At 72.2% G+C, this 57,438-nt stretch carries 47 protein-coding genes (1 of these 47 cut by a window edge); 31 read left to right on the top strand and 16 right to left on the bottom strand.

Going from position 1 to position 57,438, the window contains the following annotated elements; genetic code table 11:
• The first annotated feature begins 86 nt into the window (after positions 1 to 86).
• Entirely contained in the window at positions 87 to 1,640 is a 1,554-nt protein-coding gene (locus tag AB0D49_RS12365; protein ID WP_362755102.1) for an FG-GAP-like repeat-containing protein, read from the top strand.
• Between the two features lie 160 nt (positions 1,641 to 1,800).
• A complete protein-coding gene (locus AB0D49_RS12370) occupies positions 1,801 to 2,679 on the top strand; it encodes a hypothetical protein (RefSeq protein ID WP_362755105.1) in 879 nt (292 codons plus the stop codon).
• Between the two features lie 58 nt (positions 2,680 to 2,737).
• Here AB0D49_RS12370 and AB0D49_RS12375 read toward each other — a convergent pair whose 3' ends face one another.
• Entirely contained in the window at positions 2,738 to 5,134 is a 2,397-nt protein-coding gene (locus AB0D49_RS12375; RefSeq protein ID WP_362755107.1) for a cation-translocating P-type ATPase, read from the bottom strand.
• A gap of 154 nt (positions 5,135 to 5,288) precedes the next feature.
• On the bottom strand, positions 5,289 to 5,552 hold the full coding sequence (locus AB0D49_RS12380) for a DUF2530 domain-containing protein (protein ID WP_362755110.1): 264 nt from the start codon (positions 5,550 to 5,552) through the stop codon (positions 5,289 to 5,291).
• Positions 5,553 to 5,689: 137 nt separating this feature from the next.
• Between AB0D49_RS12380 and AB0D49_RS12385 the strand changes: the two genes are divergently transcribed.
• Positions 5,690 to 7,087: an NCS2 family permease gene (locus tag AB0D49_RS12385; RefSeq protein WP_362755113.1), complete on the top strand. Its 1,398-nt coding sequence runs from the start codon at positions 5,690 to 5,692 to the stop codon at positions 7,085 to 7,087.
• Between the two features lie 22 nt (positions 7,088 to 7,109).
• On the opposite strand, the gene AB0D49_RS12390 is transcribed toward AB0D49_RS12385, so the two are convergent.
• Positions 7,110 to 7,292 carry a ribbon-helix-helix protein, CopG family gene (locus tag AB0D49_RS12390; protein ID WP_362755798.1) on the bottom strand — a complete coding sequence of 61 codons (183 nt, stop codon included), beginning with the start codon at positions 7,290 to 7,292 and terminating at the stop codon, positions 7,110 to 7,112.
• Between the two features lie 145 nt (positions 7,293 to 7,437).
• Between AB0D49_RS12390 and AB0D49_RS12395 the strand changes: the two genes are divergently transcribed.
• From AB0D49_RS12395 to thpR, 3 genes are all read left to right on the top strand, one after another.
• The gene (locus AB0D49_RS12395; RefSeq protein WP_362755116.1) at positions 7,438 to 7,872 is read left to right on the top strand and encodes a MarR family transcriptional regulator; all 435 of its coding nucleotides are present in this window, start codon (positions 7,438 to 7,440) and stop codon (positions 7,870 to 7,872) included.
• A 147-nt stretch (positions 7,873 to 8,019) separates the two neighbouring features.
• On the top strand, positions 8,020 to 9,558 hold the full coding sequence (locus AB0D49_RS12400) for an MFS transporter (protein WP_362755119.1): 1,539 nt from the start codon (positions 8,020 to 8,022) through the stop codon (positions 9,556 to 9,558).
• A gap of 142 nt (positions 9,559 to 9,700) precedes the next feature.
• Positions 9,701 to 10,273 (top strand): RNA 2',3'-cyclic phosphodiesterase, encoded by a 573-nt coding sequence (gene thpR / locus AB0D49_RS12405; RefSeq protein WP_362755801.1) that lies wholly within the window; start codon positions 9,701 to 9,703, stop codon positions 10,271 to 10,273.
• Positions 10,274 to 10,537: 264 nt separating this feature from the next.
• Here the strand turns inward: thpR and AB0D49_RS12410 are convergent, their stop codons facing one another.
• Positions 10,538 to 11,530 carry an aldo/keto reductase gene (locus tag AB0D49_RS12410; protein WP_362755122.1) on the bottom strand — a complete coding sequence of 331 codons (993 nt, stop codon included), beginning with the start codon at positions 11,528 to 11,530 and terminating at the stop codon, positions 10,538 to 10,540.
• 126 nt (positions 11,531 to 11,656) lie between these two features.
• Here AB0D49_RS12410 and AB0D49_RS12415 point away from each other — a divergent pair, with 126 nt between their 5' ends.
• Positions 11,657 to 12,418 (top strand): aminoglycoside adenylyltransferase family protein, encoded by a 762-nt coding sequence (locus AB0D49_RS12415; RefSeq protein WP_362755125.1) that lies wholly within the window; start codon positions 11,657 to 11,659, stop codon positions 12,416 to 12,418.
• On the opposite strand, the gene AB0D49_RS12420 is transcribed toward AB0D49_RS12415, so the two are convergent.
• Positions 12,406 to 13,080 (bottom strand): GDSL-type esterase/lipase family protein, encoded by a 675-nt coding sequence (locus tag AB0D49_RS12420; RefSeq protein WP_362755128.1) that lies wholly within the window; start codon positions 13,078 to 13,080, stop codon positions 12,406 to 12,408. The genes AB0D49_RS12415 and AB0D49_RS12420 overlap by 13 nt on opposite strands.
• 303 nt (positions 13,081 to 13,383) lie before the next feature.
• Here AB0D49_RS12420 and AB0D49_RS12425 point away from each other — a divergent pair, with 303 nt between their 5' ends.
• On the top strand, positions 13,384 to 14,379 hold the full coding sequence (locus tag AB0D49_RS12425) for a WD40 repeat domain-containing protein (protein WP_362755131.1): 996 nt from the start codon (positions 13,384 to 13,386) through the stop codon (positions 14,377 to 14,379).
• A gap of 32 nt (positions 14,380 to 14,411) precedes the next feature.
• Here the strand turns inward: AB0D49_RS12425 and AB0D49_RS12430 are convergent, their stop codons facing one another.
• Positions 14,412 to 15,344 carry a TetR/AcrR family transcriptional regulator gene (locus AB0D49_RS12430; protein WP_362755134.1) on the bottom strand — a complete coding sequence of 311 codons (933 nt, stop codon included), beginning with the start codon at positions 15,342 to 15,344 and terminating at the stop codon, positions 14,412 to 14,414.
• A gap of 141 nt (positions 15,345 to 15,485) precedes the next feature.
• Between AB0D49_RS12430 and AB0D49_RS12435 the strand changes: the two genes are divergently transcribed.
• From AB0D49_RS12435 to AB0D49_RS12450, 4 genes are all read left to right on the top strand, one after another.
• Positions 15,486 to 16,490: an ATP-binding cassette domain-containing protein gene (locus AB0D49_RS12435; RefSeq protein WP_362755137.1), complete on the top strand. Its 1,005-nt coding sequence runs from the start codon at positions 15,486 to 15,488 to the stop codon at positions 16,488 to 16,490.
• Entirely contained in the window at positions 16,487 to 17,335 is an 849-nt protein-coding gene (locus AB0D49_RS12440) for an ABC transporter permease (protein ID WP_362755140.1), read from the top strand. Before AB0D49_RS12435 ends, AB0D49_RS12440 begins: the two co-directional genes overlap by 4 nt.
• Positions 17,336 to 17,503: 168 nt before the next feature.
• Positions 17,504 to 18,373 carry a helix-turn-helix transcriptional regulator gene (locus AB0D49_RS12445; protein ID WP_362755143.1) on the top strand — a complete coding sequence of 290 codons (870 nt, stop codon included), beginning with the start codon at positions 17,504 to 17,506 and terminating at the stop codon, positions 18,371 to 18,373.
• Complete coding sequence (locus tag AB0D49_RS12450; RefSeq protein WP_362755146.1) at positions 18,370 to 18,549, top strand: DUF397 domain-containing protein; 180 nt, start codon at positions 18,370 to 18,372, stop codon at positions 18,547 to 18,549. The genes AB0D49_RS12445 and AB0D49_RS12450 overlap by 4 nt, the downstream gene beginning before the upstream one ends.
• Positions 18,550 to 18,761: 212 nt before the next feature.
• Here the strand turns inward: AB0D49_RS12450 and serC are convergent, their stop codons facing one another.
• Positions 18,762 to 19,880 carry a phosphoserine transaminase gene (serC, locus tag AB0D49_RS12455; RefSeq protein ID WP_362755149.1) on the bottom strand — a complete coding sequence of 373 codons (1,119 nt, stop codon included), beginning with the start codon at positions 19,878 to 19,880 and terminating at the stop codon, positions 18,762 to 18,764.
• Positions 19,881 to 19,967: 87 nt separating this feature from the next.
• Positions 19,968 to 20,408 carry a DNA-binding protein gene (locus tag AB0D49_RS12460; protein WP_362755152.1) on the bottom strand — a complete coding sequence of 147 codons (441 nt, stop codon included), beginning with the start codon at positions 20,406 to 20,408 and terminating at the stop codon, positions 19,968 to 19,970.
• A gap of 155 nt (positions 20,409 to 20,563) precedes the next feature.
• Here AB0D49_RS12460 and AB0D49_RS12465 point away from each other — a divergent pair, with 155 nt between their 5' ends.
• The 10 genes from AB0D49_RS12465 (at position 20,564) to AB0D49_RS12510 (ending at position 36,380) form a co-directional block, all read left to right on the top strand.
• A complete protein-coding gene (locus AB0D49_RS12465; RefSeq protein ID WP_362755155.1) occupies positions 20,564 to 23,488 on the top strand; it encodes an FAD-binding and (Fe-S)-binding domain-containing protein in 2,925 nt (974 codons plus the stop codon).
• Between the two features lie 129 nt (positions 23,489 to 23,617).
• The gene (locus AB0D49_RS12470; RefSeq protein WP_362755158.1) at positions 23,618 to 24,622 is read left to right on the top strand and encodes an EamA family transporter; all 1,005 of its coding nucleotides are present in this window, start codon (positions 23,618 to 23,620) and stop codon (positions 24,620 to 24,622) included.
• Between the two features lie 335 nt (positions 24,623 to 24,957).
• Entirely contained in the window at positions 24,958 to 25,770 is an 813-nt protein-coding gene (locus tag AB0D49_RS12475) for a TIGR03084 family metal-binding protein (RefSeq protein WP_362755161.1), read from the top strand.
• Positions 25,767 to 27,473 (top strand): acyclic terpene utilization AtuA family protein, encoded by a 1,707-nt coding sequence (locus tag AB0D49_RS12480; protein ID WP_362755164.1) that lies wholly within the window; start codon positions 25,767 to 25,769, stop codon positions 27,471 to 27,473. The genes AB0D49_RS12475 and AB0D49_RS12480 overlap by 4 nt, the downstream gene beginning before the upstream one ends.
• Positions 27,474 to 28,105: 632 nt before the next feature.
• A complete protein-coding gene (locus AB0D49_RS12485; RefSeq protein ID WP_362755167.1) occupies positions 28,106 to 29,704 on the top strand; it encodes a carboxyl transferase domain-containing protein in 1,599 nt (532 codons plus the stop codon).
• A gap of 251 nt (positions 29,705 to 29,955) precedes the next feature.
• The gene (locus tag AB0D49_RS12490) at positions 29,956 to 31,803 is read left to right on the top strand and encodes a biotin carboxylase N-terminal domain-containing protein (protein WP_362755170.1); all 1,848 of its coding nucleotides are present in this window, start codon (positions 29,956 to 29,958) and stop codon (positions 31,801 to 31,803) included.
• Between the two features lie 77 nt (positions 31,804 to 31,880).
• Entirely contained in the window at positions 31,881 to 33,020 is a 1,140-nt protein-coding gene (locus AB0D49_RS12495) for an acyl-CoA dehydrogenase family protein (protein ID WP_362755173.1), read from the top strand.
• 127 nt (positions 33,021 to 33,147) lie between these two features.
• Positions 33,148 to 34,833 (top strand): 4-coumarate--CoA ligase family protein, encoded by a 1,686-nt coding sequence (locus AB0D49_RS12500; protein ID WP_362755176.1) that lies wholly within the window; start codon positions 33,148 to 33,150, stop codon positions 34,831 to 34,833.
• Positions 34,830 to 35,564 (top strand): enoyl-CoA hydratase family protein, encoded by a 735-nt coding sequence (locus AB0D49_RS12505; RefSeq protein ID WP_362755179.1) that lies wholly within the window; start codon positions 34,830 to 34,832, stop codon positions 35,562 to 35,564. Before AB0D49_RS12500 ends, AB0D49_RS12505 begins: the two co-directional genes overlap by 4 nt.
• Positions 35,565 to 35,795: 231 nt before the next feature.
• Positions 35,796 to 36,380, top strand: coding sequence for a TetR/AcrR family transcriptional regulator (locus AB0D49_RS12510; RefSeq protein WP_362755182.1), 585 nt, complete (start codon positions 35,796 to 35,798; stop codon positions 36,378 to 36,380).
• Positions 36,381 to 36,709: 329 nt separating this feature from the next.
• On the opposite strand, the gene pdxH is transcribed toward AB0D49_RS12510, so the two are convergent.
• A complete protein-coding gene (gene pdxH / locus AB0D49_RS12515) occupies positions 36,710 to 37,465 on the bottom strand; it encodes a pyridoxamine 5'-phosphate oxidase (protein ID WP_362755185.1) in 756 nt (251 codons plus the stop codon).
• 329 nt (positions 37,466 to 37,794) lie between these two features.
• On the opposite strand from pdxH, the gene AB0D49_RS12520 reads away from it, so the two are divergent.
• A complete protein-coding gene (locus tag AB0D49_RS12520; protein ID WP_362755188.1) occupies positions 37,795 to 38,895 on the top strand; it encodes a citrate synthase 2 in 1,101 nt (366 codons plus the stop codon).
• A 660-nt stretch (positions 38,896 to 39,555) separates the two neighbouring features.
• Positions 39,556 to 41,037: a PAS domain-containing protein gene (locus AB0D49_RS12525; protein ID WP_362755191.1), complete on the top strand. Its 1,482-nt coding sequence runs from the start codon at positions 39,556 to 39,558 to the stop codon at positions 41,035 to 41,037.
• Positions 41,038 to 41,121: 84 nt separating this feature from the next.
• On the opposite strand, the gene AB0D49_RS12530 is transcribed toward AB0D49_RS12525, so the two are convergent.
• Positions 41,122 to 41,877 (bottom strand): SIS domain-containing protein, encoded by a 756-nt coding sequence (locus tag AB0D49_RS12530; protein ID WP_362755194.1) that lies wholly within the window; start codon positions 41,875 to 41,877, stop codon positions 41,122 to 41,124.
• 248 nt (positions 41,878 to 42,125) lie between these two features.
• Between AB0D49_RS12530 and AB0D49_RS12535 the strand changes: the two genes are divergently transcribed.
• Positions 42,126 to 42,818 (top strand): metal-dependent transcriptional regulator, encoded by a 693-nt coding sequence (locus AB0D49_RS12535; RefSeq protein WP_362755197.1) that lies wholly within the window; start codon positions 42,126 to 42,128, stop codon positions 42,816 to 42,818.
• A 634-nt stretch (positions 42,819 to 43,452) separates the two neighbouring features.
• The gene (locus tag AB0D49_RS12540; protein WP_362755200.1) at positions 43,453 to 44,337 is read left to right on the top strand and encodes an alpha/beta hydrolase; all 885 of its coding nucleotides are present in this window, start codon (positions 43,453 to 43,455) and stop codon (positions 44,335 to 44,337) included.
• Positions 44,338 to 44,740: 403 nt separating this feature from the next.
• On the opposite strand, the gene AB0D49_RS12545 is transcribed toward AB0D49_RS12540, so the two are convergent.
• The 3 genes from AB0D49_RS12545 to AB0D49_RS12555 form a co-directional block, all read right to left on the bottom strand.
• Positions 44,741 to 46,357 (bottom strand): transporter, encoded by a 1,617-nt coding sequence (locus tag AB0D49_RS12545; RefSeq protein ID WP_362755203.1) that lies wholly within the window; start codon positions 46,355 to 46,357, stop codon positions 44,741 to 44,743.
• A complete protein-coding gene (locus AB0D49_RS12550; RefSeq protein WP_362755206.1) occupies positions 46,354 to 47,124 on the bottom strand; it encodes an ABC transporter ATP-binding protein in 771 nt (256 codons plus the stop codon). The genes AB0D49_RS12545 and AB0D49_RS12550 overlap by 4 nt, the downstream gene beginning before the upstream one ends.
• A gap of 190 nt (positions 47,125 to 47,314) precedes the next feature.
• Positions 47,315 to 47,968, bottom strand: coding sequence for a bifunctional DNA primase/polymerase (locus tag AB0D49_RS12555; RefSeq protein ID WP_362755804.1), 654 nt, complete (start codon positions 47,966 to 47,968; stop codon positions 47,315 to 47,317).
• A gap of 369 nt (positions 47,969 to 48,337) precedes the next feature.
• Here AB0D49_RS12555 and AB0D49_RS12560 point away from each other — a divergent pair, with 369 nt between their 5' ends.
• A complete protein-coding gene (locus AB0D49_RS12560; RefSeq protein WP_362755209.1) occupies positions 48,338 to 49,723 on the top strand; it encodes a transcriptional regulator in 1,386 nt (461 codons plus the stop codon).
• A 202-nt stretch (positions 49,724 to 49,925) separates the two neighbouring features.
• The gene (locus tag AB0D49_RS12565; RefSeq protein WP_362755212.1) at positions 49,926 to 51,797 is read left to right on the top strand and encodes a hypothetical protein; all 1,872 of its coding nucleotides are present in this window, start codon (positions 49,926 to 49,928) and stop codon (positions 51,795 to 51,797) included.
• Positions 51,798 to 51,815: 18 nt separating this feature from the next.
• Here the strand turns inward: AB0D49_RS12565 and AB0D49_RS12570 are convergent, their stop codons facing one another.
• Entirely contained in the window at positions 51,816 to 53,183 is a 1,368-nt protein-coding gene (locus AB0D49_RS12570) for an ABC transporter substrate-binding protein (protein ID WP_362755215.1), read from the bottom strand.
• Positions 53,184 to 53,300: 117 nt separating this feature from the next.
• Here AB0D49_RS12570 and AB0D49_RS12575 point away from each other — a divergent pair, with 117 nt between their 5' ends.
• Positions 53,301 to 53,801, top strand: a complete 501-nt coding sequence (locus AB0D49_RS12575; protein ID WP_362755218.1) for a hypothetical protein — start codon at positions 53,301 to 53,303, stop codon at positions 53,799 to 53,801.
• A gap of 72 nt (positions 53,802 to 53,873) precedes the next feature.
• Positions 53,874 to 54,758, top strand: coding sequence for a formyltetrahydrofolate deformylase (purU, locus tag AB0D49_RS12580; RefSeq protein WP_362755222.1), 885 nt, complete (start codon positions 53,874 to 53,876; stop codon positions 54,756 to 54,758).
• Positions 54,759 to 54,903: 145 nt separating this feature from the next.
• Here purU and AB0D49_RS12585 read toward each other — a convergent pair whose 3' ends face one another.
• Both AB0D49_RS12585 and AB0D49_RS12590 read right to left on the bottom strand, forming a co-directional pair.
• Complete coding sequence (locus AB0D49_RS12585) at positions 54,904 to 56,229, bottom strand: zf-HC2 domain-containing protein (RefSeq protein WP_362755225.1); 1,326 nt, start codon at positions 56,227 to 56,229, stop codon at positions 54,904 to 54,906.
• Positions 56,226 to 56,804 (bottom strand): sigma-70 family RNA polymerase sigma factor, encoded by a 579-nt coding sequence (locus AB0D49_RS12590; RefSeq protein WP_362755228.1) that lies wholly within the window; start codon positions 56,802 to 56,804, stop codon positions 56,226 to 56,228. Before AB0D49_RS12590 ends, AB0D49_RS12585 begins: the two co-directional genes overlap by 4 nt.
• Positions 56,805 to 57,176: 372 nt before the next feature.
• Here AB0D49_RS12590 and AB0D49_RS12595 point away from each other — a divergent pair, with 372 nt between their 5' ends.
• On the top strand, positions 57,177 to 57,438 hold the 5' portion of the coding sequence (locus AB0D49_RS12595; protein WP_362755231.1) for an STAS domain-containing protein. 164 nt of this gene lie beyond the right edge of the window; the window shows 262 of its 426 coding nt (coding positions 1–262); it begins with the start codon at positions 57,177 to 57,179; its stop codon lies off the right edge, out of view.

Genomic DNA, 57,438 nt, shown 5'->3' on the forward strand with positions numbered 1-57,438 from the left:
CCCTCCGCGCTCTTCACGGCCCCGTCCCGAAGAGACAGACCTGATGCGAGGCACTCGTGAACGACGTCCGTCTCCGCAGAACGCGCATGGCGTGGGCCTCCGGGCTCGCGACGGCCGGGCTGACCACCGGCCTGCTGGCGGCGGCCCCGGCCCAGTCCGTCGGCGGTGAACAGATTCCGGCAGGCACCCACGAATATGTGGTCAAACTCCATATCGACGCGGGTACGGACAAGGAGCGCAGCTGCTCCGGAACCCTGGTCGACACACAGTGGGTGCTCACCGCCGCGAGCTGCTTCGCCGCCGATCCCCAGCAGGCGCCGGCCCTCACCCGGGGCGCGCCGCCCTTTCCCACCCGGGTGACCCTCGACGGCAAGGAGCCCGCCCCGGCCACCGACGCGAAGACCCTGGTCCGGGAGATCGTGCCGTACCCGGGCCGTGACCTGGTCATGGCCCGGCTCGACGACACCACCACGACCACCGACCCGCTGGACGGCCCGTTCCCCGACACGGCCGCCGCCGTCGTCAGCCGGACGACCCCTGCCGTGGCCGACCAGCTCAAGGCCCTCGGCTACGGCCGCACCGCGGTGGAATGGGTTCCGGAGCGCGCCCACATCGGCTCCTTCGGGGTCGATCTGGTGAACCCCGCCACCCTCGCCCTCTCGCCCACCGCCAACGGTGCCCTGTGCAAGGGAGACGCGGGCGGTCCGGTGCTGAACGCGAGCGGCAGGGTCGTCGGCGTGGTCTCCGCGTCCTGGGGCGGCGGCTGCTTCAACTCCGTCGAGACCCGCACCGGGGCGGTCGCCGCCCGCGTGGACGATGTCGCGGGCTGGGTGGAGCAGGTGCGGCTGACGATCCGCAAGGAGCACCTCACCGACGCGATGACGGCCGCCGACTTCAACAACGACGGGATCACGGACCTCGCCGTCCTCCAGACGACCGGCACGGCAGCCGTCTTCCACGGCCGCTCCGACGGCATGGTGGAGTTCGGGTCCAGCCTGCGGGGGCTCGGCCGGACGACATACAAGGAGATGGTGGCGGGGGACTTCACCACCGAGCCGGGCCTTGAGATCGTCACGGCGGACAACACGGGGAGGGTTCTGCTGGAGACCCGGCCACTCGTCCTGCCGGGCACGCCATGGTCCACGCGACTCCTCTGGACGGATGCCACCTGGAAGGACGGTCTGCCCGTTGCCCGGCTGCGCACGGGCACCCCGGGCCAGGACACCCTCCTCTTCCAGTGGCCGGACGGCTCCCTGTACAGCTACAAGCGGGACGCGAACGGCAACCTGGTCAATCAGAAGAAGTCGATGTGGCCGGACAAGACCTGGACGTACGACCACATCGCCACCGCCGACTACAACGGTGACGGCCGCGACGACATTCTCGCCGTGGACCGCCCCGGAAACCCGCTGCTCTTCCCGGCCAAGGCCGACGGGACATTCGACAAGGCCCGCGAGATGTGGTCCCTGCCGCCCGCCCCCCTGAGGCTGTCCAGCGCCCGCACGGTCGTGGGCGGCGACTTCAACGGCGACGGAAACGCCGACCTGGTCGCCCTGCAACGCAGCGGAGAACTGTTCTTGCACCCGGGCAACGGGAGCGGTGGCATCGGGCTGGGCAAGAAGATGTGGCCTGCCGTGTGAGCGTTGCGCACAGATTCTTCATGAAAGTGCACAACCTTTGATGCTTGTGGTGCATCTGATCAAACGAGTCAACAGACTCTTTGATCGTCTGGGCCCCGCGCGAGACCGCGCGCCTCGTGCAGCGCGACCGTGCGGGCCCTGTCTTCCTTGGGGGAAGCACATGCGCAAGCGGGTCACCCTCGGCGTCGTCATCGGCGCCCTGGCCCTGTCCGGTCTCGCCGTCCCGGCCGCGCAGGCCGACGGTTCCAGCACGTCTCACGGCACCTCCGCGGAGCAGCTCCTGCGGGCCGCCCACGCGGAGAACTCGGCGAAGAGCTCGTACCGCGCCGCCGCTGAAGGCGAACTGGACGTCTCCTTCTCGAACTTCAAGATAGCCAAGGCGATCAAGGTCGGGACCGCCACCAAGACCTCCACCACGGTCACCTACAAGCTCACGCACGCCGCGGGCATCGACGTCACCTCCCCGGACTTCGACACCTTCCCGTACCTCTACCGGGGCGCCTTCGAGACGTCGACGCTCTGGCTCTTCGGCGATGACTCCGCCACCTGCACGGTCACGTCGGCGACCACCGCCGACTGCAAGGGCAAGATCGACATCTACCCGTCCGAGGAACTGCGCAACGTGGACGCGGGCACCTGGCGCGGCGCGGCCATGGCCTGGGACTTCGGCGGCTCTGGGGACTTCGCCGACCAGGGCTCGCTGGGCACCACCCTGGTCCAGCGCAACTCCACCCTCACCGTCAACGCCACCCCCGAGCCGGTGAAGAAGGGCAAGACCATCACCGTCACCGGGAAGCTGTCGCGGGCCAACTGGGAGACCGGCAAGTACGCCGGGTACTCCAGCCAGTCGGTGAAGCTCCAGTTCCGTAAGAAGAACGCCACCAGCTACACCACCGTCAAGACCATCAAGACCAACAGCAAGGGCGAGCTGAAGACCACGGTCAAGGCGTCCCAGGACGGCTACTTCCGGTACAGCTACGCCGGGAACACCGCCACCCCGGCCGTCAACGCCGCCGGTGACTACATCGACGTGCGGTAGATGCCATAGCGCGTCCAGGGCGTGGGAGTCCCTGTCGGGGGTCCCACGCCCTTTCCTTTTACGCGGGGAACCGGTGGTCCACCCAGCGCCACAGGAACTCCATGACCACCGCCGCCCCCGCGGCGACCCCCACCGCGATCCACGGCATCGTCGTACCGACCAGCTTCAGCGCGAAGAAGTCCTGGAGCCAGGGGACCACCAGGACGACCACGAACGCCGCGCCCATCGTGGCGACCAGCACGATCCGCCACCAGGTGTACGGACGGGCGATGATCGCCAGCACCCACATCGCGATCAGGAACAGCGTCAGCGTCGCGGCACTGGTCTCGGCGGCGAGGGAGTCCGGGCCGGTGTAGTGGTGGCGGGCGATCAGATACGTGGTGAAGGTGGCCAGCGCCGCCAGGACACCGCCCGGGATCGAGTACCGCATCACCCGGCGCACGAAGTGCGGTTTCGCCCGCTCCTTGTTCGGCGCCAGCGCCAGGAAGAACGCCGGGATGCCGATCGTCAGGGTGGACAGCAGGGTGAGGTGACGGGGGAGGAAGGGGTACTCCACCTGCCAGCAGACCACCAGGATCGCCAGCAGCACCGAGTACACCGTCTTCACCAGGAACAGCGTCGCCACCCGCGTGATGTTGCCGATGACCCGGCGGCCCTCCGCCACCACCGAAGGCAGCGTCGCGAAACTGTTGTTGAGCAGCACGATCTGCGCCACCGCCCGGGTCGCCTCCGACCCCGACCCCATCGCGACACCGATATCGGCGTCCTTCAGCGCCAGCACGTCGTTCACCCCGTCGCCGGTCATCGCGACCGTGTGCCCACGGGACTGGAGCGCGCCCACCATGTCCCGCTTCTGCTGCGGGGTGACCCGGCCGAACACCGTGCCCTCGTCCAGCGCCCCCGCCATCTCCTCCCGCTCGGCGGGCAGCCGCCGGGCGTCCACCACACCGCCGGTCAGCCCCAGCTTGCCCGCGACCGCGCCCACCGAGACCGCGTTGTCCCCGGAGATCACCTTGGCGCGTACATCCTGCTCGGCGAAGTAGCGGAGCGTGTCCGCCGCGTCGGGCCGCAGGCGCTGCTCCAGCACCACCAGCGCGACCGGCTCCACCTCCGCCGCCACCTCCGGGTCGTCCAGCTCCCGCTCCGCCCGCGCCAGCAGCAGTACCCGCAGGCCCTGCTCATTGAGCCGCTCGGTCTCCGCGAGCGCCGGGTCCTGCGGGCGCAGCAGCACGTCCGGCGCGCCCAGCAGCCACGCGCTCGACTCCCCGCCGCCCTCGTCGAAGGACGCCCCGCTGTACTTCCGGGCCGAGGAGAAGGGCAGCGCGTCCGTGCGGCGCCAGTCCCCGCGCTCCGGGTAGGCGTCGATGATCGCCTGGAGGGACGCGTTCGGCCGCGGGTCCGACTCCCCGAGCGCGCCCAGCACCCGGCGTACATACGTCTCGTCCGCCCCGTCCAGCGGGCGCAGCTCCGTGACGTCCATGCCGCCCTCGGTGAGCGTGCCCGTCTTGTCCAGACAGACCGTGTCGACCCGGGCGAGACCCTCGATCGCCGGAAGCTCCTGCACCAGGCACTGCTTGCGGCCCAGCCGGATCACCCCGATCGCGAAGGCCACCGACGTCAGCAGCACCAGGCCCTCGGGGACCATCGGCACGATCCCGCCGACCGTGCGCGCCACCGAGTCCTTGAACGCGTTCTCCTTCACCACCAGCTGGCTGATGATCAGCCCGATCGCGGTCGGGATCATCATCCATGTCACGTACTTGAGGATCGTGGAGATCCCGGACCGCAGCTCGGAGTGGACCAGCGTGAACCGGGACGCCTCCTCGGCGAGCTGCGCCGCGTACGCCTCCCGGCCCACCTTCGTCGCCCGGAACGCCCCGCCGCCGGCCACCACGAAGCTGCCCGACAGCACCTCGTCGCCGGGCTGTTTCACGACCGGGTCGGCCTCGCCGGTCAGCAGCGACTCGTCGATCTCCAGTCCGTCCGCCTCGACGCACACGCCGTCCACGGCCACCTTGTCGCCGGGGCCGCACTCGATGACGTCGTCCAGGACGATCTCGGACGTGGCGATCTCCGCCGCGACCCCGTCCCGGCGGACCGTCGGGCGGACCTCGCCGATCAGGGCGAGCGAGTCCAGCGTCTTCTTCGCCCGCCACTCCTGGATGATCCCGATCCCGGTGTTGGCGAGGATCACGAACCCGAACAGGCTGTCCTGGATGGGCGCGACGAACAGCATGATCACCCAGAGCACACCGATGATCGCGTTGAACCGGGTGAACACGTTCGCACGGACGATGTCGGCGAGCGAGCGGCTGCTGCGTACGGGGACGTCGTTGACCTGTCCCAGCGTGATGCGTTCCGCTACTTGGGCGGAGGTGAGGCCGTGGGGGTCGCCCGGGGGCGCGGGGAGATGGTGCTTGGGGTCGAGGTCCGCTCCCGCGTCGGTGTGCGTCATGTCTCCGACGGTACGGGGGGAAGGGGGCGTTTTCCCGCCGGGGTGGTGAAGATCCGACTACGGGAGGACGGGGAGGACGGGGGTCGTGCCGTGGTTGTACGGGTGCGGGAGCGTCGTGGTTGCTCGCGCAGTTCCCCGCGCCCCTAGAGGCCCTCTACGCCCCGGGGGATGCCGTAGTAGCTGCCCTCTTGATCGCTGTGTCTCGTTTGCGGACGTACCAGATGCCGATCAAGCCCAGGGCCGCGCCTGCCAGGCATGTCCAGATCCACCAGGTGTGGCCGTGGTCGTCGAACCAGCCGTAGAACGGCAGCTGTGCCAGGAAGAGGACGAACCAGAGGATCGTGCCGCCCGTGATGGTGCCGACCACGGGGCCCTCCAGGGGCTCCGGCGCCTCGTGCTTCGGTGTCCACTTCGCCATGGCACCAGCTTACGAGCCCTCTCCCCGCGCCCCGTCCCCACGCCCATCTACGCGCGGAGATAGCTTCTTCCCGCCTCATATGTTCATACTGAAACCGTTTCTTACTGGCCACTTATCTTCGTAGGAACCTCTAAACGATGCCCAGCTCGGCTCTCGACCGCTACTTCAAGATCTCCGAGCGGGGCAGCTCCCTGCCCCGCGAGATCCGCGGCGGCTTCGCCACCTTCTTCGCGATGGCGTACATCATCGTGCTGAACCCGATCATCCTCGGCAGCGCGAAGGACATGTACGGCCACCAGCTCGACAACGGCCAGCTGGTCACCGCCACCGCGCTGACGGCGGCGTTCACCACCTTGCTGATGGGTGTCATCGGCAATGTGCCGATCGCCCTCGCCGCCGGTCTTGGGGTCAACTCCGTGGTCGCGCTCCAGCTCGCCCCCCGGATGTCCTGGCCGGACGCCATGGGCATGGTGGTGCTGGCCGGTTTCGTGGTGATGCTGCTGGTCGCCACCGGGCTGCGCGAGCGGGTGATGGCCGCCGTGCCCTACTCGCTGCGCAAGGCCATCGCCATCGGGATCGGCCTGTTCATCATGCTGATCGGGCTGGTGGACGCCGGTTTCGTGTCCCGTATCCCGGACGCCGCCCACACCACCGTGCCGCTCCAGCTCGGTGCCGACGGCCATCTCGACGGCTGGCCGGTGCTGGTCTTCGTGCTCGGTGTGCTGCTGACCCTCGCGCTGATCGTGCGCAAGGTCGCCGGGGCGATCCTGATCTCCATCGTCGCCATGACCGTCGTCGCCGTGATCATCGAGGCCATCGCCGACATTCCGTCCTGGGGGCTCACCACCCCGAAGTGGCCCGGCAACCCGGTCGCCACCCCCGACTTCGGGCTGCTCGGCGAGGTCAGCCTGTTCGGCGGCTTCGCCAAGGTCGGTGTGCTGACCGGCATCCTCTTCGTCTTCACCGTGCTGCTGTCCTGTTTCTTCGACGCCATGGGCACGATCATGGGCGTCAGCGACGAGGCCAAGCTCACCGACGGCGAGGGCCAGATGCCCGGCATCAACAAGGTGCTCTTCGTCGACGGCATCGCGGTCGCCGCGGGCGGCGCCAGCTCCTCCTCCGCCACCACCTGCTTCGTGGAGTCGACCGCCGGGGTCGGCGAGGGCGCGCGCACCGGCTTCGCCAACCTGGTCACCGGCGCGCTGTTCGCCGTCGCGCTGTTCCTCACCCCGGTCGCCACCATGGTCCCCTCCCAGGCGGCCACCCCCGCGCTGGTCGCGGTCGGCTTCCTGATCCTGGCCGGTTCGATCAAGGAGATCGACTGGACCGACTACACCCTCGCCATACCCGCCTTCGTGACGATGGTGATGATGCCGTTCACCTACTCGATCACCAACGGCATCGGCATGGGCTTCCTCACCTTCGTCGTCCTGCGGCTCGCGGCCGGCCGGGGCAAGGAGATCCCGGTGGCGATGTACGTCGTGGCGGCGGTGTTCGGCTTCTACTACCTGATGCCGGCGCTGGGGCTGACGTAACCGTCCTCGCCCCCCGGGGCGCTCACGGCACCCCGTAGAACTTCTCCGTCTCCTCGACCGCCGCGCTGAAGCGCTGGTCGAAGTCGTCCCGAATGAGCGTCCGGATCACGTACTCCTGGACGCTCATTCCGCTTTTCGCCGCGTGACACCGGAGCCGGTCGAGCAGCTCCCTGTCTATCCGCAGGCTGAGCACGCTGGTCCCCATGGTCCCCATGGACATGAGGGTCACCGCAGTCGGGGGCCCGACGCCTCACTTTCCGCAGCCGCCTCACTCGTTCGGGTGACTTCGGGTTTCGGGGGCGATGCGCCACGAGTGGTATTTAGCGAGAGTAATGAGTTACCCTAAAGACATGTCGGACCTCACCCCTGGCGACGACGCCGCCGTGAACTCCCTGCGCTCGGCCGTGATGCGACTGTCCCGTCGGCTCAAGCACCAGCGGGTCGACGAGTCACTGAGCCCCACCGAGATGTCGGTCCTGGGCACCCTGGCCCGCTGCGGCACCGCCACCCCCGGTGAGCTGGCCCGCAAGGAGCATGTCCAGCCGCCGTCGATGACCCGCATCGTGGCGCTGCTGGAGGCCAAGCGACTGGTCCGGCTGGAGCCCCACCCCGAGGACCGCAGACAGAAGGTGGTCACCCCGACCGAGCAGGCCGAGGCGATGCTCGAGGAGAGCCGCACCAAACGCAACGCCTTCCTCGCCACCCTCGCCGAGGGACTCGACGAGGACGAGTGGGCGAAGCTGCGCGCCGCCGCGCCCGTGCTGGAGAAGCTCGCGCATCTGTAGGCCGCGTCCGCGCCTGCCGTGGCCCTGCCGGGCGGTGAGCAGGCCCTTGCCGACGCCGTCCACCCTGGAGAAACGCCGCCCCACCCGGGAGAGAACGCCGCCCGACCCCGTCCCCAGCCCGACCCCGCCCCAAGGAGGCGAACCCGTTTGAGTACGGGACCCGGAATACCTTCCGCACCCGCACCGGCATCCGACACCGACATCCGTAACGACACCAGTACCGATCCCAGTACCGATCCCAGCACCGATCCCAGCACCGATCCCGGTACCGACGCCGACACCAGCGCCGATAAAGACACTGACACCAGCGCCGATACCGACGTCGACACCCGCGCCCCCCGTGAGGACCCCCGCTCCAAGCGCCGGTCCTCCGCCATGTTCGCGTCCCTCAAGGTCCGCAACTACCGGCTCTTCTTCCTGGGCCAGGTCGTCTCCAACACCGGCACCTGGATGCAGCGCATCGCCCAGGACTGGCTGGTGCTCAGCCTCACCGGCTCCGCCACCGCCGTCGGTGTCACCACCGCCCTCCAGTTCCTGCCGATGCTGCTCTTCGGGCTGTACGGGGGAGTCCTGGTCGACCGGCTCCCCAAGCGCCGCACGCTTCTCTTCACCCAGTCCGCCATGGGGCTCGCCGGGATCGCGCTGGCCGTGCTGACCCTCACCGGACGGGTCGAGGTCTGGCACGTCTATCTCGCCGCCTTCACGGTCGGTCTCGCCGCCGTGGTCGACAACCCCGCCCGGCAGTCCTTCGTCTCCGAGATGGTCGGCCCCGACCAGCTCCAGAACGCGGTCAGTCTGAACTCCGCGAACTTCCAGTCCGCCCGTATGGTCGGCCCCGCCGTCGCCGGTCTCCTGATCACCGGAGTCGGCACCGGCTGGGCGTTCCTCTTCAACGGGCTGTCCTTCCTCGCCCCCATCGCCGGACTGCTGCTGATGCGCCCGCGCGAGCTGCACGCCGTCGAACGCGCCCCGCGCGGCAAGGGACAACTGCGCGAGGGGCTGCGCTATGTCGCCGGGCGGCCCGAGCTGATCTGGCCGATCGTGCTGGTCGGGTTCATCGGCACGTTCTCCTTCAACTTCCCGGTGTACCTGTCCGCCTTCGTCGCCGATGTCTTCCACGCGGGAGCGGGCACCTACAGCCTCTTCAACACCCTGATGGCCGTCGGATCGGTCACCGGCGCGCTGCTCGCCGCCCGCCGGGGCACCGCCACCATGCGGGTGCTGAGCGCCGCCGCGCTGCTGTTCGGGGCGCTGGAGATGGTCGCCGCGGTGACGCCGTCGCTGTGGATGTTCGCCCTGCTGATGATCCCCATCGGGCTCTTCGGCATGACGGTGAACGTCACCGCCAACACCGGCATCCAGCTGGCCACGGACCCCGCCATGCGGGGCCGGGTGCTCGCCCTCTACATGATGGTCTTCCTCGGCGGGTCCCCGGTCGGCGCCCCGCTCGTCGGCTGGATCACCGACACCTACGGCGCCCGGGTCGGCCTCGCGGCCGGTGGCGCGGTCGCCGCGCTCGCCGCCACGGTCATCGGTGTCGTCCTCGCCCGGACCGGCGGACTGCGGCTGTCCATGCGCTGGGACGCGGGGCGCCCGCGCCTGCGGTTCGTCCCCAGACAGGTGAGCGGGGAGGAGCGGGAGCGGGAATCCGCGGGGGAGGCGGTCGTGGGCGCGGCCCGGCGGTGATCGGACCTCAGTTCGACTGGTCCCGCCATCTCCGCTGGCCCCGCCATCTCCGCTGATCCCGCCATCTCTGCTGATCCCGCCATCTCTGCTGATCGCGCCCGACGGCGGCACGGCGTCCATGACCATGAGAGACATGACAGGCATGAGACTCTTCGCCGCCGTCCTGCCGCCCGAACCCGTCGTCGCCGCACTCGCCGCCGAGGTGACCGCCCTGCGCGGCCTCCCCGGCGCGGAGGCGCTGCGCTGGACGGAGCCGACCGGATGGCACTTCACCCTCGCGTTCTACGGGGAGGTGGCGGACGATGTCGTCCCCGACCTGTCCGCACGGCTGGCGCGGGCGGCGGGACGTACGGCGCCGTTCGCGCTGGCCGTGCGGGGCGGCGGGCAGTTCGGGCACGGCCGCGCCCTGTGGGCCGGGGCGGACGGGGACCTCGCGGAGCTGCGGCGGCTCGCGGACCGCGCGGAGGCGGCCGGGCGCCGGGCGGGCGCGGGCACCGGTGAGCACCGCCGCTACCGGCCCCACCTGACGCTGGCCCGCGCCCGCACCGAACTGGACGCCGGGCCGTATCTGGAGGCGCTGGACCGGTTCGCTGGTCCGCGGTGGACGGTCACCGACCTGGCGCTGGTGCGCAGCAACCCGCCGGTCTCCGGAGTGCCGGGCGAGCGACCGCGGTACGAGGTGGCCGGGCGCTGGGTGCTCGGGGGTGGCGGTTAGGCTCGGGGCGTGGACCCGAAGACCCGGAACCGGATCATGGCCGGTGCGCTTGTTCTTTTGTTCGTGGTGATCGCCGTGGCCTCTGCGGTGGGGGGGTAGGGGGACGCGGGGGCGGTGGGGGGTGGTGGCGCTTGTGTGCCGGGTGCGCGTCGGTGGGGGCTGATCGCGCAGTTCTCCCCCAGAGGGGGCACCCCCACCCCCAGAGGGGGTACCCCCAGCGCCCCTAAAGGGCGATGGCCCCTCCCCCCTCTGCCAGGCGAACCCCTACCAGGCGAACGCCTCCGGGCTCGGGCCCGGACCCGGGAAGATGTCGTCCAGGCCCTTGAGGACGTCGTCCGACAGGTTCAGTTCGGTCGCTCGCAGCGCCGACTCCAACTGCTCCGTGGTCCGCGGGCCGACGATCGGGCCGGTGACGCCGGGGCGGGTGAGCAGCCAGGCGAGCGCGGTCTCGCCGGGTTCCAGGCCATGCTGGTCGAGGAGATCCTCGTAGGACTGGACACGGGCGCGGACCGTCGGGTCGTTCAGCGCGTCGGCAGCGCGGCCGGACGCCCGGCGTCCGCCCTGGACCTGCTTCTTGATCACGCCGCCGAGGAGCCCGCCGTGCAGCGGGGACCAGGGGATGACCCCGAGGCCGTAGTCCTGGGCGGCCGGGATGACCTCCATCTCGGCGCGCCGCTCGGCGAGGTTGTAGAGGCACTGCTCGCTGACCAGCCCGATGGTGCCGCCGCGCCGCTGGGCGATCTCGTTGGCCTGGGCGATCTTGTAGCCGGGGAAGTTGCTGGAACCGACGTAGAGGATCTTGCCCTGCTGGATCAGGACGTCGACGGCCTGCCAGATCTCCTCGAACGACGTGGCCCGGTCGATGTGGTGGAACTGGTAGAGATCGATGTGGTCCGTCTGGAGCCGCTTCAGGGAGGCGTCGACGGCCCGGCGGATGTTCTTCGCGGAGAGCTTGTCGTGGTTGGGCCAGGGGTCGCCGTCGGGGGCCATGTTCCCGTACACCTTGGTGGCGAGGACGACCTTGTCCCGGCGGTCGCCGCCCTTGGCGAACCAGTTGCCGATGATCGTCTCGGTACGGCCCTTGTTCTCGCCCCAGCCGTAGACGTTCGCGGTGTCGAAGAGGTTGATGCCCGCGTCCAGCGCCGCGTCCATGATGGCGTGGCTGTCGGGTTCGTCCGTCTGCGGACCGAAGTTCATCGTGCCGAGGACGAGTCGGCTGACCTTGAGTCCCGTGCGTCCGAGCTGCGTGTACTCCATGGTCCACAGCCAACGGCTTCGAGTGGACTCCAGGCAAGTGGGCTCGGACGGGGCATGATCCGGTCACACCGTCGACGGGCGGAAAGGCTTGGACAGGTGTCTCCGGCGGGCCGCATAGTGCCCGGCATGGCATCGAACCCCACCGCCCCCACCGCCCCCCGTGTCCTCGCCGCCCTCCTCCGCCGGTGTCTCGGGGACAACGTCCTCGCCCTCTATCTGCACGGGTCCGCCGTGTCCGGCGGGCTGCGGGCGCACAGTGATGTGGATGTGCTGGTGGTGGTGGAGCGGGAGCCGACGGAGGAGGAGCGGCGGGGGCTCGTGGGGGAGTTGATGACGGTGTCGGGCGGGGACGCCCGGCCGGTCGAGGTGATCGTGGTGGTGCGGGCGGAGATCACGCCGTGGCGGTACCCGCCGCGCAGCGCGTTCCTGTACGGGGAGTGGCTGCGGGACGCGTACCAGCGGGGATACGTGCCCGGACCCGAGGTCATGCCCGATCTCGCGCCGCTGATCACCATGGCCCGGGACGGCGACACCCCGCTGTACGGGCCGTCGGCACGCGAGCTGCTGCCCGTCGTACCGCACGCCGATCTGCGGCGGGCGATCGTCGCCGGGGTGCCGGAGCTGCTGGCCGAGCTGGACACGGACACCCGGAACGTGCTGCTGACCCTCGCCCGGATCTGGACCACCCTCGCCACCGGGGCGATCCGGACGAAGGACGCGGCGGCCGAGTGGGCCCGCGAGCGGGTCCCGGTGGAACACCAGGCCGTGCTGGAGTGGGCACGGCGGGGATATCTGGGGGAGGACACCGGCGCCGCGCCGGACGGGGTGGCCGGGTGCGCGGAGGCGCTGGTGGCGGAGATCGGGCGGTGCGCGGGTCAGGGGGCGTAGGGGCCGCCCAGGTCCCAGCCCTGGTGCAGGGCGTCCGCGAAGGCCGCCGCGATCTTGTGCTCCCCGGTGGTGTTGGGGTGCGTGCCGTCGTAGGTGTCGGTGTGCAGGTCGTACGTGGGGGGCGGCGAGGCCAGCAGCAGCGGGGAGCGGGGCTCGTCCAGGTCGGCCACGGCCTTCGCGAGGAGTTCGTTGAAGGTGGTCACCTCGGCGGCGAAGTGGTCGTCGGCGGCGGCCCGGATGTTCGGTATCACCGGCAGCATCACCATCCGTACGCCCGGCCGGGTCCGTCGCGCCCCGGCGACGAACGCCCGTACGTTCTCGGCGGTCTGCCCGGCGTCCGTGTAGAAGCCCAGGTCGATCAGGCCGAGGGCGACCAGCAGCACATCGGCCTTCGCCCTGCGCGCCGCGTCCCCGATCACCGGCGCCATGTGCTGCCAGCCCTCGCCCCAGCCCGCGAGATGCCCGCGCGGGAAGTCCGGCTCGGCATAGGCGTACGACACGGGCTCCTCGGCGGTCTTGTCGTAGAGCGCGTCCCTCGGGCCCACCAGGGTGAACGGCCCACCGTAGGTGGCGCACAGATGCCGCCACAGGCGGTAGCGCCAGGTGTGCTCCCCCGCACTGCCGATGGTCATCGAGTCGCCTACCGGCATCAACCTGAGCATCCGCTCATGATGGACGATCGGGGGGAGCGGTGTGCTCCGGGGGTCTGATTCGGCGGGCGGGCAGGTGGCGGGGGTCCGGTTCGGAGGGCGGGCCCGGTGTCGAGGGTCTGGTTCGGAGGGCGGGCCCGGTGTCGCGGGTCCGGTTCGGCGGGCGGGCCGGTGTCGAGGGTCTCGTGTCGGGGGTCGTGAAGGGGCCGGGCCGCGGATCGTCGTCCCGCGCGGGCATCCGCGCGCCGGGCGCCACGCACCGGCGCGAACGGGTGTGCGGGCCGGAACGGACGTACGGGATGGCAGTCTTGGGACATGCGCCGATCCCTGGTCCCCCTCGCCGCCGCCGTGCTCACCGGCGGGCTGCTGTCCTTCGCGCCGCCCGCGTCCGCCGCCGACGGCGACGAGGGGTTCACGATCAAGGACCCCAGAATCACCGAGTCCAGCGGTCTCGCCGCGTCCCGCCAGCACCCCGGGATCTACTGGACCCACAACGACAGCGACGACGGCGCCTTCCTCTACGCCGTCGACAGCGCGACCGGCGACACGGTCGCCACCGTGACCCTGACCGGCGTCGGCACCCCCCGGGATGTCGAGGCGATCTCGATCGGCCCCGACGACCAGATCTATGTCGGGGACATCGGCGACAACCTCGGCGGCACCTGGGACCACGTCTGGATCTACCGGCTCCCCGAGCCGAAGCAGCTCACCGACCAGACCGTCCGGGCCACGCAGTACGACGTCCAGTACCAGGACGGCGCCCGGGACGCCGAGTCGCTGGTCGTGCACCCGGAGACCGGCCGCGTCTACATCGTGGACAAGAACAGCGCGGGCGGGCATCTCTACGAGGGACCGGCCGAGCTGTCGCCGTCCGGCATGAACGTGTTCACGTCCATCGCCGCCGTCCCCGACCTGGAGGCCACCGACGCCGCCCTCTCCCCGGACGCCCGCCGGCTCGTCGTCCGCAGCTACTTCGGGGCCGTCGCCTACGACTGGAACGGCGGGAAGCTCAAGCGGCTGGGGCGGCTGAGCGTGCCGACCGGGTTCGTCCAGGGCGAGTCCGTCACCTACACCGCCGACGGAGGCCGGCTGATGTACGGGGCGGAGGGCGAGGGGAGCCAGGTGCTGCCCGGCGACCCGCCCGGCGGCGGCGCGGCGGCGGGTGCGCAGGACTCCGGGTCGAGCGGCTCGGGCGGCGGCGGTGCGGGTGACGGCGACACGCGCAACCTGACCGTGGGGGCGGGCGCGCTGGGCGCGGCGGTGGTGGCGATGCTGGTGCTGGGGGCGCGGCGCAGGCGGCGGCGGGGGTAGGCAGGGGTAGGCGGGGTTCTCCGGAGGGAGGCTCACTTCCCCGGCGGGGCGTCGGCGGAACCGGGGTGCGGTGTCCGCCGGGAGGTGTCCTGCGCTCCCCGGGAGGCGTCGGGTGCTCCCCGGGAGGCGTCGGGTGCTTGCCGGGAGGTGTCCTGCGCTCGCCGGGCCACCTCCACCTCCAGACCGTCCAGGATGCGCTGGAGGCCGAACTCGAAGTGGTCGAAGTCCGAGCCCCAGGTGTCCTCGTCCAGCGCGGCGATGAGCGGGAAACGCCCTGAGGCCATGACCTCCGTCAGGATCGGGACCTGCGCCTCCCAGAACTCGATGTCGGTCAGCCCCGTCCGCCGCTCCCGCTCCGCCTCATGCACCCGGGTGCGCGCGGCACCGACGACATAGCTGTCGACCAGGATGATCACCGAGACCAGCTCACGGTCGGGCAGCCCCATCGGACGGATACGGGAGAGCACCTTCTCCATGCCGTCCAGCGCGCTCGGGCCGAGGATCGGCCGGGACTGGTTGACGTGCAGCAGCCAGGGGTGGCGGCTGTAGAGGGTGAGGGTGGCGCGGCCCATCGCCTCCAGCGCGGAGCGCCAGCCGCCGTCGCCCAGGTCGGCGGGGTTCGCGGAGGGGCGCTGGACGCGGTCCAGCATCAGATCGAGCAGTTCGGCCTTGCCGGGGACGTACCGGTACAGCGACATCGCGCCGGTGCCCAGCTCCGCGGCGACCCGGCGCATGGAGAGCGCCTCCAGCCCCTCCGTGTCGGCGACGCCGACGGCGGCCTCGATGATCCGCTCCAGCGTCAGACCGGGCTTGGGGCCGCGGCTGGGGCGGCGGCCGGTGTCCCACAGCAGCTCCAGGGTGCGCACGATGTCCCCCGCGCCGCTGGCCTCCGCGGTGCCGGACCCCTTGGGACCCCTCACGCCGGGGCCGCGGCCACCGGCGTCGGCATTCTCGCCGCTCGTCATGGCGTCCACTTTAAAGGGCTGGTGGGGAGGCCGGAAATTAAATTGAGTACGGCGTACGCGCAATCGGGTACGCTGTACCCGGTTAGCCGGTCGCCAGGACGGGACGGGACGCGACCGGGACCCGATGGAGGGGGAAGGCACATGGACGGTTTCGCGGTACGGGCCGAGGGCCTGGAGAAGCGGTACGGCGAGAAGCGGGCGCTGGACGGATTCGATCTCGCCGTCCGCGAGGGCACCGTGCACGGACTCCTCGGGCCGAACGGCGCCGGGAAGACCACCGCCGTACGCATCCTGTCCACGCTGGTCACCCTGGACGGTGGACGGGCCACGGTCGCCGGGCTCGATGTGGCGGCCAGGCCGCGCGAGGTCCGCGCCCGGATCGGCCTGACCGGTCAGTACGCGGCGGTGGACGAGGTCCTCACCGGTCGGCAGAACCTGGAGATGTTCGGCCGGCTGTTCCATCTCGGCGGGCGCCGCGCGAAGAGCCGCGCGGTGGAACTGCTGGAGCAGTTCGATCTGACGGAGGCCGCCGACAAGGGCGCCGGTGGCTACAGCGGCGGGATGCGCCGCCGTCTGGACCTGGCGGCCTCGATGATCCTCGCCCCGGCCGTCCTCTTCCTCGACGAGCCGACGACCGGCCTCGACCCGCGCAGCCGCGGCGAGGTGTGGGAGTCGGTACGCGCCCTGGTCGCGAGCGGTACGACGGTCCTGCTGACCACCCAGTATCTGGAGGAGGCCGACAAGCTGGCCTCCCGGATCACCGTCATCGACCAGGGCCGGGCCATCGCCGACGACACCCCGGACGGACTGAAGAACCTGATCGGCGGCGACCGGGTGGAGGTGGTCCTCGCCGAGCGCGCGGACCTGGCGCGGACGGTGAAGGTGGTCGCCCGGGTCGCGGACGGCGAACCGGAGTCCGACGCGTCGGAGTTGCGGGTGCACGCCCCGGTGACCGACCGGGTGGCGGCGCTCACCGAGGTCGCCCGGGTCCTCCAGGACGAGGGCGTCCGCGTCGAGGACATCGGCCTGCGCAGGCCGAGCCTGGACGATGTGTTCCTGCGCCTGACGGGCCACCGGGCGCAACGCGCGGAGCCGGAGAAGACGAAGTCGCCGAAGGTGAAGGACAAGGAGGCCGCTGCCGTATGAGCACCGCGCACACCCTGAAGGCGGACGGCCCCGCGGGCCTGTCCACCGCCCCCGCCCACGGCAGTACGTTCTGGCTGTTCTCGGACGTCTGGAACATCGTCCGGCGCGGACTGACCTACTACCAGCGCCAGCCGGTGAACATCGCCTGGCAACTGGGCTTCCCGATCCTCTCCGTCCTCCTCTACGGCTATGTCTTCGGCAGTGCGATGACCGTGCCGGGCGGCGGGGACTACAAGGACTTCCTGATGCCCGGCATGTTCGTGATGACCATGGCCTTCGGCTTCATCAACACGGCGACGGTCGTGGTCTACGACTCCACCAAGGGGGTCATCGACCGGTTCCGCTCGATGCCGATGTCGTCGTCGGCGGTGGTCGCGGGCCGGGGCGTGACCGATCTGCTGGTGGCCTGCGCCGAGTTGGCCATCATGATGCTGACCGCGATGGCGATGGGCTGGCGCCCGGACGGCGGCTGGGGCTTCCTGGCGGCCTTCGGTCTGCTGCTGTGGCTGCGCTTCGCCCTGATCTGGGTCGGGGTCTGGCTGGGGCTGCTGGTGCCGAACCCGGAGGCGGCGGGCGGTCTGTTCGCCGTGGCCTTCCCGCTCACCATGATCTCCAGCATCTTCGTGGCCCCGCAGCTGATGCCGGACTGGCTGGGCTGGGTGGCGGCCTGGAACCCCATCTCCTCCACGGCCGCCGCGACCCGGGACCTGTTCGGAACGCCGGTCGGGGGCGGTGACTCCTGGATCGAACAGCACGCGCTGCTGATGTCGGGCGTGTGGCCGCTGATCCTGACGGCGGTCTTCCTGCCGCTGGCGGTCCGGAGGTTCCAGCGACTGAGCCGGTAGGCGCGGGGACAGGGGGCTGGAGGGCTGGTGGAGGGGGTGCATTCGGGGTGAATATGTCCCGAATGCACCCTCTCCACTGAATGCATTCACTCGTCCACTCGATCGAGTGACGGGCGCTCACGGCCTGTGATCGCTGTGGGAGTGTGACCGCAGGAGAGGGGAGGTCACATGCCCGCAGGTGGACGGCCGACCGTGCGCAGTCGGCGTTTGGGTACGGCACTCAGGCAGTACCGTCATGCCGCCAGTTTCGACCAGCCGCAGGCCGCCGAGATCATCGCGGCGAGTCAGGCCCGGGTCAGCCGTCTGGAGAGCGGGCATGTCACGGCCCGGGTGATCGAGGTCCGGCTGCTGCTCGACGCGTACGGTGTCGACGACCCCGAAGTGCGCTCCAAGCTGGAGGAGTTGGCCAAGCACTCCAAGAGCCGGGGCTGGTGGCTGGAGCACGCCGCCCATCTGCGGCCGGACTACGTCGACCACATCGCGCTGGAGGACGACGCCACTTACATCCGCGAATGGCAACCGGTCCTGGTGCCGGGGCTGTTGCAGACCCCGATGTACGCGGAGGCGGTCATCTCGGCGGGGCCCGACTATGTGGCGCCCGAGGTCATCGCCCAGTTGGTGAAGGTGCGCAGGGGGCGGCAGGCGAAGATCGGCGAGGGCGGGGCGTCGTACACCGCGATCATCTGGGAGGCGGTGATCGCGCATCCGCTGGTCAGCGTGGAGATCCACCGTGAGCAGCTGGCCGCGATCCTGGAGGTCGGGCGGCGCAAGAACGTGACGGTGCAGGTGCTGCCGTTCAGCGCGGGGGCGCTCGCCGCGGCGAGTTCGGCGTTCTCGTCGTTCAGCTTCGACACCGAGCCGGCCGCCGAAGCGGTCACGATGGAGAACCTCCGGGGCACGTCCGTCCTCGAAGCGCCCGAAGACCTCGCAGCTTACGGCAATACGTTCGACCTACTACGATCAGCGGCGTTGACGCCGGACGCCAGCTCGAAGTACCTGCGGGCCATAGTGCGGACCCTCAAGGAAGACTCATCGTGACGGACGTTGTGGGGCCCTTCCGGAAGTCGTCGTACTCCGGACAGCAGGGAAACTGCGTGGAGGTGGCCCCCACGGCGTCCGAAGGTCACACCGTCCGCGACAGCAAACGCCCCGACGGCCCACGGCTCACGGTGTCACGTGACGGCTGGCGGGCGTTTTTAGGGCAGTTCGAGTAGGCATGTTTGGCATATGCCAGAGGCATTTTCGACGTACTGGATGTCTGGCTCGACCGGTCCCTGACGGTGACCCGGGCCGGGGATCTGTTCGTGGACGGTGGCGGAGAGCCGCGCGAGCCCCGGTAGCCGTCCAGCCGTGGGCAAGCCGAAGGGCGCCCGGTGATCCGTTGTCGGATCGCCGGGCGCCCTTCGTGCGAGGTGGTGCCGAGGTGTCAGAGCTGCTCGATGACGTAGTCCACGCAGCGGGTGAGCGCCTCGACGTCCGACGGCTCGATCGCCGGGAACATCGCCACGCGCAGCTGGTTGCGGCCGAGCTTGCGGTAGGGCTCGGTGTCGACGACGCCATGGGCGCGCAGCACCTTGGCGACGGCCGCGGCGTCGACCTCGTCGGTGAAGTCGATCGTGCCGATGACCTGGGAGCGCTTGGCCGGGTCGGTGACGAACGGGCTGGCGAACTTCACGTCCTCCGCCCAGCCGTACAGCGTCCGCGCGGAGGTGGCCGTCCGCCGGACCGCCCAGTCCAGACCGCCCTGGCCGTTGATCCACTCCAGCTGCTCGTTGAGGAGGAAGAGGGTGGACAGGGCGGGGGTGTTGTACGTCTGGTTCTTGCGGGAGTTGTCGATCGCCGTCGGCAGCGAGAAGAACTCCGGGATGTGGCGGCCGGACGCGTGGACGCGCTCGGCGCGCTCGATCGCGGCGGGGGAGAAGACGCCGATCCACAGGCCGCCGTCGGAGGCGAAGGACTTCTGCGGGGCGAAGTAGTAGACATCGGTCTCGGCGATGTCGACCGGGAGACCGCCCGCGCCGGACGTGGCGTCCACCAGCACCAGCGCGCCCTCGTCGGCGCCCGCGACCCGCTCGATCGGCATGGCGACACCGGTCGAGGTCTCGTTGTGGGTGAAGGCGTAGACGTCGACGCCGGGCGCCGCCACCGCCTGGGGGTGCGTACCGGGGTCGGCGGCGATGATGTCCGGGTCCGCCAGCCACGGCGCCAGCTTCGCCGCCTTCGCGAACTTGGAGCTGAACTCGCCGAAGCTGAGGTGCTGCGACTTGTTCTCGATCAGGCCGTGTGTCGCGATGTCCCAGAACGCCGTGGAGCCGCCGTTGCCGAGGATCACCTCGTAGCCCTCGGGCAGCTGGAACAGCTCACGGACGCCGTCGCGCACCTTGCCGACCAGGTTCTTCACCGGGGCCTGGCGGTGGGAGGTGCCGAGCAGAGAGGTACCGGTGGCGGCGAGGGCGTCCAGCGCCTCGACACGCACCTTGGAGGGGCCAGCGCCGAATCGACCGTCGGCGGGCTTGAGGTCAGCGGGAATCTGGATATCGGCCACGACCGCGAGGGTATCGGCTGGGCGAAACCGGGCCGAACCATGTCCGTCGGATGAGACGAAACGACCGGGGGCTGGATATGTGGATCTCTACACCTCCGTGCGGCTCGCCAGCCGTTCGTAGCGCTGCCGGGCCGCCTGTGGTGTGCCGAGGCCCAGGCCGAAGGCGATCTCCTGCCAGGTCATGCCCCGTCCCCGGGCCATCTGGAGCAGTCCGGTCTCCAGCTCGTCCAGCTCGCCCCGGACCAGGGGGACGAGGCTCAGCGCGGCGGTGATGTCCGCCTGGTCCACTTCCGGCTCCCCTTCCTCCCGCAGCGCCGCCCCGCTGAGCAGGAACGACACGAGTCGCACTGCCTCGTGCGGGCCGAGGAAGGAGGGGTGTGTCTGGCGTCGGCGCTGGGCGTCGGTGGCCGCGTGACGCTCGCTGATACGGAGAAGGGAGGCGTAGACGCGCTGGGCGCGGGCCTGTTCGGGGTGGGGAGGGGTGAAGGGGTCGGGCGATTCGGGCGATTCGGGCGGTGAGGGATTCATGGGCTCAAGGATGAGCCGCCGCGCGCTTCGATGTCAATGAATTATTGTGAATCACCTGAGGTGAACGAGTCGTTCAATCTCTGTTTGTGTGACAAGTGGTGGGTGCCTGTGGACACCTTTGTGTCACTGTCCGTGACGGCGTGCATCCTGGGGGCATGGCGGAGTACACGGATCTTGAAGCAGAGTTGCGCGGGGCCGTCCGGGGGGAGGTCGGGTTCGATGTGACCTCGCGGGCGCTGGTGACCATGGACGCGTCCAACTACCGGCGGGTCCCGCTGGGGGTGGTGGCGCCCAGGGACGCGGACGACGTGGCGGCGGTGCTCGACGTGTGCCGGGCGCGAGGCGTGGCGGTGGTGCCGCGCGGCGGCGGTACGTCGATCGCGGGACAGGCCACCGGGACGGGCGTGGTGCTGGACTTCACCCGGCACATGAACCGGCTGGTCGCCCTGGACCCGGAGAGCCGTACCGCCGTCGTGCAGCCGGGGCTCGTCCTGGACCGGCTCCAGGAGGCCGCCGCCCCGCACGGACTGCGCTTCGGACCCGACCCGTCCACACACAGTCGCTGCACCCTCGGCGGGATGATCGCCAACAACTCCTGCGGCTCCCACTCGGTGGCCTGGGGCACGACCGCGGACAACGTGCGTGAGCTGAGCGTGATCAGCGGCGGCGGACGGCGGCTGACGCCGGGTCCGGAGTGGGCGGGCGCGCCGGACGGGCTGCGGGCGCTGATCGAGCGGGCGGAGGTGGCCGAGCGGCTGCGCACCGGCTTCCCGGACCTGCCCCGCCGGATCTCCGGATACGCGCTGGACGCGCTGCTGCCCGAGCGCGGCGGCGATGTCGCCCGGTCCTTCTGCGGTTCGGAGGGCACGCTCGGAGTGATCACGGAGGCGGTCGTGCGCCTGGTGGCGGCCCCGCCCGCCCGAGCGCTCGCCGTGCTGGGGTACGCGGACGAGGCCGCCGCCGCGGAAGCCGCCCCCGGCCTGCTGTCGTACGGGCCGCTGACCGTGGAGGGCATGGCCGCCGACCTGGTGCGGGACCCCTCGGCGGGGCTGCCGCGCGGCGGCGCCTGGCTGTTCGTGGAGACCGGCGGGGACACCCCGGCGCAGGCCCGCGCGGCGGCCGACGCGGTGGTGCGCGCGGCCGACGCCCTCGACGCCCAGGTGATCACCGACCCGGCCGGACAGCGCGCGCTGTGGCGCCTCCGCGAGGACGCGGCCGGTACGGCGACGAGGATGCCGGACGGCAGCGAGGCATGGCCCGGCTGGGAGGACTGCGCGGTCCCGCCCGCCCGGCTCGGCCCCTATCTGCGCGACTTCCGCGCCCTGCTCTCCGCCCACGACCTGCGCGGCACGCCGTACGGCCACTTCGGCGACGGCTGTATCCATGTCCGGATCGACTTCGACCTGCTGACCGAGACGGGCATCGGCCGCTTCCGCCGCTTCTCCGAGGAACTCGCCGCGCTGGTCGTCGCCCACGGCGGCTCGCTCTCCGGGGAGCACGGCGACGGACAGGCCCGCGCCGAACTCCTCCCCGTGATGTACGGCCCGCAGACGGTCGCCCTCTTCGAACAGGTCAAGGACCTCTGGGACCCCGACGGCCTGCTGAACCCCGGGATGCTGGTCAGGCCCGCCCCGCTGGACCACGACCTGCGGTTCGCGCCGCTGCCCCGCGAGCCCGTCGACGTGGCCTTCGGCTACCCCGCCGACGGCGGTGACTTCTCGGCCGCCGTCCGCCGCTGCGTGGGCGTCGCCAAGTGCCGGACGACCACGGCGGGCGGGTCCGCCGTCATGTGCCCGTCCTTCCGCGCCACCGGAGAGGAGGAGCACTCCACCCGGGGACGCGCCCGGCTGCTGCACGAGATGCTCGCCGGGGAGCTGGTGACGGACGGCTGGCGCTCCACGGAGGTACGGGACGCGCTGGACCTGTGCCTGTCCTGCAAGGGCTGCCGCTCCGACTGCCCGGTCGGCGTCGACATGGCCACCTACAAGGCGGAGTTCCTGCACCACCACTACGCCGGGCGGCGCAGGCCCGCCGCCCACTACACGCTGGGCCGGCTCCCGTTCTGGCTGCGCTGGACCGCCCGCACCCGCACGGCGTGGCTGGTCAACGCCCTCGCCGCGGTGCCGCCGCTGGCCCGGCTCGGCAAGCGGCTGGCCGGTGTCGACCGGGAGCGGGCGATCCCCCGGCTGGCGCGGCGGACGTTCAGCCGCTGGTGGGAGCGGCGGCGCGGACGGACCCCGGCCCGGCCGGGAGCCGAGCTGGTCATCCTGTGGCCGGACACCTTCACCGAACACCTCTCGCCCGCCGTCGGCGAGGCCGCCGTCCAGGTCCTGGAGGCCGCCGGACTGCGCGTCGCGCTCCCGCCGACCGTGCACTTCACCCGCCCGCCCATCGGCGACGGCATCTCCGTCGCCCTGGACCCGATGACCCTGCTGCGCGGCCGGGGCCGGGTCTGCTGCGGCCTCACCTACACCTCCACCGGCCAGCTCGACCGCGCCCGCGCGGTGCTCCGCCGCACCCTCGACCTCATGGGACCGGTGCTGGAGACGGACGCCCCGGTGGTCGTCCTGGAGCCGAGCTGCGCCGCGGCCCTCCGCACCGACCTGCCCGAACTGTTCCCCGACGACCCGAGAGCGGCCCGCCTCGCCGCCCGGGTGCGCACCTTCGCCCAGACCCTGGAGGAGCACGCCCCGCACTGGACACCGCCCCGCCTCGACCGCCCGGCGACCGGCCAGACCCACTGCCATCAGCACGCGGTCCTCGGCGACGCCGCCGAACGACGGCTCCGCGCCGCCGCCGGACTGACCGGCGACCTGTCGGGCGGCTGCTGCGGCCTCGCCGGGAACTTCGGCTTCGAACGCGGTCACGCCGGGATCTCCCGGGCCTGCGCGGAGGAACAGCTCCTGCCGGCACTGCGTGAGGCGGCCCCCGGGCAGAGCGTGGTCCTCGCGGACGGCTACTCCTGCCGCACCCAGATCGAGCAGCTCGGGGGCGTGCGGGGACGGCATCTGGCCGAGGTGCTGGCGCAGGCGCTCACCGAGCCGCCCCCGGGGGGCCCGCCCCCGGAGAGTGAGCGGTGAGAGTGAGCAGCATGACACCCGGGTCAGTGGCATACCCCATTCACACGCCTGACCAAGTCCATTACCCTGGACCGGAAAGTGCATGGAAGTGAACAACATCAGCCCGCACCGAACCCCTTGGAACGCCCAGTGACCACCCCCGACGCCACCACCTCCGTCACCCCCGCCGGCTCCGCCGCCACCTCGGCAGCTCCAGGGCCGACCGGGGCCGGACCCCGCCGCCGGGGCGGGCTGGGACCGGTCGGGCTGGTGCTGGCGGGCGGGCTGTCGGTGCAGTTCGGCGGGGCGCTGGCGGTGACCCTGATGCCTCGGGCCGGGGCGCTCGGGATCGTCACGCTGCGGCTGGCGGTGGCGGCGATCGTGCTGCTCATCGTCTGCCGTCCCCGGCTGCGCGGCCACTCCCGCACCGACTGGGGCACGGTCCTCGTCTTCGGCATCACCATGGGCGCGATGAACGGCCTCTTCTACCAGGCCGTGGACCGTATCCCGCTGGGTCCCGCCGTCACTCTCGAAGTGCTCGGCCCGCTCGCCCTGTCCGTCGTCGCCTCGCGCAGAGCGATCAACTTCGTCTGGGCGGGGCTGGCCCTCGCGGGCGTGTTCCTGCTGGGCGGCGGCGGCTTCGACAGCCTCGACCCGGTCGGCGCGGCCTACGCCCTGGCGGCGGGCGTGATGTGGGCGGCGTACATCGTGTTCAGCGCGCGGACCGGACGCCGGTTCCCGCAGGCGGACGGGCTGGCGCTGGCGATGGCGGTGGCGGCGGTGCTGTTCCTGCCGCTGGGCGTCGCCGAGTCCGGTATGAAGCTGCTGGAGCCGGAGATCCTGCTGCTCGGCGGCGCGGTCGCGATCCTCTCCTCCGTCCTGCCCTACACCCTCGAACTCCTCGCCCTGCGCAGACTGCCCGCCCCCACCTTCGCCATCCTGATGAGCCTGGAACCGGCCATCGCGGCCACCGCCGGTTTCCTGATCCTCAACCAGGCCCTGACCGCGATGGAGGCCGCCGCCATCGCCCTGGTCATCGCGGCCAGCATGGGCGCGGTCCGCACCCAGACGCGCGGGCTGAACCCGGGGAAGAGAGAGCGGCGGGGGAAGCGGCCGAGGCGGGAGAAGAAGGCGCCGGTTCCGACGGAGCGGTAGGGGTATCGGCAGCGGCAGCGGCAGCCGTTGCCGTAGCCGTAGCCGTAGCCGTAGCGGCGCCGGGGTCGATGCCGGGCTCGCGTAGGGGTCGCTGCCGGGCCCGCGTAGGGGCGTCGACCTCATCCAGCCACTCGCGCACGCCCACCCGCCCGCGCCGGTCCCCGCGCAGGGGATGCCCACCGTGGAACGACCCCCTCCCGTCCCCACCTCACCCCACCCTCCCTTCAATGCAAGCACGCTTGCTTGTTTCTTCCGCCGCTGACATGCTCTCCCCGCACCACCCCGCACCGCACTCGTACGTCCGCACACCGTTGTGACCCGAGGGGAGCGTCACCGTGGCCGATCCGACGCCCGTGTTCGACGATCTGCGCGCGGAGGGCGCGGAGGTGGACGCGATCGTCGCCGCGCTGAGCGCGGAGCGGTGGGCGGCCCCCACCCCCGCTCCGGGATGGAGCGTGGCGCACCAGATCGCGCATCTCGCCTGGACGGACGAGTCGGCGCTGCTCGCGGTGACCGACGCGGACGGGTTCCGGGCCCGGGTGGAGAAGGCACTCGCCGCGCCGGACACCTTCGTGGACGACGGGGCCAGGGAGGGCGCCGCGCTCCCGCCCCCGGAGCTGCTGGCCCGCTGGCGGGCGGGGCGGGACGCGCTGGAGCGCGCGTTGCGGGCGGCGCCCGACGGAGCCCGGTTCCCCTGGTACGGGCCGCCGATGGCCGCCGCCTCCATGGCGACCGCCCGGATCATGGAGACCTGGGCGCACGGGCTGGACATCGCGGACGCGGTGGGCGTGGTGCGCCCGCCCTCGGCGCGGCTGCGGCATGTGGCGCGGATCGGGGTCCGGGCGCGGGACTACGCGTTCGGGGTGCGTGGACTGACCCCGCCCGCGCGGGAGTTCCGGGTGGAGCTGCGCGGGCCGTCGGGGGAGACCTGGGCGTACGGGCCGGAGGACGCCGAGCAGCGGGTGACGGGTCCGGCGCTGGACTTCTGTCTGCTGGTGACCCGGCGCGCCCACCGGGACGACCTCGACGTCCGGGCGTTCGGGCGGGACGCGGACCGGTGGCTGGACATCGCGCAGGCGTTCGCCGGACCGCCCGGCGCCGGACGCCCGCCTGCCGCGTCCCGCGCCGACGAGGAAGACGCCCGATGACGACCACGACGACCACCCCGCCCCCGCCGCTCCGCGTGGGCAACGCCTCCGGCTTCTACGGCGACCGCTTCGACGCCATGCGCGAGATGCTCACCGGCGGCGAACTGGACGTCCTGACCGGGGACTACCTCGCCGAGCTGACCATGCTCATCCTCGGCCGGGACCGTCTGAAGGACCCCGCCGCCGGATACGCCCGGACGTTCCTGAGGCAGTTGGAGGACACTCTCGGGACGGCCCATGACCGGGGCGTGCGGATCGTCACCAACGCGGGCGGACTGAACCCGGCGGGGCTCGCCGACGCCGTACGCGGGCTCGCGGAGCGGCTCGGGGTGCCGGTGCGGGTGGCGCATGTCGAGGGCGACGACCTCACCGCCGCCCACCCCGGCACACTCGCCGCGCACGCCTACCTCGGCGGCTTCGGCATCGCCGCCTGTCTGCGGTCGGGCGCGGACGTGGTGGTGACGGGGCGGGTGACGGACGCCGCGCTGGTCACCGGGCCCGCCGCCGCGCACTTCGGATGGGGGCCCAGGGAGTACGACCGGCTGGCCGGTGCGGTCGTCGCCGGGCATGTGCTGGAGTGCGGCACCCAGGCGACCGGCGGCAACTACGCCTTCTTCCACGAGCCCGGCAAGGACGTCCGGCGCCCCGGATTCCCGCTGGCCGAGATCCACGCCGACGGGTCGAGCGTCATCACCAAACACCCCGGCACCGGCGGTTTCGTGGACATCGGGACGGTCACCGCGCAACTGCTGTACGAGACGGGCGGCGCCCGGTACGCGGGACCGGATGTCACCGCCCGCCTGGACACCGTACGGCTGACGCAGGACGGGCCGGACCGGGTGCGGATCGCGGGGGTGCGGGGCGAGGCACCGCCGCCGACCCTCAAGGTCGGGCTGAACCGGCTCGGCGGATTCCGCAACGAGGTCGTCTTTGTGCTCACCGGGCTGGACATCGAGGCCAAGGCGGAGCTGGTGAAGGGGCAGTTGGCGGACGCGCTGGCCAAGGACCCGCCCGCCGAGGTCCGCTGGGAGCTGGCCCGCACCGACCGGCCCGACGCGGACACCGAGGAGACGGCGAGCGCGCTGCTGCGGCTGGTCGTGCGGGACCCGGAGGAGCGCAAGGTCGGCAGGGCGCTCAGCGGGGCCGCCGTGGAGCTGGCGCTGGGGAGCTACCCCGGGTTCCATGTGGTCGCGCCCCCGGGGAAGGGCGCGCCCTACGGGGTGTTCGCCGCGCGGTACGTCCCGCAGGACGCGGTGGCGCACACGGCCGTGCTGCCGGACGGGCGCCGGGTGCCCGTGCCGCCGGCCGCCGACACCCGGGTGCTCGAAGAGGCCGGGGCGCCCGAACTGCCCGAGCCGTTGCCCGCCGGGGCCGTGCGGCGGGCGCCGCTCGGTTCGGTCGCCGGGGCCCGGAGCGGGGACAAGGGCGGGAACGCCAACGTCGGGGTGTGGGCGCGGTCGGAGGACGGCTGGCGGTGGCTGGCGCACGAGCTGACCGTGGAGCGGTTCAGGGACCTTCTGCCCGAGACCCGTGACCTGCCCGTCACCCGGCATCCGCTGCCCCGGCTGCGGGCCCTGAACTTCGTCGTCGAGGGCATTCTCGGGGAGGGCGTCGCCGCGCAGGCCCGCTTCGACCCCCAGGCCAAGGCCCTCGGCGAATGGCTCCGCTCCCGCCACCTGGACATCCCGGAGTCCCTCCTGTGACGCCCCCCACCACCACCGGCCAACCGGCGCACGCCCGTCCGGCGACGAGAGCCCTTGCCCACCGCCCGCTTGGCGCCCGTCGGGCGACGAGGGTCCTTGTGCGCCGCCCGCTTGGCGTCCGTCGGGCGACGAGGGTCCTTGTGCGCCGTCCGTTTGGCGTCCGTCGGGCGACGAGGGTCCTTGTCCGCCGCCCGCTTGGCGTCCGTCGGGCGACGAGGGTCCTTGTGCGCCGCCCGCTTGGCGTCCACCCCGCGATGACCGCCCCTGTGCGCCAACCGGTCCGCGTTCGCCGAGCGGGGACTGTCCTTGTCCGGCGTCCGGCGGGCGCCTGTCCGGCGATGACTAGGCCCGCCCGCCAACTGGCCTGCCCCCGTTCGGCGGCGGCTGCCCTCGCCGGTCAACTGGCCCGCGTTCGTCTGGCGGGGACTGTCCCTGTCCGGCGTCCGGCGGGCGCCTGTCCGGCGATGACCGCGCCCGCCCGCCAACCGGCCTGCCCCCGTCCGGCAGCGACCGCCCCCGCCCGCCGCCCCGCCCGCGCCCACCCGGCGGCGACCGCCCCCGCCCACCCCCCAACACCCCCCAACACCCCCCTCCACCCCCACCCGCACCCCCACCCACCCAAAGGCCCGCCCGTGACCCGTCTCCACACCGCACTGGATCCCACCGACCCCGATCACCTCGCCCACCGCGCCACCATGCTCGGCAAGCTCGACGCGCTGGCCGTCGAGCACGCCAAGGCGCTGGCCGGGGGCGGGGAGAAGTACGTCCAGCGGCACCGGGCCCGAGGCAAGCTGCTCGCCCGGGAGCGGATCGAGCTGCTGCTCGACCCCGACACGCCCTTCCTGGAGCTGTCGCCGCTCGCCGCCTGGGGCAGCGACTACACGGTCGGCGCCTCGCTCGTCACCGGGATCGGCGTCGTCGAGGGCGTCGAATGCCTGATCACGGCCAACGACCCCACCGTGCGCGGCGGCGCCAGCAACCCCTGGAGCCTGAAGAAGGCGCTGCGCGCGAACGACATCGCGCTGGCCAACCGCCTCCCCTGCATCAGCCTCGTGGAGTCCGGCGGCGCCGACCTCCCGTCGCAGAAGGAGATCTTCATCCCCGGCGGGGCGATCTTCCGGGACCTCACCCGGCTGTCCGCCGCCGGAATCCCCACCGTGGCCGTCGTCTTCGGGAACTCGACGGCGGGAGGGGCGTACATCCCCGGCATGTCCGACCACGTGATCATGGTCAAGGAGCGAGCCAAGGTGTTCCTCGGCGGTCCGCCCCTGGTCAAGATGGCGACCGGCGAGGAGAGCGACGACGAGTCGCTCGGCGGCGCCGAGATGCACGCCCGCACCTCCGGCCTCGCCGACTACTTCGCCGAGGACGAGCGCGACGCCCTGCGCCAGGCCCGCCGGGTCGTGGCCCGCCTCAACCACCGCAAGGCGCACGGCGACCCGGGCCCGGCCGAGCCGCCCAAGTACGACCCCGAGGAACTCCTCGGCATCGTCCCCGGCGACCTGAAGATCCCCTTCGACCCGCGCGAGGTGATCGCCCGGATCGTGGACGGCTCCGACTTCGACGAGTTCAAGCCGCTGTACGGAACCAGCCTCGCCACCGGCTGGGCCCGGCTGCACGGCTATCCGGTCGGCATCCTCGCCAACGCCCAGGGCGTGCTGTTCAGCGCCGAGTCGCAGAAGGCGGCCCAGTTCATCCAGCTCGCCAACCAGCGGGACATCCCGCTCCTCTTCCTGCACAACACCACCGGCTACATGGTCGGCACGGAGTACGAGCAGGGCGGGATCATCAAGCACGGCTCGATGATGATCAACGCGGTCAGCAACAGCCGCGTCCCCCATCTCTCCGTCCTCATGGGCGCCTCCTACGGCGCCGGGCACTACGGGATGTGCGGCCGGGCCTACGACCCGCGCTTCCTGTTCGCCTGGCCGAGCGCCAAGTCCGCCGTGATGGGCCCGCAGCAGCTCGCCGGGGTGCTGTCGATCGTCGCCCGCCAGTCGGCCGCCGCGAAGGGGCAGCCGTACGACGAGGAGGCGGACGCCGCGCTGCGCGCGATGGTGGAGCAGCAGATCGAGTCGGAGTCACTGCCGATGTTCCTCTCGGGACGGCTGTACGACGACGGGGTGATCGACCCCCGCGACACCCGTACCGTCCTCGGCCTGTGCCTGTCCGCCGTCCACACCGCGCCCTACGAGGGCGTGCGCGGCGGCTTCGGCGTCTTCCGGATGTGAGGGACAGACCCATGACACCGACGGACCGCCCCACACGCCCCACGACGACCGCGGATCAACCCGCGCCCGCGACGGACCGCCCCACGACGACCGCGGATCAACCCGCGCCCGCGACGGACCGCCCCACGACGACCGCGGATCAACCCGCGCCCGCGACGGACCGACCCACGACCACCGCAGATCAACCCACAACCGCAACAGACCGCCCCCCGACCACCGCGGACCAACCCATCACCACGAGGGACCGATCCATGATCACCTCGCTCCTCGTCGCCAACCGTGGCGAGATCGCCGCCCGGATCTTCCGCACCTGCCGTGACCTGGGCATCCGCACGGTCGCCGTGTACTCGGACGCCGACGCGGACGCCCTGCACACCCGCCTGGCCGACGACGCCGTACGGCTGCCGGGGGCCGCCTCCGCCGACACCTACCTCCGTGCCGACCTGGTCGTGAAGGCCGCCCTCGCGTCCGGCGCCGACGCCGTGCACCCCGGATACGGCTTCCTCTCCGAGAACCCGGACTTCGCCCGCGCGGTGCTGGACGCGGGACTCGTATGGGTCGGCCCGCCCCCGGCCGCGATCGAGGCGATGGCGTCCAAGACCCGCGCGAAGGAGCTGATGGGCCTCGCCCCGCTCACCGAGGTCACCGAGGCCGACCTCCCGGTGCTGGTCAAGGCGGCGGCGGGCGGCGGCGGACGCGGTATGCGGATCGTCCGCGAACTCGCCGCCCTGGAGACGGCCCTGGAGGGCGCCCGCGCGGAGGCGGCGAGCGCGTTCGGCGACGGCGAGGTGTTCGTCGAGCCGTATGTGGAGCGGGGCCGCCATGTCGAGGTGCAGATCCTCGCCGACACCCACGGCACGGTCTGGACGCTCGGCACCCGCGACTGCTCGCTCCAGCGCCGCCACCAGAAGGTGATCGAGGAGGCCCCGGCCCCGGACCTCGCCCCGGAGCTGACCGCCGAGCTGTACACGCTTGCCGAACGCGCCGCCCGACGCGTCGACTACGTGGGCGCCGGGACCGTCGAATTCCTGGTCGCCGACGGCCGGGCGCACTTCCTGGAGATGAACACCCGCCTCCAGGTCGAACACCCCGTCACCGAGGCCGTGTTCGGCCTGGACCTGGTCGCCGAACAGCTCCGGATCGCCGAGGGCCACCCGCTGCCCCCGCAGCCCCCCACCGCCCGTGGCCACGCCGTGGAGGCCCGCCTCTACGCCGAGGACCCGGCCCGCGACTGGACCCCCCAGACCGGCCCCCTGCACCGCCTCACCGTCCCGGACTCCGTCCGCCTGGACACCGGCTACACGGACGGCGACGACATCCCCGTCCACTACGACCCGCTGCTCGCCAAGGCCGTCGCCCACGCCCCCACCCGCGCCGAGGCGCTGCGCAGGCTGGCCGGAGCCCTGGAGCGCGCCGAGATCCACGGCCCGCCCACCAACCGCGAGCTGCTCGTCCGCTCCCTGCGGCACCCCGAGTTCACGGCCGCCGCCATGGACACCGGTTTCTACGACCGCCACCTCACCGACCTCACCGCCCCCGTCCCCGACCCGTACGCCCCGCTGGCCGCCGCGCTCGCCGACGCCCACGGCCGCTCCCGCTTCGGCGGCTTCCGCAATCTCCCCTCCCAGCCGCAGACCAAGCGCTATCTGATGGCGGGGGAGGAGCACGAGGCCGCCTACCGCCCGACCCGCGACGGCGGCTGGGAGGCGGAGGGCGTCCGGGTCGTGTCGGTGGCCCCGCACCGGGTGGTCCTGGAGACGGCGGGCGTCCGCCGTACGTACCCGGTCGCCCGGTACGGCGACGAGATCCATGTCGGCACCACCCGCCTCACCGCCCTCCCGCGCTTCCCCGACCCCACCGCCCAGCACGCCCCCGGCTCCCTCCTGGCCCCCATGCCGGGCACGGTGGTCCGGTTGGCGGAGGGCCTGGCCGAGGGCACCCCCGTGAAGGCGGGCGACCCCCTCCTCTGGCTGGAGGCCATGAAGATGGAACACCGCATCACGGCCCCCACAACGGGAGTCCTGGAGACCCTGAATGTGAAACCGGGCCAACAGGTAGCGCTGAACTCCCTACTAGCCGTAGTCCAACCCACCCCTTAGGGGCGCTGGGGGTACCCCCTCTGGGGGAGGAACTGCGCGAGCAACCACGACGAAACCCGCACCCGGGAAAGGACCCCATGCCCACCCCCACAGAACCCGCAGAACACACAGCCCTCCGCACCGCCGTAGCAGCCCTCGGCAAAAACCACGGCCCGCACCACAACCGCGAGACCCTCTGGCAGGAAGCCGGAAAACTCGGATACCTCGGCGTCAACCTGCCGGAGGCACACGGTGGGGGCGGCGGCGGAATATCCGAACTCTCCATCGTCCTGGAAGAACTGGGCGCGGCCGGCGCCCCCCTCCTCATGCTGGTCGTCTCCCCGGCGATCTGCGGCACGGTGATCGCCCGCTTCGGCACCGAGACCCAGAAACGCACCTGGCTCCCGGGCCTCGCCGACGGCACGAAGACCATGGCGTTCGGCATCACCGAGCCCGACGCCGGCTCCAACTCCCACCGCATCACCACCACCGCCCGCCGCGACCCCGACAGCGGCGACTGGCTGCTCACCGGCCGGAAGGTCTTCATCTCCGGCGTCGACCTCGCCGACGCCGTACTGATCGTCGGCCGGACGGAGGACTCCCGCACGGGCCGTCTCAAGCCCTGTCTCTTCATCGTCCCGACGGACGCGCCCGGCTTCACCCGCCATGTCATCGACATGGAGATCCAGGCCGCCGAGAAGCAGTTCGAACTCGTCCTGGACGAGGTCCGGCTGCCCGCCGACGCGCTCGTCGGGGACGAGGACGCGGGGCTGCTCCAACTGTTCGCCGGACTCAACCCGGAGCGGATCATGACGGCCGCGTTCGCGATCGGCATGGGCCGGTACGCGCTCGCCAAGGCCGTCGAGTACGCCCGTGAGCGGACCGTCTGGAACGCCCCCATCGGCGCCCACCAGGCCATCGCCCACCCCCTCGCCCAGTCCCACATCGAGCTGGAACTCGCCCGGCTGATGATGCAGAAGGCGGCGGCGCTGTACGACGCGGGCGACGACATGGCGGCGGGCGAGGCGGCGAACATGGCGAAGTACGCGGCCGGTGAGGCATGCGTGAAGGCCGTCGACCAGGCCGTGCACACCCTCGGCGGCAACGGACTGACCAGGGAGTTCGGGCTTGCCAAGCTGATCACGGCGGCGCGGGTGGCCCGGATCGCACCGGTCAGCCGGGAGATGATCCTGAACTTCGTCTCCCACCAGAGCCTGGGCCTGCCCAAGTCGTACTAGAGGTATCGGCCGCACGAACGGTACGAGAGGTATTGGCCGTACGAGAGGTACGGGCCGTACTAGAGGTACTGGACGTACCCGCCGTACCAGCCGTACCAGGGCGTGCCCGCCCGAGAAGGAGCCGTCGATGTTCCGCAGTCAGTACGCCGATGTCCCGCCGATAGAACTGCCCATCCACGAGGCCGTGCTCGGCCGGGCCGCCGCGTTCGGCGACGCGCCCGCCTTGATCGACGGCACCGACGGCACCACCCTCAGCTACGAACAGCTCGACCGCTTCCACCGCCGGGTCGCCGCCGGGCTCGCGGAGGCCGGGGTGCGCCAGGGCGATGTCCTCGCCCTGCACAGCCCGAACACGGTGGCGTTCCCGACCGCGTTCTACGCCGCCACCCGCGCGGGCGCCGCCGTGACGCCCGTGCATCCGCTGGCCACGGCGGAGGAGTTCGCCAAGCAGCTCGCGGACTCCTCGGCCCGCTGGATTGTCACCGTGTCCCCGCTGCTGCCGGTGGCCCGGCGGGCGGCGGAACTCGCGGGCGGGGTACGGGAGATCTTCGTCTGCGACAGCGCGCCCGGCCATCGCTCGCTGATCGACATGCTGGGCTCGACCGCGCCCGAACCGTCCGTCGCCCTCGACCCGGTGACGGACGTGGCCGCCCTGCCGTACTCCTCCGGCACCACCGGACTGCCCAAGGGCGTGATGCTCACCCATCGCCAGATGGCCACCAACCTGGCCCAGCTGACCACCTCCGTGGTGCCGTCAGGACCCGGCGACCGCATCCTCGCCGTGCTGCCGTTCTTCCACATCTACGGACTGACCGCGCTGATGAACGCCCCGCTGCGGCTGGGCGCCACGGTCGTCGTCCTGCCCCGCTTCGACCTGGAGACCTTCCTCGCGGCCATCCAGAACCACCACATCACCGGCCTGTACGTGGCCCCGCCGATCGTCCTCGCCCTCGCCAAGCACCCGAGGGTCGCCGACTACGACCTCTCCTCCCTCCAGTACGTCATCAGCGCCGCCGCACCCCTGGACGCCCGTCTCGCCGCCGCCTGTGCCCAGCGCCTGGGCCTGCCTCCGCTGGGCCAGGCGTACGGCATGACGGAACTCTCGCCGGGCACGCACGTCGTACCGCTGGACGCGATGCGTGAGGCGCCGCCCGGCACGGTCGGCAGGCTCATACCGAGCACCGAGATGCGGATCGTGTCCCTGGACGACCCCGGCCGCGATCTCGGCCCCGGCGAGTCCGGCGAGATCCTGATCCGCGGCCCCCAGGTGATGAAGGGCTATCTCGGCCGGCCCGACGCCACCGCCGCGATGATCGACCCGGACGGCTGGCTGCACACCGGGGACGTCGGCCATGTCGACGACGGAGGCTGGCTGTTCGTCGTCGACCGGGTGAAGGAACTCATCAAGTACAAGGGCTTCCAGGTCGCCCCCGCCGAACTGGAGGCCCTCCTCCTCACCCACCCCGGCATCGCCGACGCGGCCGTCGTCGGTGTCCACGACGAGACCGGCGCCGAGATCCCGCACGCCTATGTGGTGCCCCAGCCGGGCGCCACCGCGCCGACCGAGGGCGAGGTGATGATGTACGTCGCCGAACGGGTCGCCCCCTACAAGCGGGTGCGCGGGGTGACGTTCGTCGAGAGCGTGCCGCGCGCCGCCTCCGGCAAGATCCTCCGCCGCGAGCTGAGAGACCGGAAGGACCAGCGGGGCCCCCAGCGGGACCCAGAGGGCCCCCAACACGACCAACAGGACCAGAACGACCAGCAGGACCGGCAGGACCAGCAGGACCAGAACGACCGGAGGGACCGCCCATGACGCCGCTCGTCCGCACCCGGGAACGGGGCGTCGAGACCCTCGCCCTGGACTCGCCCGGCAACCGCAACGCGCTGTCGGCCACCCTGGTCGCCGCCCTCGCCGACGCGCTCACCGCGTCCGCCGGGGACGACGACGTACGGGCCGTGGTCCTCACCCACACCGGCACCACCTTCAGCGCGGGCGCCGACCTCAAGAACCCGCCCGACCCCGAGGCGCTGGTCGCCCTGTTGCGGGCGATCGTGGAGCTGCCGAAACCGGTCGTCGCCCGGGTCACCGGCCATGTCCGCGCGGGTGGCCTCGGACTGCTCGCCGCCTGTGACATCGCGGTCGCCGCGCACACCGCGAGCTTCGCCTTCACCGAGGTACGGATCGGGGTCGCGCCCGCCGTGATCTCCCTCCCGCTGCTCGGACGCACCGACCCGCGCGCCCTCGCCCGCTACTACCTCACGGGGGAGCGCTTCGACGCCGCCGAGGCCGCCCGGATCGGCCTGGTGACGGCGGCGGGGGACGACGTGGACGCCGTCCTCGCCCCGGTGCTCGACGGGCTGCGGGCGTCCGCGCCCCAGGCCCTGGCGGAGACGAAACGGCTGCTCACGGCTAAGGTGCTGGAGTCCTTCGACCGGGACGCGGAGACCTTGACCGCGCTCTCGGCCCGGCTGTTCGCCTCCCCGCAGGCCCGCGAGGGGATGACGGCCTTCCTGGAACGACGGGAGCCGTCCTGGGTGCGGTGAGAGGGGAACGGAGGACCAGTGGGCGGCACGGAGGTGGGCGGCATGAGCGGCGGCGGGGAACCCGGCGGGGACGGCGGGCGTAGAGGCACGGGCGCCCTGGCGACGGGCGCGGGGACGGCCCAGGGGGCGGCTTCCGCGAGCGCCCAGGGAAGCGCCCCAGGGAGCGCCCCAGGAGGCGCCCCAGGAGGCGCCCCAGGAGGCGCCTCTGGAACGGCCTCCGGGACCGGGACCATGGACCGGGTGCCCAAGCAGGACCGCAGCCGGGTCACCCGGCAACGGCTCCTTGAGGCGGCCGTGGCCTGTCTCGCCGAGCACGGCTGGGCGGGCTCCACGGTCTCCGTCGTCGCCGAGCGCGCCGGGGTCTCGCGCGGTGCCGCCCAGCACCACTTCCCGACCCGCGAGGACCTGTTCACGGCGGCCGTCGAGTACGTCGCCGAGGAACGCTCCCTGGCGCTGCGGGCGCTGTTCCCGGACGGCGCGTCCGGCGACCGCCGCGCCGTGGTCACCGCGCTGGTCGACCTCTACACCGGGCCCCTCTTCCGGGCCGCCCTCCACCTCTGGGTCGCCGCCTCCAACGAGGAGCAGCTCAGCGGCCGGGTGACCGAGCTGGAGGCGCGGGTGGGCCGTGAGACCCACCGCATCGCCGTGGACCTGCTCACCGCCGACGAGTCCCGCCCCGGCGTCCGGGAGACCGTCCAGGGCCTGCTGGACATGGCCCGCGGCCTGGGCCTGGCCAACCTCCTCACCGACGACGGCCCGCGCCGGGAGCGGGTGGTGGCGCAGTGGGGCGAGATCGTGGAACGGGAACTGTCCTGAACGCGACGGGACGCGGCTGAAGCGGCCGGTCTGGGCAGGACGGGGGCCTGTCCGGCTGACCTCGGCTGGACCCGGCCCCGTCCGGCTGACCTCGGCTGGATCGCGCCCCGTCCGGCTGACCTCGGCTCGACCGGGCCCTGTACGGGCAGTCTCGGCCGAACTTGACCCCGGTCCGGCTAACCTCAGCTGGACCTGTCGCCGTCCTGCCGACCCTCGGCTGGACCGCGCCCCGCGCTGGACCGCGCCCCGCGCTGGAGGGCGCCCCGCGCTGGAGGGCGCCCCGCGCTGGAGGGCGCCCCGCGCTGGAGGGCGCCCCGCGCGGGAGGGCGTCAAGGCGCCAGCCGCTCCACCCGCCAGCCGCCGCCCCCCGCGCCCGCTGAGCCCTCCGCGCTCCCCGAGCCCTCCGAGCCCTCCGAGCCCTCCGCGCCCTCCGCGCCCGCCGCAGGTCCCGCCACATACCGCAGCCGGTCATGCAGCCGGTTCTCCCGCCCCTGCCAGAACTCCACCGCGCGCGGGGTCACCCGGAAGCCGCCCCAGTGCGGCGGGACGGGGACCTGCTCGCCCTCGGGATAGCGGGCGGCGAGTTCGGCGTAGGCCGCGTCGAGGGCCGCGCGGTCCTCGACCGGGGCCGACTGGTGGCTGGCCCAGGCGCCGAGCTGGGAGCCGTGCGGCCGGGTGCGGAAGTACGCGGCGGTCTCGTCCCGGCCGGTGCGCCGGGCCTCACCGGTGACGATGACCTGGCGGGCCATCGGATGCCAGGGGAAGAGCAGCGAGACGTGCGGGTTCTCCGTCAGGTCGCGGGCCTTGCGGGAACCGTAGTTGGTGTAGAAGACGAAGCCCTGCTCGTCGAAATGCTTCAGCAGCACCGTCCGGGAGCTGGGGCGGCCCTGGGCGTCGGCCGTGGACACCACCATCGCGTTCGGCTCGAACAGCCCGGCCACGGTCGCCGCCTGCCGGAACCAGCGCGCGAACTGCTCCACCGGCGTCGCCGCCAGCTCGGTCTCGGCCAGGCCCTCGGCCCGGTACTGCCGACGCATCGCCGCGGGATCGAGATCAGGGTCGGTCACGCGGTCATCCTGCCCCATCGCCCACCCCGTCCGAACGGTGTCCTTGGTCACGGCGTGGCACTGAGTGCCGCGTACTCTCCCCAAAGTTGGCACTCGGGGATATCGTTCTGTTGCCGGCCCGGTGGCACGACCGCCGACCGGGCGGGCAGGACCGTCAGACGTGCCGCATGACGTGCCGCCCAGGACCGCGAGTCCCAGAGATGGACCGCGGAGCCGCCGGACGGCCGCTTTCCCGCCCCGCCCCCACCCCTTCCGGGGGCACCCCCAGACCGGCCCAGCTCAGCACGCACCCCGTACCCGAAGCCGTACGTATGTGACCCGTACGTACTCATCCGAGGAGCCGCCTCATGTCCGATTTCGTACCCGGACTCGAAGGAATCGTCGCGTTCGAGACGGAGATCGCCGAACCGGACAAGGAGGGCGGTGCCCTCCGGTACCGCGGGGTCGACATCGAGGACCTGGTCGGCCAGGTCTCCTTCGGCAACGTCTGGGGCCTGCTGGTGGACGGCGCCTTCGACCCCGGGCTCCCGGCCGCCGAGCCGTTCCCCCTGCCCGTGCACTCCGGTGACATCCGGGTCGACGTACAGTCCGCGCTCGCCATGCTCGCCCCCGTGTGGGGCCTGAAGCCGCTGCTCGACATCGACGCCGGCCAGGCCCGCGAGGACCTCGCCCGCGCCGCCGTGATGGCCCTGTCGTACGTCGCCCAGTCGGCCCGTGGCCAGGGCCTGCCCATGGTGCCGCAGCGGGAGATCGACAAGGCGCAGTCGGTCGTCGAGCGGTTCATGATCCGCTGGCGGGGCGAGCCCGACCCGCGCCATGTGGCCGCCGTCGACGCCTACTGGACCTCCGCCGCCGAGCACGGCATGAACGCGTCCACCTTCACCGCCCGGGTCATCGCCTCCACCGGCGCCGATGTGGCCGCGGCCCTCTCCGGCGCGGTCGGCGCCATGTCGGGCCCGCTGCACGGCGGCGCCCCGTCCCGCGTCCTGCACATGATCGAGGAGATCGAACGCACCGGGGACGCCGACGGATACGTCCGCAAGACCCTGGACCAGGGCGAACGCCTGATGGGCTTCGGGCACCGGGTCTACCGCGCCGAGGACCCGCGCGCCCGCGTGCTGCGCCGTACGGCCCGCGAGCTGGGCGCCCCCCGCTTCGAGGTGGCCGAGGCCCTGGAGAAGGCGGCCCTCGCCGAACTGCACAGCCGCCGCCCGGACCGGGTGCTGGCCACGAACGTGGAGTTCTGGGCGGCGATCGTGCTGGACTTCGCGGAGGTCCCGGCGCACATGTTCACGTCGATGTTCAGCTGCGCCCGTACGGCGGGCTGGTCGGCGCACATCCTGGAGCAGAAGCGCACGGGCCGTCTGGTGCGCCCGTCGGCCCGGTACGTCGGCCCCGGCGTCCGCGCCCCCCGGGAGATCGAGGGCTGGGCGGGCATCGCGCCCTGACCCATTCCCGTACGGCACAGATCTGTACGGCACAGATCTGTACGGCAAAGACGCAGACGACCCGCGAGTCGGGTTCCTCCGGAGAGGAGCCGGCCGGACGTTACCGGCGACTCGCGGGTCGGGTGACTGCTGGGATTGGGCCGGCTGCGCGCATCTGTCACGCGCTGGTCCGGCACCGCACTGAGTGTGGTGGCGGGCCGCTAGCCCGCAGTCACCTCACGCGTCCGGTTCTCATACATCTGCCGAACCACCTCCCTTCTCGTGTGCTCGCCACCTTAGGAACCGGATCGACCACCGATCAACTGTTTTTTGTTTTCTCCGTCGGGCCCTGTGGGACGGCCGCGTGATCATCTAGCGTCGGGTGCATGACGGACAGGGCGGGGGCACACGGGGCGGGCGTCGCACGCGCGGGGCTCACTCCACTGGAGGCACGGGCCGGCTGTGGGCCGACCCGCGCCGGACAGGCGTGATGCCATGGGCCCGACGCGATCCACGGGGCCCCCGAGGTCCACGCGACCCGGGGCACCGCTCTCCCGCGTACAACGATTCCCCGCAATCTTGTGGGAACCAGATGTGTGCTGCATCACGTTCGAGTTGAATGATTGCCAGTGAGCGAATCGACGCGCCGTTCGGGCGGACGCCAACGTGCAGGGGGTCGACATGAGTGCTTCCCGGCGTAGTGGGGCCACGGACGAACTCGGTCCGGACGGTCCCGGTGGCCCCGAGGGCTCGGGGTCCGGCTCGGGGCCCGATCCGGGTGCCGGTTCCGGCGGTCCCGAGGGCACCCGTGGCCCCGACCTCCTCGCCGCCCTGCTCGACGGCATGGACGCGGCGCTGTGCGCGTTCGACGCGGACGGGATGATCACCCACTGGAACCGCGAGGCCGAGCGGATTCTCGGCTGGAGCGCCGCCGAGGCGGTCGGCCGGCGCGGACTGGCCGGATGGGCGGTCCGCGCGGCGGACGCCGAGGAGGTCGAGGCCCGGCTGCTGTCCGCCATGCACGCCCCCGGCCGCCAGGTCCACGAGTTCGCGCTGCTGACCAAGGACGGCGGCCGGGTCCTCGTCCGTACCCAGTCCGCCGCCGTGCGCGGACCCGACGGCAAGCCCGCCGGGGTGTACTGCGCCTTCAGCGAGGTGCACGCGCAGATCGACCTGGAGCGGTCCATCGCGCTCAGCGAGGCCCTGTTCGAGGACGCCAGCTGGGGAGTCGTCCTGGTCGACGTCGACCTGCGCCCCGCCGTCGTCAACGGCCACGCCGCCCGCGCCCTCGCCAGCGGCCGTACGAACGTGCTCGGCCGTCCGCTGGGCGAGCTGCTGGCGACCGGCGTGGAGGAGCTGGAGAGCGCGTTCACACACGTCCTGGCGGAAGGGGCGCCGCCCGCGCCCGCCGAGATCTGGGTGACGGTACGCACGCCCGAGGGCGAGCGGCGGCGCTGCTGGCGCAGCGGCTTCCTGCGGCTGGCCTCACCGCTGGCCGAGGAGCCGGTGCCGCTCGGGGTGGGCTGGCTGTTCCAGGACGTCACCGAGTCCAAGCAGAGCGAGCAGGAGGGCGCGCTGCTGCGCTTCCGCACCAATCAGCTGCACCGCGCGGCCCGTGCCGCCGCCGAGTGCGAGGACCCGGCGGAGGCGGCCACCGTCCATCTGGACTTCGCGCTGGCCGGTTTCGCCGACCACGCCCTCATGGACCGGGTGGCGGGCGGCCCGCTCACCGACGGTACGGCGACCCCGGGCCCGGTGCGGCTGGTGCGGGTCGCCGAGACGCCCGCCGGGACGCCGGGCCCCAGCCGGTTCGGCGGCCGGGCGGGGCTGCCCGCGCGGTACGCCCCCGGCCATCCGGCCCTCCAGTGCGTGGAGCGGGCCGGGTCGGTGCGGGCGGGCGCCGGGTCCATACCCGCCGAGCAGGCGCGCGCCTGGGCCCTGTCCCGGCAGTGGCCCGCCGACTCCGTCCACGCCCTGTGCGCGGTCCTGCGCAGCCGGGGCCGCACCCTGGGCGTCGTCACCTTCCTGCGCGGCCCCGGCCGCAACCAGTTCGAACGCACCGACAGCACCTACGCCGAGGACGTGGCCGTCCGCATAGCGACGGCCCTGGACCTCGCCCAGGCGATAGGCCAGGGGGAGGACGGCGACGGGGGCTCCGGCTGAGCCGCGTGCGGGAGACGGCGGGGGAGCGGACGGGAGCCGCCGAGCCCCTCGCCGCCCGCCCGTCCCTCGGCGCCGGCAGAAGATTCAGTGCCGGTAGAAGATCCGGTCCCCGTACTCCCGCATCACCCGTCCGTTCCACTCGTGCCCGCCGTCCACATTGCCCGACCGCAGCATCGGCGGTTCGATGCCGCGGTCGGCGAGCGAGCCGGCGGCGGTGGCCATGACCGCCTGGAGCAGTGCCGAGGTGACCACCGTCGACGCGGGCGCGAACGGCGCCGGGACGCTCTCCAGGGTCAGCTCCGCGTCCCCGATCGGGATCCTCGAGTCGAGCACGATGTCGCAGTGGTCCTTGAGGTACGTCCCCGAGACATGCCGGGACGAGGTCTCCTCGGCGTACACCACCGAGGTCACCCCGATCACCCGCACCCCCAGCGCACGGGCGTTCATGGCCATCTCCACCGGCAGCGCGTTGCGCCCGGACAGCGAGATGATGATCAGTACGTCCCCGGACCGCAGCGGCGAGGAGTCCAGTACGGCGGCGGCCAGACCGTCCACCCGCTCCAGCGCCGAACCGAGTGTGGCGGGCATCACATCGACGCCCACGACCCCCGGTACGGTCAGCAGATTCATCAGGGCCAGCCCGCCCGCGCGATAGACGATGTCCTGCGCGGCGAGCGAGGAGTGACCGGCGCCGAACGCGAACAGCCGCCCGCCCTCGGCGACGGTGTCGGCGAGGAGCGTCCCGGCGGCCGAGACCGCCTCCGCGTCCTCGTCCCGGACCCGTCGCAGCAGGTCGATCGCAGCGTCGAAGTACTGGTCGGCCAGCTTGCCGTCGCTCATGCAGAGCCCCTTCGCTCTCGCAGTGCCTGACCTCGTGTCGCGGATCACCGTGCGGTCTGGACCAACGCGCTGTCAATACGGCGAAGGGCCCGGTGCGCGTACGGTGGTGGCGGTCGCGGGGTCCCCGGAACGGCCCCGTTCCTCCGGCCCGGCACGCTTGTCAGTGGTATGCGTCAGAATTGAGTCCAGGGCCAGCGCACGCTCCGGAGAGCCGTCGAGCCTCCGGCAGATCTCATCGAGGGGCACGTATGTCCGGACTGATCGATACGACGGAGATGTATCTCCGCACCATCCTCGAGCTGGAGGAGGAAGGTGTGGTCCCCATGCGCGCCCGGATCGCCGAGCGCCTCGACCAGAGCGGCCCCACGGTCAGCCAGACGGTGGCGCGGATGGAGCGCGACGGCCTGGTGTCGGTCGCCAGCGACCGCCATCTGGAGCTGACCGACGAGGGCCGCCGCCTGGCCACCCGGGTGATGCGCAAGCACCGCCTCGCCGAATGCCTGCTCGTCGATGTGATCGGCCTGGAGTGGGAGCAGGTGCACGCGGAGGCGTGCCGCTGGGAGCATGTGATGAGCGAGGCGGTGGAGCGCCGCGTGCTGGAGCTGCTGCGCCACCCCACCGAGTCGCCGTACGGTAACCCGATCCCGGGCCTGGAGGAGCTGGGCGAGAAGGACGGCGCCGACCCCTTCCTGGACGAGGGCATGGTCTCGCTGGCCGACCTCGACCCGGGCCTGGAGGGCAAGACGGTCGTGGTCCGCCGGATCGGCGAGCCCATCCAGACGGACGCCCAGCTGATGTACACCCTGCGCCGCGCGGGAGTGCAGCCCGGCTCGGTCGTGAGTGTCACGGAGTCCGCGGGCGGGGTGCTGGTGGGCAGCGGCGGTGAGGCGGCGGAGCTGGTGTCCGACGTCGCGTCGCATGTGTTCGTCGCCAAGCGCTGAGCCCGTCCCAGAGCCCGTCGGAGCCGTCAACCCACCCTCACCGGACGCCAGTTGCCGCCCAGCGGACGGGCCGCGCGGGCGGCTGTTCCATCGTTGCGTCAAATCCTGATCCGGCGGTGCCGAACAGCAGCGCGATGGCCCGTCCCGTGACACGCTGTCGCGTGAGGCATATGACCGGCGGAGGCCGGCAGCGGCCCGCAGGGGGTGGACGGATGTGCCGGGTGTGCGGGGTGTGCCGGATGTGCCGCGGACACACGGAGGCCCCGGCGCCATGCGGCGCCGGGGCCTGTCCTCCCCTGTGTCGACCCGGAGCCCCGAGCTCTCAGGGTCGTTCCCCGCGGACCGGTTTCCCCGAGCGGTCCGCCTCCCGCAGAAGATCTCCCCGAGGCCGCGGCGATCATTCCTGGCGCGGGGTCACTCGTACGAGGGGTGTTCCCGGCGCAAGCGGCGTCTTCGAATGCGTATTCGATAGTGTGCGGGGGGCATCACCCGTGGCACGGTGACGGACATCGGCCCGAAACAGGAGAGCGGTACTACGGCAGGCAGGACGCGGTGAAGGGGACCGCGCCCCTCCGAGGAGATTCCGGCGGAGCGGGCGGACGGGCCGAGCGGAGCTTGGGGGGTACCAGGAGCAATGGCGCGGCGCATCGATGTGAACGGTACGGACGGGGTACGACTGGCGGCCTGGGAGTTCGGCGACCCGCAGAAACCGGTCAGGGGGGACGGCGGAGCCGAAGACGCCCCGGCCGCCGCAGCCTCCCCCGGGGTCCTGTTACTCCATGGACTGATGGGCCGGGCCTCGCACTGGGCCTCCACCGCCCGCTGGCTCTCCGAGCGGCACCGCGCGGTCGCCCTCGACCAGCGGGGACACGGACAGAGCGAGAAGCCGCCAAGGGCCGCGTTCACCCGTGAGGCGTACGTCGAGGACGCCGAGGCGGCGCTGGAGCAGCTCGGACTCGCCCCCGTGGTCCTCGTCGGCCACGCGATGGGAGCGCTCACCGGCTGGCAGCTCGCCGCGCGACGCCCGGATCTGGTGCGCGGGCTGATCATCTGCGACATGCGGGCGTCCGCGCTGGGCGCCGCGTCGCAGCGCGAGTGGGCCGACTGGTTCCGCTCCTGGCCCCTGCCGTTCGCCACGCTCGCCGACGTCCGCAAGTGGTTCGGCGAGGACGACCCCTGGGTGGAGCGCCCGAGCACCGCGCGCGGCGAGTTCTACGCCGAGGTCATGCACGAGTCCGCGGACGGCTGGCGCCCGGTCTTCGACCCGGACCAGATGCTGGAGACCCGCGAGACCTGGGTGTACGACGCCCACTGGGACGACCTGTCCTCCGTCCGCTGCCCCACCCTGGTCGTCCGCGGCCTGGACGGCGAGCTGGGCCGCGCCGAGGCCCAGGAAATGGTCCGCGTCCTCCCCCACGGCGAGTACGCCGAGGTCCCCGACGCCGGCCACCTGGTCCACTACGACCAGCCAGCCGCCTGGCGCACAGCGATCGAACCATTCCTGGACCGCCTGGACTGAAGACCGGAGCGGACACTCGGCGATCCGGGCGGGGCGCGACGCCTTGCTTTCCGGGGCACGGGGCTGCTCGATCCGGGCGGGACCCGACGCCTTGCTTTCTGGGGCACGGGGGCTACTCGATCCGTGCGTGGCCCGAGGCCCTGCTTTCCCGGGCGCGGGGGCTGCTCGACGTGGCTGGGGCGCAGCGCCCTGCGGCCCGGGGACGCGGGCACACCTTCGATCTAGCCGGGGCGCAACGCCCTGCCCTTAGGGGCGCGGGGAACTGCGCGCTCAGCCCCCACCCACCCGCACCTTTCCGCGTGCCTGTGGAGATCGATAGGGGCGCTGGGGGTACCCCCTCTGGGGGAGGAACTGCGCGACCAGCCCCCACCCACCCGCACCCGAAAACCTGGCGGAGCCCCCGTCACCCCTTACTCACCGCACCCAAAATCTCCGGCAGACACCGAGCCACCCGAGGCGCCGCAAGCCGCAACCCCGCCCAGGCAACCCCCACCCCGTACACCGCCCCCACCGGCAACAACACCCAACCCCACGCATCCCCACCCGCAGTCGTCCGCAGCACCACCGTCAACACGATCACCGGCGCACACAGCAACGCCGCCGCCACCATCCCCCCGAAGATCGACATGAACGCCAGCCCGCTCTGCCCAGGGGCCACGTTCTTGTACCCCTCCTGAGGAATCGAGTACGGATACCGCGCCGAACTCCACGCCCCGGTGGCCAGCATCGCCCCCAACAGCGCGAACGACAGCCCCAGAACCTCCGGCAGCCGCTCCCAGTCGCGGAGCAGCACCGTCGTCATCACGGTCACCAGCGTCGCGTACGGCAGCGTGATCACCAGCAGCGCCAGCGCCCGCGCCCGCAGCTCCACATACGCGTCCCGCCGCGACGAAATGGTCAGCGCGACGATCCAGAACGCGGAGGTGTCCTGCCCGAACTGGTTGTACATCTGCACGCCGAGCATCCCGGCCGCGAAACACGCGAAGTACACCGACCCGGTGCCCTGCAACGCGTTGAACACCGGCACGATCAGCCCGATCGCCAGCGACGTCACCCACGCGGCCTTGGTCTTCGGGTCCCGCCAGACATAGCGCAGGCTGCGCTCCATCACCGTCCCGGTCCGCCCGCCCGGCAGCAGCCGTGCGACCCCGGTGTCGCCCCGGTCCCGTACGGACTTCTCGCTCGCCGCCTGGAGCGTGGAGCCGTCCGGCGCGGTCATCAGCCGGTTCAGATGCCGCGCCCAGACGGCGACCGCCACCGCCACCGCCCCGGCGCTCAGCGCGAGCTGGAGCGCGGCCGTGCCGTACGCCCCCCGGCTGACGGAGTCCACCGCGCCGATCGCCGAGGCCGGCGGAATCCAGCGCAGCACCTCGGCCGCCGGATCGAGCTGCCCGAGCCCCGAGCTGCCCAGCCGCTGCACCCCGAAGTTGACGAACTGCGCCCCGACCGCGATCACCAGCCCGCTGAGCACCGCCAGATCGCGGCCCTTGCGGCTGCTCAGCAGCCGGATGTTCGCGGCGGCGACGGCCCGCGCCAGCGCCACGCACACCAGCAGCCCCAGCGCGACCGCGACCACCGCGACGGCGTACGCGGCCGGACCGTGCGCCACCGCGATCACCGAGCCGGTGAACAGCAGCAGCGTGAACACCGGCCCGATCCCGACCAGCGAGGCCACCAGCAGCGCCCGTACCAGCGGCCCGGCCCGCAGCGGCAGCATCACCAGCCGGGTCGGGTCGAGCGTCTCGTCGCCGCTCGGGAAGAACAGCGGCATCACCGCCCAGCCCAGCCCCATCACGGCGGCCAGCAGCACGACCACGGCATCCGCGTGCGCATGTCCGCGCAGCGCGATCAGCCCGAGCAGCTGAAGCGCGGCGAACAGCAGCACCACGACCGCCGACGACACGAACGCGAACCGCCGCCCGCCGGACTGCCGCAGCCCATTGCGCAGCAGCGACAGCTTCAGCCGTACGAAGGTGGAGGTCAGCGTGGCTGGTGAGGTCGGTGAGGTGATCGCGGTCATCGGGCGCCGCCGCCGAGCCAGTCCAGATCGGACCCGGTGTCCCGGGCGCCCGCGCCGACCAGTTCGAGGAACGCCTGCTGGAGCGTCGGGGCGTCGCCGCGCACCTCGGCCAGCGGGCCCCGGGCCCGGATGCGTCCGGCCGCCATCACGGCGACCCAGTCGCACAGCGACTCCACCAGCTCCATCACATGGGAGGAGAAGACGACGGTGGCGCCGGAGGCGGTGTAGCGCTCCAGGACGCCCCGGATGATCTGCGCGGAGACCGGGTCGACCCCCTCGAAGGGCTCGTCCAGGAAGAGCACCTCGGGGTTGTGCAGCAGCGCCGAGGCGAGCCCGATCTTCTTGCGCATCCCGGTCGAGTAGTCCACGACCAGCTTGTGCTGGGCGCCCGCAAGGTCGAGCACGTCCAACAGCTGCGTGGCCCGCTTGTCGACCTCGTCGCCGGGCAGCCCGCGCAGCCGCCCGGTGTAGGCGAGCAGCTCCCGCCCCGACAGCCGCTCGAACAGCCGCAGCCCCTCGGGCAGCACCCCGATCCGCGCCTTGACCTCCACCGGGTCCCGCCAGACGTCATGCCCGACGACCTCGACGGTCCCCTGATCGGGCCGGAGCAGCCCGGTCACCATGGACAGGGTGGTGGTCTTCCCGGCCCCGTTCGGCCCCACCAGCCCGATGAACTTCCCGGCGGGCAGATCGAGATCGATCCCCCCGACGGCGACATGGTCCCCGAACCGCTTCCAGAGACCAGAAATACGCACAGCAGAGGTCATACCCGAAACCTTACGGTGCCGTCAGAGGGCTTTTAGGGGCGCTGGGGGTACCCCCTCTGGGGGAGGAACTGCGCGACCAGACACAACGGACAGAAAGCCGCAAATAGACACCAACCACGCAAACGAAAGGCGACCGCCCACAAACGGACGGCCGCCGACACATGATCAACCCACCAACCAACGAACCGCGCTACCGATCCCTCCCGCACGCATAAGCAAGCGCCGAGATCATTTCCTCCGCATCCGGCAACCACCGATTCGCGGGCGTGGGCCGACAGGCCCACTGAACAGCCCCCCCGGACCCGAACCGCGTCGGCGGAGCCGCCACGTACCCGCCCTCACCGAGCGCGATCAGATCGAGCGACGACGGCAGCCACCCCAGCTTCCGCACCAGATCCGGAATCTTCACGGACCCCCCCGGCAGCACGAAGAACCGCATCCGCCGGTCCGGCGTCAGCGTCACCGGCCCGAGCGTCAGCTCCATCCGCTCCATCCGGGCGAGCGCCAGGAACCCCGCCGTCTCCGGCACGGAGATCGCGTCGAAGGTGCGCCCGGTCGGCAGCAGGATCGACGCGGTGGGCTGTTTCTGCCACATCCGGCGGGCGACGGTCGCGCTGCCGGTGGCCACGCTCGCCCAGTCGGGGCGCGCGGGATGCGCACCGGGCGCATCGCACGCCGGGTCGGCGCACGAGCAGCGCTGCACCCCGTCGACTGCTTCCAGCCAGGTGCCGGGGAACACGTCCCAGTGGCGCTCCTCGGCATACCGTACGGCTGTCTCCAGCAGGGATTCCCCGCGCTGTTGGGGGATTTGGGCGGCATCGGTGCCCGCGATCGTCTCTTCCACGCTCAACACAACTACCAGGCTAATCGCGGGTTACGGCTGTTGCGCGCGCCGGGGAGGGGCATCCGTACAGCGTCTGGGGCGCATGGGTGCACGGGTGGGGGCGCGCGGGAGGCTCCGCGGCGGGGCCTGGGTAGTCCCTTGTGGGGGCGTCATCCGCTTTTGACCCGGCAATCCTCGCATGTCTCGCATTAGCGGTATGTCCACTGGGCACTGATCTTCACAGCCGGAAACATTCGGCGCCTTCCCGTGGCAGAGACGGACGAGAGACCGGCGCGAGACGGGCGGGATGCGAAGAGTTCCGGTCGGAAAGTCACGTCAACCAGGTGCGCGGGCAAGCACCGTTGTCGCCAGAAAGCAGGGGGTAGGCCCATGGCCGCTAGGCCACTCGTCGCGCGGCAGCCCAATGAACGGCTGCAAGCGCTCATCCAGGAAGCGGGCTGCTCGAACGCAGGGCTCGCCCGCCGGGTCAACATGTGCGGTGCCGAGCACGGACTAGATCTCCGGTACGACAAGACGTCCGTGGCGCGCTGGCTGCGCGGACAGCAGCCGCGGGGCCGCGCCCCCGCGATCATCGCCGAGGCACTCGGCCGCAAGCTCGGCCGTACGGTCACGATCGACGAGATCGGCATGGCCAACGGCAAGAACCTCGCCTCGGGGGTCGGTCTCCAGTTCTCGCCGACAGTACTGGGAGCCATCGAGCAGGTCTGTGAGCTGTGGCGCAGCGACGTGGGGCGGCGGGACTTCCTGTCCGGCTCCTCCGTCGCCGCCTCCGCGCTGGTCGAACCCAGCCGGGACTGGCTGATCTCCACACCGGACACCCAGGTCGCCCGCTCGGCGGGACCGCGCGTGGGTCTGTCCGACGTGGCCGCCGTACGGGCCATGACCCAGGCCCTCGTCGACCTCGACCACCAGTACGGGAGCGGGCATGTGCGCCCGGTCGTCGTGCACTACCTCAACAGCGTCGTCTCCGGATTACTGGCCGGCTCCTACCGGGAGGCGGTCGGCCGGGAACTGTTCGCCGCGGTCGCGCGGTTGACCGAACTCGCCGGGTACATGGCCGTCGACACCGGCCAACCGGGGCTGGCCCAGCGCTACTACATCCAGGCGCTGCGTCTCGCCCAGGCCGCGGGCGACCGCGGGTACGGCGGATATGTGCTGGCCGCGTCCATGAGCCATCTCGCCGCCCAGCTCGGGAACCCGCGCGAGATCTCCCAGTTGGCGCGCGCCGCGCAGGAAGGGGCGCGCGGACAGGTCACACCGCGCGCGGAGGCGATGTTCCACGCCGCCGAGGCGCGTGGGCACGCGCTGCTCGGTGACGCGCGCTCCGCGCAGAACGCCGCCGGGCGGGCGGTCGCCGCGCTGGACCGGGTCGAACCGGACTCCGGGGACGACCCGGTGTGGATCGCGCACTTCGACGAGGCGTATCTCGCCGACGAGTTGGCGCACTGCCACCGTGACCTCGGCCAGGCCGACGCGGCGGCCCGGTGCGCCCAGGAGTCGCTGGACCGGCACGCCGTGAGCCGGGCGCGCAGACGGGCCATCGGCTATGTCCTGCTGGCCACCGCACAGGTGCAGAAACGCGAGATCGAGGAGGCGTGCAGCACCGGTCTGAAGGCCGTGGAACTGCTCGGTTCACTGCGCTCCAACCGGGGCGCCGAGTATCTGGAGGACTTCCAGCAGCGGCTGGAGCCGTACCGGGAGGAGCCGGTGGTCCGGGAGTTCGGGGCGCGGATGGATCTCCAGCAGGCCGCGTGAACGGTCCCCGGCGCGCCGGACGGACGCCCGGGGAACGCGGTCCGGGCGGACGGGAGGTGGCGTCGGGGCCGCGCGGCGGGCCCGTCGCGTAACGGCGGTCACAGGGCACGGTCCCCGTGCCCTGTGCTGCGTGGCACCGGGCTCGGAGGACCCGGTAGCGTGAGCCGACGATTCCGAAGGTCCCCCATTCGTAGGAGTCCCGGTGACGCAGAGTGGACAGGGCGAGGAGCCCTCGGCGCGGCCCGCGCACGAAGGCATCGTGCTGCCCTCCGACGGCGGTGAGCCCCTGCTTCCGGGGATGCTGAACCAGTCGGGCGGCCCCGCGCCGGTACCGCCCGGCGGCGGTGCGATACCCCCGGCGGCGCCCCCGGGCGCCCAGTCCTGGGAGCAGCCGTGGGGCCCGGACCGGCCGGGCGCCCCGCCCGCCGACCAGCCCTGGGGGACCCCGCCGCCCGCCGAGGGCCGCCCCTGGGGCGACGCCCAGTCCGACGCGGGCGCCTGGTCCGGCCCGCACCCGGGCCCACTGCCCCCGGAGGGCGCGCAGACATACGGCGGCCAGGGCTACGACGGCTCCCCGGCCGGGTACGGCGACGCCGGTCCCGGCGCCTACCAGGACGGGGCCTCCGGGTACGGCGCGAGCCCTGCCTATGACCCCGGTCCCGGCTACCCGGCGCAGTCGCAGTCGCAGCCGCAGTCGCCGTCGCACGGGGGCGCGCTGCCGTCCGTGCAGGACCAGGCGACGCGGTATCTGCCGCCGGTGCCCGGTGCGGGCGCGGGAGCGCTGCCACCCGGGGACGACGGCGCCACGCAGTTCATTCCGCCTGTCCCCGCCGGGGATTCGGCGGCGACGCAGTTCATTCCGCCGGTTCCGGCGGGGGATTCGGCGGCGACTCAGTTCATCCCGCCGGTCCCGGCCGGAGATTCCGCGGCGACGCAGTTCATTCCGCCTGTCCCCGCCGGGGATTCCGCGGCGACGCAGTTCATCCCGCCCGTTCCGTCCGTTCCGGCCGCGCCCGGCGGGGACGCTGCGGCCACGCAGTATCTGCCGCCGGTCGGGCCGGGCGCGCTGCCGCCCGAGGTGCCGCCGGGTGCGGCGCAGGCCCAGCCGTCCGCCGAGACCACCGCGTACCTGGGCACCGGCCCCCGGCAGCAGCAGCCCCAGCCGCAGCAGCCGCACCAGCAGCCGCAGGGCGCCGGGCACCCGGACGCCGAGGCCACGCAGTTCATCCCGCCGGTCACCGGCGGCGCGGGTCCCGCCGGGCCGCCCGCCGAGTTCGCCGGGCTCTTCCGGGACGAGCCCGCCCCCGCCACCCAGCAGCTTCCGCGCATCGACGCGCAGCCCGGCCGCCCCGCGCCCGCCGGGCCGTACGACGGCGGAGGCGGCCGTCGGCGGGCCGCCGGGCGGGGTGACGACGGGGGGCGCCGGAGCGGTCGCAGCGGATCGAAGGTGCCGATGCTCGCGGCCGTCGGCGTCGGGATCGTGGTCGTGGGGGTCGGCGCGGGCGCGCTGATGGGCGGTGGCGGGGGCGGTGCCGACCCGGCGCCGAGGACCGTGTCGGCGACCGCGCCCGAGACCGGCGCGGAGTCGGCGGCGCCGTCGCCGTCCGCCGACCCGGTGCGGGCCCAGGCCGAGGAACTGGACAAGCTGCTCGCCGACAGCGGCACCAGCCGTACGACGGTGATCAACGCGGTGGCGGACGTGAAGCAGTGCAAGGACCTCGGCAAGGCGGCGCGGGATCTGCGGGACGCCGCCGCGCAGCGCACCTCGCTGGTCACCCGGCTGTCGGGGATCTCCGTCGACCAGTTGCCCGAGCACGCCGCGCTGACCACCGCGCTGACCAAGGCGTGGCAGGCGTCCGCGTCGGCCGACGACCACTACGCGGCCTGGGCCGACCAGGTCGCGGGGGACAAGAAGTCCTGCCGCAAGGGCGGCCAGGCCAGGTCCACCGGCCAGACCCAGGCCGGGAACCGGGCCAGCGGCACCGCCACCGCCGAGAAGGAGAAGGCCGCGGCGCTGTGGAACGCCGTCGCCAAGCAGTACGGGCTGACCGAGCGGACCCCGACCCAGCTGTGAGCGGGCCGGGGCGGTGGCTCAGGTGACGGCGTTGGACAGGGTCTGCGTCACATCGATGAAACCGTTCCGGGCCGCGACCAGCTGGCCCTCGCGTACCACCTGGAGCGTGGCGTTGGCGTTGACCAGGCGCGGGAAGCCGACCGAGCCCAGCTTGTCGGAGAACTGCCAGCGCAGCGCCGGCGTCAGCCCCCCGGTGTCGATCGTGATCCCGGAGTCCAGGGTGCGGCGTACGGTGTCGGCGCTGACATCGCCGCCGCCGATCTTGTCGGCGACCGCCTTGAACACGGTGTAGGCGATCCAGGTGGTCTGCACGCCCGCGTCCCCGGTGTCGATCCGGGTGTCGGTGAACGCCTGCTCGCTGATCACCTTCTTCATCGCGTCCCAGCGCTTGTCCGTGGCCACCGGGTACCAACTGGTCACGTACGACCCCTCGTAGGGGCCGGACCGGCCGCCGGAGGCGTCGATGACGGTCTGGTCGACGCTGCCAAGGACGGTGCCGGTGGCCACCTCCGGGTACTCCTCGCGGACCCGGCGGAAGGAGTCCATGTAGGTGCTGGTGCGGTCGCCGAGCGCGGGGACGACACAGCCCCGCGCGGTCTCGTCGGCGGTGGCCCGGTCCAGCGCCTGCTGGGCCGCGCTGTTGTAGGCGGTGGCGTCCTCGGGGGCCCGGACGTCGGTGGCCTCCGGGTGGCCGCCGGTGGTCAGGCCCGCGTTGAGCAGCGGCGGCAGTTCGTCACCGGCGATGGTGTCCGGGCGGACCAGGACGGTCGCGTCGCACTGCTTGGCCAGCTCGTTGCCGAGCCCGGCCAGCAGCACCGGCTGACCGCCGTTGACCGGGTAGGACAGCGGGGAGGTGAACTCGGCGCTGGTGGTGCCGTAGCCGCCTATGTAGGGGATGCCGGAGCCTTCCAGGATGGGGAAGAACGAGTCGGCGTGCTGGCTGTACGAGCCGACGACGGCGACCGCCTGCTCCTTGACCGCGCGCCGGGCGCATTTGGCGGCGCCGACCCCGCTGTTGTCGTCGTTGCAGGTCAGCACGCGCAGCTTACGGCCGCCGAGGCCGCCGTTGGCGTTGATCCAGCGGGCGTAGGCGCTGGCGAAGGCCGGCATGCCCGGTTTGTTGGTCGCGTCGGTGTCCTCCGGGGCCCAGGTCATCACGGTGATGTCGGTGGAGTCCTCGCCGCCGGACAGGCCCGGGACGGCGCCGCAGCCGACGGTGAGGGAGGCACAGGCGAGCAGGGCGGCGGCCAGCCGGACGCCGGTGCGCGGGGGCCGCGCCGCCGGGCCGGCCACGGGCCCGGTCGTCCTACAGGAGGACGACGGTGAGGCGGGTGCGGCGGGTGAGGCGGAAGGGAAAGTGCTTCGGGGGAGGCGCCTGCCGGTCATGGTTCTGCACGATTCCGCCACATCGCTAACCAGAGCGTGACCCTTGGTCAATACCTGGTGACGCGCAGGTGAATTACGGGGGGCGATGCGGGGTCGGCGGCGAGGAACGTACGATCGGTGACCGTGCAAGGTTCGGAGAACACTTCCCGTCGCGGCCGTCGCTCCTCCACCATGGGCGGCATGCCGCTCAACGACATGCCGTGGTGGCGCTGGCGCAGCAATGTGCGCTCCGCGCTGCACATGCTCTCCGACCCGGTGTTCCAGCGGGACGTCTGGCTGGCCGGTACCGAGGGGTACGGGGACGTCACCGACGCCGTGTACCGCCTGGTCGAGGACACCTGGCTGGACAACTGGTCCGCCGAGAAATACGTCGGCACGATATTCCGCGACTCGCAGGAGGCGGCGCTCGTCGACACCGCGGTGCTGCGGGTGCTGCGGATCATGCACCAGGTCGGCCCGGACGCGCCGGTCTCCTCGTACGTCGAGCATCCCGCCTGGCCGGAAGCGGTCCGTGCGGCGCGGGACGCGCATGTGCGGATGGCCGTGAGCGACGGGGAGGACCCGGACGCGCCGCCGCGGACGCTGGAAGTGCTGCGGATCATGACCCGCTCGGCGTGACCCTCCCCGCCCCGGTGGGGCGGGCGTGGACGCCGGGCTGTCCGGGGGCCCGGATATGGGACCCTGTGCTGCATGAACGAGCAGCCCCCCAGCCGAGCCGCGGCGCTCGGCGACCAGTACGTCCTCACGCTCTCCTGCCCGGACAAGCAGGGCATCGTGCACGCCGTGTCGAGCTATCTCTTCATGACCGGCTGCAACATCGAGGACAGCCAGCAGTTCGGTGACCATGACACGGGGCTGTTCTTCATGCGGGTGCACTTCTCGGCGGAGCCGCCGGTCACGGTGGACAAGCTGCGGGCCAGCTTCGCGGCGATCGGGGACTCCTTCCAGATGGACTGGCAGATCCACCGGGCCGACGAGAAGATGCGGGTCGTGCTCATGGTCAGCAAGTTCGGGCACTGTCTGAACGATCTGCTGTTCCGGGCCCGGATCGGGGCGCTGCCGGTCGAGATCGCGGCGGTGGTCTCCAACCACACGGACTTCGCCGAACTGGTGGGTTCGTACGACGTTCCCTTCCATCACATTCCGGTCACCCGGGACACCAAGGCGGAGGCGGAGGCGCGGCTGCTGGAGATCGTCCGGGAGGAGGGCGTGGAGCTGGTCGTGCTGGCGCGTTATATGCAGGTGCTCTCCGACGACCTGTGCAAGCAGCTGAACGGGCGGATCATCAACATCCACCACTCCTTCCTGCCGAGCTTCAAGGGCGCGAAGCCTTATCACCAGGCTCATGCGCGGGGTGTGAAGCTGATCGGGGCGACGGCGCACTATGTGACCGCGGATCTCGACGAGGGGCCGATCATCGAGCAGGAGGTCGAGCGGGTGGGGCATGGTGTCACCCCGGATCAGCTGGTGGCGGTGGGGCGGGATGTCGAGTGCCAGGCGCTGGCGCGGGCCGTGAAGTGGCATGCGGAGCGGAGGATTCTGCTGAACGGACGCCGGACGGTGGTGTTCGCGTAACGGGGGTTTCGGGTGCGGGTGGGGCGGCGCAGGGGGCGTTGACCTGCCCCTGCGTTTCGATCGCACCCTTCACTTTCACTCCTGTGCGCGGTTCCCCGCGCCCCTGAAAGCGTCCCCCTCCCCGCCCCCGAAAGCCCCCGGCGTTCTACAAGCGGCTCAAGCTCGCCGTTGCGTACAGGAGTTCCTTGATCGCGGTGCGGTCGCCGGACTGGCCCGCGACCGCCTCCTCCGGCTCCATCCGCCCCGCGGCGAGATGGCAGAACTCCACCCCGTCCAGCGCCACATGCGCCACCTCGTGCGCCGACGACCCCACCGCCGCCGGAGAGTCCAGCGGCACCAGCCACTCCCCGCCGCCCGACCCCTCGATCTCCAGCCGCACACTGCGCCCCGGCTCGCCCGCCGCCACCAGATGCCGTACCGAGTCCCCCGGTCCCGACAGCCCGGCCCGCCGACGCGCGGCCAGGGAGGTCGGCAGCATGCGTGCCGCCAGGTCGACCATGTCGTGCAGATGGCGAGGCGCGGGCGGGTCGTAGGGATAGTCGACCGCCTCCGCGATGTCCTCCGCGTGCACCCAGCACTCGAACGCCCGGTCGGTCATCGCATCGTGCAGCGGCAGCGCGAAATCGCCGTACGACACCGGGAGGCGACCCGCGCCGCCGCCGGTGAACGCCACCGTCCGGACGATCCCGTGCACCTGCTCCCGCCACGGTCCGCGCACCGAGCGGGTGGGCGGGAAGTGCGACGCCTTCCAGTACGCCTCGGTCCGCCCCGCCGGGGTCGTGACCCCCTGCGGTGCCTTGCCCAGCGGGTCGGTCAGGCCGAGCGCCAGCGCGATCAGACCGTCGACGGCCATCAGATGGGCGATGACCCCGGCGACCGTGGTCCGCCGGCTGGCCTGCGCCACCCCGTCGAACCACCGCAGCCGCACCGGAGCGTGCCACTCCGCGTCCCCGAAGTCCTGGAGCAGCGCGTCCAGCCGCGCGGCCTCGGCGTCGAACGGCTTCGCCCAGGACGGGATCGGGATGCGCGGCGGGCGGCGGTCGAGACAGTGGTCGAGGACCCGGGTGCGCAGCGCCGGGTCCAGGTCGAGGGACTCCGGCGGGTGCAGCAGTCCGACCGCCTCACGCAGCCGCAGCGCCTCGTCGGCGCAGGTCCCGCACGAGCCGAGGTGCTCCTCGACGGCCCTGGCCTCGTCCGCCGAGCACGCGGCCAGCGCCCACGCGCCGAGCAGCGACTTCAGCACCCGGTGGCTCAGCGCGGGCGGCGGCGCGGACAGGTCGGGGAGCGGACCGCCGTCCTCCACGGCGGCGCGGGGCAGGGGTATACGGGGCGTGCGGTCGCCGGACCCCGTGCCGGGGCCGGAGGCGTCCGCGCCGTCGGACGAGAACGCGTCGTCGTCCCGCTTGCGCCGGTCCCCGGGTTCGCCGGGGTCCTCGCCGCCCGGTCCGCCGCGCTCGTCGTACGCGCTCACGCCGCACCTCCGTAGCCGGGCGGGGTGCCGGGGTTCCCGGCGTCGTGGGCGGTGGCGAGCAGTTGGAGGCCGAGGCGCAGCCGGCGCCGGGCCTCGTCCTCGGTGACGCCGAGGTCGGTCGCGGTCTGGCGGTAGTCACGGCGCTGGAAGTAGGCCAGTTCCAGCGCGGCCCGCAGGGGCGCCGGCATCGACTGCACGATGTAGTCGGCGCGGGCGGCGACGGAGGCGCTGCGGACCGTGCGCTCCAGTTCCTCCGCGCTGGTGTCGCCGTCGGCGAGGGCGGCGGACTCGGTGGCGCGCAGCCGCTGCACGGCGAACCGGTGGGTGAGCGCGGCCACCCAGGTGCGCAGCGGACCCTGCTTGGGGTCGTAGCTGTCGGGGTGCTCCCAGACATGGGCGAAGACCTGGCGCGTGACGCCGTCGGCCCCGCGCTCGTCGTCCAGCACCCGGTGGGCCAGCCCGTGCACCAGCGAGGCGAAGCGGTCGTACAGCTCGCCGAGGGCCGCGGCCTCCCCGCGGGCGAGCCGTTGCTGCATCTTGCGGTCCCAGCGCAGTGGTGTGCCCTTCTGCGCCATGCGGCCCCTTTCCCGTGCCGATGTCCGTGCCGTGATCAGCGTGCGCCTGCCTTGGTCTCGAATGTAGTCGGCACGTCTGACCACGCACGCCCCTTTGTGGCAACGCACGCCCCTAGGGGGTGTCTGACGGATGTCCGGCGACCTTTCGTACACCTCACGGCTTCTGTCTTGCCTACCCACCGACTGAATGATCAGACGCTCTACAAATACGATCGAACAGGATCGAAGTCGACTGAAACAAGCCTTTCTCGACGACTCTTCGTTTTCGCGAGAGCGTTTCAGGGAACGGCGGCTGGGCAGCCGTGCGGCAGGGAGGCGTGGGAACGGCTTCCGGTTGCCTGGCGGTCCGGGGCTTTCTGGCGAGCGAAGGGCATGGTGGTGGCGTTCAAGGTGACCGGCGATGAGCACGGTGATTGGACCGTGCTCCGGGTGTCGGGCGAGCTGGACCTGGTGTCCTCACCGCTGCTGCGGCAGCGGGTGCACGAGGCGGTCGCCGAGGGACGTCGCCAGGTCGTGGTCGACCTCTCCGACGTGGTCTTCTGCGACTCCAGCGGGGTCGGCGTACTGATCGCCACCCGTCGGCTGCTGCGCTCCTGCCAGGGACGGCTGCGGCTGATCCTGCCCGCCGACGGGA

The organism is Streptomyces sp. NPDC048290, from assembly GCF_040652095.1.
Lineage (GTDB): Bacteria > Actinomycetota > Actinomycetes > Streptomycetales > Streptomycetaceae > Streptomyces.

Bases quoted from the DNA above. Each gene is read 5' to 3' on its own strand.
- AB0D49_RS12440 (WP_362755140.1), top strand. From the start codon at position 16,487: ATGAGCACCGCGCACACCCTGAAGGCGGACGGCCCCGCGGGCCTGTCC.
- AB0D49_RS12375 (WP_362755107.1), bottom strand. From the start codon at position 5,134: ATGACGCACACCGACGCGGGAGCGGACCTCGACCCCAAGCACCATCTC.
- AB0D49_RS12560 (WP_362755209.1), top strand. From the start codon at position 48,338: ATGGCCGCTAGGCCACTCGTCGCGCGGCAGCCCAATGAACGGCTGCAA.
- AB0D49_RS12365 (WP_362755102.1), top strand. From the start codon at position 87: ATGGCGTGGGCCTCCGGGCTCGCGACGGCCGGGCTGACCACCGGCCTG.
- AB0D49_RS12460 (WP_362755152.1), bottom strand. From the start codon at position 20,408: ATGAATCCCTCACCGCCCGAATCGCCCGAATCGCCCGACCCCTTCACC.
- AB0D49_RS12495 (WP_362755173.1), top strand. From the start codon at position 31,881: ATGCCCACCCCCACAGAACCCGCAGAACACACAGCCCTCCGCACCGCC.
- AB0D49_RS12390 (WP_362755798.1), bottom strand. From the start codon at position 7,292: ATGGGGACCAGCGTGCTCAGCCTGCGGATAGACAGGGAGCTGCTCGAC.
- purU (WP_362755222.1), top strand. From the start codon at position 53,874: ATGAACGAGCAGCCCCCCAGCCGAGCCGCGGCGCTCGGCGACCAGTAC.
- AB0D49_RS12395 (WP_362755116.1), top strand. From the start codon at position 7,438: ATGTCGGACCTCACCCCTGGCGACGACGCCGCCGTGAACTCCCTGCGC.
- AB0D49_RS12380 (WP_362755110.1), bottom strand. From the start codon at position 5,552: ATGGCGAAGTGGACACCGAAGCACGAGGCGCCGGAGCCCCTGGAGGGC.
- AB0D49_RS12535 (WP_362755197.1), top strand. From the start codon at position 42,126: ATGTCCGGACTGATCGATACGACGGAGATGTATCTCCGCACCATCCTC.
- AB0D49_RS12445 (WP_362755143.1), top strand. From the start codon at position 17,504: ATGCCCGCAGGTGGACGGCCGACCGTGCGCAGTCGGCGTTTGGGTACG.
- AB0D49_RS12430 (WP_362755134.1), bottom strand. From the start codon at position 15,344: ATGACGAGCGGCGAGAATGCCGACGCCGGTGGCCGCGGCCCCGGCGTG.
- AB0D49_RS12370 (WP_362755105.1), top strand. From the start codon at position 1,801: ATGCGCAAGCGGGTCACCCTCGGCGTCGTCATCGGCGCCCTGGCCCTG.
- AB0D49_RS12465 (WP_362755155.1), top strand. From the start codon at position 20,564: ATGGCGGAGTACACGGATCTTGAAGCAGAGTTGCGCGGGGCCGTCCGG.
- AB0D49_RS12525 (WP_362755191.1), top strand. From the start codon at position 39,556: ATGAGTGCTTCCCGGCGTAGTGGGGCCACGGACGAACTCGGTCCGGAC.
- AB0D49_RS12490 (WP_362755170.1), top strand. From the start codon at position 29,956: ATGATCACCTCGCTCCTCGTCGCCAACCGTGGCGAGATCGCCGCCCGG.
- AB0D49_RS12550 (WP_362755206.1), bottom strand. From the start codon at position 47,124: ATGACCTCTGCTGTGCGTATTTCTGGTCTCTGGAAGCGGTTCGGGGAC.
- AB0D49_RS12425 (WP_362755131.1), top strand. From the start codon at position 13,384: ATGCGCCGATCCCTGGTCCCCCTCGCCGCCGCCGTGCTCACCGGCGGG.
- pdxH (WP_362755185.1), bottom strand. From the start codon at position 37,465: ATGGGGCAGGATGACCGCGTGACCGACCCTGATCTCGATCCCGCGGCG.
- AB0D49_RS12540 (WP_362755200.1), top strand. From the start codon at position 43,453: ATGGCGCGGCGCATCGATGTGAACGGTACGGACGGGGTACGACTGGCG.
- AB0D49_RS12590 (WP_362755228.1), bottom strand. From the start codon at position 56,804: ATGGCGCAGAAGGGCACACCACTGCGCTGGGACCGCAAGATGCAGCAA.
- AB0D49_RS12545 (WP_362755203.1), bottom strand. From the start codon at position 46,357: ATGACCGCGATCACCTCACCGACCTCACCAGCCACGCTGACCTCCACC.
- thpR (WP_362755801.1), top strand. From the start codon at position 9,701: ATGAGACTCTTCGCCGCCGTCCTGCCGCCCGAACCCGTCGTCGCCGCA.
- AB0D49_RS12410 (WP_362755122.1), bottom strand. From the start codon at position 11,530: ATGGAGTACACGCAGCTCGGACGCACGGGACTCAAGGTCAGCCGACTC.
- AB0D49_RS12420 (WP_362755128.1), bottom strand. From the start codon at position 13,080: ATGCTCAGGTTGATGCCGGTAGGCGACTCGATGACCATCGGCAGTGCG.
- AB0D49_RS12520 (WP_362755188.1), top strand. From the start codon at position 37,795: ATGTCCGATTTCGTACCCGGACTCGAAGGAATCGTCGCGTTCGAGACG.
- AB0D49_RS12570 (WP_362755215.1), bottom strand. From the start codon at position 53,183: ATGACCGGCAGGCGCCTCCCCCGAAGCACTTTCCCTTCCGCCTCACCC.
- AB0D49_RS12510 (WP_362755182.1), top strand. From the start codon at position 35,796: ATGGACCGGGTGCCCAAGCAGGACCGCAGCCGGGTCACCCGGCAACGG.
- AB0D49_RS12500 (WP_362755176.1), top strand. From the start codon at position 33,148: ATGTTCCGCAGTCAGTACGCCGATGTCCCGCCGATAGAACTGCCCATC.
- AB0D49_RS12385 (WP_362755113.1), top strand. From the start codon at position 5,690: ATGCCCAGCTCGGCTCTCGACCGCTACTTCAAGATCTCCGAGCGGGGC.
- AB0D49_RS12530 (WP_362755194.1), bottom strand. From the start codon at position 41,877: ATGAGCGACGGCAAGCTGGCCGACCAGTACTTCGACGCTGCGATCGAC.
- AB0D49_RS12480 (WP_362755164.1), top strand. From the start codon at position 25,767: ATGACGACCACGACGACCACCCCGCCCCCGCCGCTCCGCGTGGGCAAC.
- AB0D49_RS12435 (WP_362755137.1), top strand. From the start codon at position 15,486: ATGGACGGTTTCGCGGTACGGGCCGAGGGCCTGGAGAAGCGGTACGGC.
- AB0D49_RS12505 (WP_362755179.1), top strand. From the start codon at position 34,830: ATGACGCCGCTCGTCCGCACCCGGGAACGGGGCGTCGAGACCCTCGCC.
- AB0D49_RS12415 (WP_362755125.1), top strand. From the start codon at position 11,657: ATGGCATCGAACCCCACCGCCCCCACCGCCCCCCGTGTCCTCGCCGCC.